This is a genomic window from Micromonospora sp. WMMD987 (assembly GCF_029581435.1).
In the GTDB taxonomy this organism is placed as follows: Bacteria; Actinomycetota; Actinomycetes; order Mycobacteriales; family Micromonosporaceae; genus Micromonospora; species Micromonospora rifamycinica.
Genome location: NZ_CP120861.1, coordinates 1 through 57,671 on the forward strand (window position 1 = coordinate 1; position 57,671 = coordinate 57,671).

Genomic DNA, 57,671 nt, shown 5'->3' on the forward strand with positions numbered 1-57,671 from the left:
TGGAGGTGCTCCACGAAGTCGGTGACCGCCTGGACCGGGAAGACCGGCGCACCCAGGCCGGCGGCGAACGCGTCCGCCCACTCCCGGTAGTCCGCCCGGTCCTCGACCGCCACCCCGAGCAGCTCGCAGATCACCTGGATGGGCAGCGGCGAGGCGTACCCGGTGATGAGGTCGGCCTCGGCGCCCCCGGCCGCCAGCCGGTCCAGCAGGTCACCGGTGAGCTGCCCGACCCGGGGACGCAGCGCCTCGATCCGCCGGGGCACGAACGCCTTGGCGATCAGCTTGCGCAGCCGGGTGTGGTCGGGCGGATCGAGGCGCAGCATCGAGGTGTTCATCGCGGACCGCACCTGCGGGGTCAGTGCCCCCTGGTCGAACCAGTCGTTGCGGTCGTGGTTGGACAGGCGCGGATCGCTCAACGCCTCCCGCACCTCGGTGTGCCGGGTGACCAGCCAGACCGGCACCCCGTTGGGCAGCCGTACCCGCTGGACCGGGCCGGCGGTGTGCATCGACGCGGCGATGTCCCGCGCCGTGCCCGTGAACTCCAGAACAGCCGGAGAGTCGCTCATCGGCCTCCTCCTTCTCACATTGCGAATCGGTGCGGCTCCCCGGCGGACGGAGCCCTCAGGCGCGGGTCTCGCCGGAGTCGGACAGGAGCATCTGGTCCAGCATCCGGGGCTGCCAGTTGTAGTACGACTGGACCTTGTAGTTCTCCTCGCCGGTCGACGACACCCCCGCGTAGTACACGAACCTGCTGTCGGCGGCGTTGTTCGGCAGCCCCGTGAGGAACTGCTCGATCTTCGGTTCGAGCGGGACCGGCAGGGACGCCGAGTCCGACGCCATCACGGCGAAGCAGAAGCGTTCGACCGCCGAGGACTCCCAGCCCAGGCTGACGTAGAGGCCGAAGGCCTGCCGGCCGAGCCGGAGCATCTGCTCACCCGGATCGGGCAGGCCGAGTTCGCGGGTCATCGACAGGATGCCCGCCGGTTCGAGGCACTCGTCGGGCAGCCCGCCGAAGTACACGTTCACCGTCCGGTGCCGGTAGTCGATGCCGAACGTGTTCACCTTGTCGCCGAGGCCGCGCCGGGCGAAGAGGTCGGCGTTGTCGGCCAGGCTCCGGGGCATCGAGGGCAGTTCGGCGAGGGTGGACAACGACTGCATGCCGTCCGGCGGGAAGAAGAGGTAGATTTTCTTGAAACCGCCGGCCACCCCGAAGTCGATGCCGTAGCTGGCGATCGGGCAACGCCGGCTGATCTCGGCCAGGAGCGTGCCGGCCGGGTGGTCCGTCTTCTCGGTGAGCCCGTTCGACAGCGCCACCTCGTACGGGTCGACGTCGCTGCCGACGGTGAAGCGCCAGTCGAGGTCGCCCCGGTAGCGCGCCCCGGTCGCCACCCGCAGCGCGATGACGGCCTTGGGCAGGGAGTCCGCGTACGCGTTCAGGATGGGCATGACCCGTTCCCGGGAACAGGGCACCTCCAACAGTCGCGCCGATTCCTCGATGGCCGAATAGAGTTGTGCCGACTCGGCAGGCTCGGACATTCATCCTCCAGGTGTCCAGATCAGCGCTCGGACGGGCGGGCCGACCCGTCGGCGCGGCGACGGAAGCGTCGGTGGTGGGCTCCCGCTAGCGGGCGAGGACCACCGTGGTGGGCGACGGGGTGGGGTGGAACGTGACGTCCTCGAAGCCGGCCTTGGTGAGCCACTCCCGGTAGTCGACGCGCCGCCAGGTCCCGCCGCGCTTGCTCTTGAGCAGCATCTCCGCGGCGAAGATCAGCGCGAAGGACGGGCCGCTGCGGTCGTCGTCGACGACGTAGTCACAGACGACCAGCGTGCCGCCCGGCTTGAGGGCGGCGCGCACCTTCGCGAAGAGGGCGGTGTTGTCCTCCGGCCCCTCCTGGTGGGCCACGTGGGAGTACACCACGACGTCGTAGGCGGCGGTCGGCACCTCGGTGTGGTGGAAGTCGCCGTCGACGCAGGTGAACCTGTCGGCCACGCCCCGCTCGGCGACCAGCCGCCGGGCGATCGCGTTGATCGGTCCCCAGTCGAGCTGGGTGGACCGGGCGGCCGGGTTCAGTGCGAGCCAGGCGGCCGAGAAGATCCCCGAGCCGCCGCCCAGGTCCAGGATCGAGATCTCACCGGCGTCCGCCAGCCCCAGCAGGTCGGCGACGAGCGCCGTGACCGGGGTGGACTGCGCGGCGATGGCCGTGACCACCTTCTCCCAGTGGGGGTTGTCGGCGACCTCCACCGTGGCGTTCCTGATCGGACCGCCCGCGCGGACCACCTCCGGCAGGTCCGCCATGCCGCCCATGTGGGTCATCTTGAGCTTGGCGAACTCGCTCAGGCTGGTGGGTCGCCCCTCGACCAGGTAGGTGCTCGACTCGGCGGTGTTGCGGTACCGGCCGTCGTGCAGCTCGACCAGGCCGAGGCCGACGAGCCCGTCGAGGAGGGTCTGCGCGCCCCGCTCGGAGATGTCGGCCCGGACCGCCAGCTCACCAGCGGTGCCCGCGCCGGCCTCCAGATGGGTGAAGAGCGAGTGGCCCGCCGCCGTGCCGAGGATGCCGGTCGCCCAGTAGCCGTTGGCGATGTGCATGATGCGGTCGGGAGTGGGTTGGTGGGTGCTCATGCCGGTCACGCGGTCTTCGTCGCGAACATGATGAACCGCTTCGGGATGGCGTCCGGCGGGATGTCGGCGGGGTCCTTGCCGACCACCCGGGTCAGCGCGAACCCGGACTCCTCCAGCCAGCTCCGGTACGTCGACACCTTCTGCAACCCGCCCTGTGCGGTGGCGCAGCCGAGCAGGAAGGTCGGGAAGAAGTCGATCTGGGAGTCGTCGGGGTCGGTGATGTCCTCGGGATAGACCGGGGCCAGGATGACGAGCTGACCGCCCACCTCCAGCGCGCCGTTGGCGCTCTTGAGGATCTTGAGAACGTCGTCCCTGTCGTACATGTCGAGGTAGTGCTTGATCAGCACTAGGTCGAAGCCCGCGGGGACGTCGGTGAAGATGTCGCCGCCGACGAACGAGCAGTGCTCCTCGACGCCGTGCTCCCGGAAGTTGCGCAGCGACTCCTCCTCCTTCTCGGGCGCGTCGAAGTTCGTCACGTGCAGCCCCGGTGACGCCTTCATCCGGTAGGTCATGATCGACCCGAGGCCGTTCCCACCGAGCAGGTCGAGCACCCGCGCGCCGGCCGGGATGTCCAGGTTCTGGAAGAACCAGCCGTAGACGTTGCCGGTCTCCAGCTGCGCCAGCCGACCCCACGAGTTGCGGATGTCCTCGTGCACGGCCGCGGCGTCGAAGAGCGTGCCGTCGAAGTCGTAGAACTTCCTGAGCCCGACCAGGGTGCCGGTCCGCACGCTCTCGGTCAGGTAGAACATCTGCCGGAGCATGGCCACCTTGATCATGCCCATGAAGGCGAGCACCCGCTCGAGATCCGCCTCCGCGACGCCACCCAGCGCGGCCAGCGAGTAGGCGCCGGAACCCTCGTCGTACGCGACGAAGCCCTCCTTCACCATCAACTGCAACAACTGCTCCACCGCATCCGGCTTCACCCCGACGGCGTCACCGAGCTTCACCGCCGTCAGACCCGGATTGTCCCGCAGCCGGTCGATCAGACCGAGTTCGAAACAGGACAGCAGATTCATGAACCGCGTCGGTCCCACCATGTACTCGCGAAACCGGGCGAGAGTGGCTTCTGGCGTCATTGCACTAGATCCCTTCGGGTTGGTTCTGTCGGTCACGTCGACGCGGCGGACCGCACCGGCGGGCACCCCGGCCGGCGGCGGCACCCGGTGGCGGGGCCGTCCGACGGGGGCGACCCGGGCGACGGGGTCGGCCGTCAGCCGGGGAGGTCAGGCGGTCTTCGTGGCGGACAGGATGGCCTGCACGGGGATGACGTCCGGCGGCACCTCGGCGGAGTCCTTGGTGACCGCCCTGGTGACGGTGAACCCGCACTCCTCCAGCCAGCTCCGGTACGTCGACAGCTTCTGCGGCCCGCCCTGGCCCATCGTGCAGCCGAGGAAGAAACTCGGGAAGAAGTCGACGTTGTAGTTGTCCGAGTCGGTGATGTCCTCGGGGTACACCGGCACCAGGATGTTGACCTGACCGCCGACGTTCAGCGACCGGTGCACGCCCGTGAGGATCCGGAACACCTCCCCCTTGTCGAACATGTCCAGGAAGTGCTTGATCAGGACGACATCGAAGCCCTCGGGGATGCTCGCGAAGACGTCACCGCCGACGAACGAGCAGTGCTCCTCGACGCCGTGCTCGCGGAAGTTCCGCAGGCACTCCTCCTCCTTCTGGGGCAGGTCGAACGTCGTCACCCGCAGACCCGGCGAGGTCTTCATCTGGTAGGTGTGGATCGCACCGAGGCCGGTGTTCCCCGCCAGGTCGAGCACCCGCGCGCCGGAGGGGACGTCGATGTTCGCGAAGAACCAGGGATCGATGTTGGCGGTCACCCGGTTCATCAGCGTCAGCCAGGAGTCGCGCAGGTCCTGGTGCTCGGCGACCGCGCCGTACAGGTTGCCGTCGAATCCGTACAGCTCCTTGAGCCCGATGACCTGGCCGGTCCGTACGCTCTCGGTGAGGTAGTAGACCTGCCGGAGCGCGACCACCTTGATCAGGTTCATGTAGGCGAGCGCCCGCTTCAGGTCGGCCTCGGCGACGTCCCCCAGCGCGGCCAGCGCGTAGGCGCCGGAGCCCTCGTCGTACGCGACGAAGCCCTCCTTCACCATCAACTGCAACAACTGCTCCACCGCATCCGGCTTCACCCCGACGGCGTCACCGAGCTTCACCGCCGTCAGACCCGGATTGTCCCGCAGCCGGTCGATCAGACCGAGTTCGAAACAGGACAGCAGATTCATGAACCGCGTCGGTCCCACCATGTACTCGCGAAACCGGGCGAGAGTGGCTTCTGGCGTCATGTACTGATCCCTTCGAGTTCTTTTGCTCCACGCGATGCGACAGGTGACACCGGCACCCACCACGGGGTGCCCACCGACGTTCGACGGTGCGGAGGGGTCAACGCAGGCGGCCGGGATCACCGGTCCGGTCTGGCGACGCCCGGCCGGTGGCCGGACCACCGGCGGCCCACCGGCACCCGCCGGGGCCTCCCCCGGTCACCGTCCCGCAGGCGCGTCGCGGTCCACGACGGCACCGGCGGGACGGCGCCGCCCGCCCCGCCCCGCCCCGTCCGGGGGTGACCCGGAGAACCGACACCGGCCCGACCCGGCCGTTTCCCGGCCGCGAACCGCCGGCCCGACGGGCACCCCGGCGACGCGACAGCGTCCACGTCGAACGGTGACCAGCTATGGTGCGCCCTCCCGTGCTCCGTATCCCGTCGAGCATCGGCCACCGGGCTTGGCCGGGACTGGCCGACGGGTTGGCGTTGGCTTGGCGGTCGTCCACCCGACCAGGGGCCGCCGTCACGCCCCGGCCGCCTCGCCCGTCACCAACTCCACCGCAGACCCGTCCCCGGCGACGTCGGGCGGGAGGTCGGTCCGGGCACGGAGCTGGCGGACCCGGATCGTCAGGGCCGGCGGCAGGTCGGGCAACGCCAGCAGCTCGGTGACCGCCCGGTGACGCCGGTCGCGGTGGCCGACCCCGTCGAGCGCCGAAACCCGCAGCAGCAGGACCCGGGCCAGCACCACGGGGTCGTCCACGAACCGGGCCAGCGCCAGCGCCTCGTCCGACAGGGCGACCCGGCGGGCCTGGTCACCGTCGGACGGGCAGGCCTCGGCCAGGCAGGAGAGCAGCAGGGCACGCTGCGCCCGGCCGGTCACCCGGGACAGTGCGCGCTCCAGCACCTCGACGAGCCGACGGCCGGCCTCGCCGTCGGCGGCCTGACGCCAGCGCGGCTCACCGACCGCCGCCACCGCCGCGGCGGCCGGTCGGGAGGTGTCCACGCCGTCGTCCACCAGGGACTCCTCGATGGCCTGGAGGAACGCGGGCAACCCGTCGCGCGGGTTGCCCGCGCGGTACAGACTGACGCCCAGGCCCAGCAGCAGGGGGTACCGGTCGGTGTCCTCCCGCTGGGCCAGGTCGGCGGCGGCCAGAGCCTGCCGCCAGAGAGCCGCGGCCTCCCCGAACGCCCCGCGGGCGTCGGCCGCCCGGGCCGCGGTGGCGGCGTGGGCGACGGCGTGGGCGGCGGCGGAGGGGTCGAGTTCGGCAGCCAGCAGCCAGTGCCGGGCGATCTCGGCCGTCCGGTCCGGGTCGCCGGCCCAGGCACAGGCGGCCGCCACTCCGATCCGTCGGTGCAGCCGGACCCGGCGCAGTCGGCCGGTCGTCTCGTAGAGTGCCTCGGCGGCCAGGGCGTGGGTGAACCGGAACCACCCCAGCCGCTGCTGGTCCTCGACGATCAGGCCCGCCGCGCCGGCGGTGTCCATGATCTCCAGTGCCGCCTCGATCTCGACCGAGGCCGCCTCGGCGACCACCTCGATGTCGAAGTGCCGACCGGCGACGGCGGCGACCGACAACACGTCCACCACCGGCTGCGGCAGGCAGGCGACACGTCGGAGCACCACCTCACGAACCGGCATCGGGACCGGCACCGTGTGCGGTTGGGCGAGCCGCTGTTCGGTGGTCAACAGCTTGATCAGCTCCCGCAGGAAGAACGGGTTGCCCTCGGTGCGCTGCCGGAGCGCCTCGGCGGTCGGCCCGCCGATCTCGTGGCGCAGGATGGCGCTCGCCAGGGACCGGGTCTCCTGGGTGGTCAACCCGTCCAGCTCGATCCGCGTCATCTCCGAGCGGGCCAGCGCGGCCAACGTGTCGGCCAGGGTCGCCGCCTCGCCGGACCGGTAGGAGACCGCGAGCAGGAGACGGTTCGCCGGCACCGACTCGGCCAGGTGCGCCAGCAGCCGCAGCGAGCTGGGATCGGCCCGGTGCAGATGGTCGAGCACGACCACCAGCGGTGCGGCCTGGGCCGCGTCCGTCAGGTAGTGGACGATCGCCTCGAACCGGCGCAGGGTGGCCGTGGCCGCCTCGGTGCCGTCCACCATCTGCTGGAGGTCGCCGTTGAGCAGCTCGGCCACCGGCTCGGGCACGGGGTGCTGCGGGAAGCAGGTGCCGGCCGCGCGCAGGATCTGCTCCCACAGCCACAGCGGTGGCGCGGTGACGTGTTCCGGGCAGCTCCCCCAGAGCACCGGCGCCCCCGCCAGCGTGGCGAACCGGCGGAGCAGGCTGGTCTTGCCGATCCCCGGCTCGCCGGAGACGGTCACCACCCGGCCCCGGACGGCCGTCCCGGACATCGCCTCGAGTAGTTGCCGGAGAGCCACCTCCCGGCCCACGAAGACCTCGCCGTCCGCCGCCGGGAGCGGGGCCGGCGGCAGCGCTCCGGTCGTGCGTCCCCGCACCGTGGCGGCGGGCCGGTCGGGTACGGCCTGCGCGGCGGCCGGCGGGGCCGGACGCCACTCCAGCGCGGGCACCTGGTTCAGGATCTCGCGTTCGAGGTGTTGCAACGCCGGCCGGGGATCGATGCCCAACTCCTCGGCCAACCGCCGCTGGATCGCCCGCAGCACACCCAGGGCGTCGGCCTGCCGACCCGCCCGGTACAACGCGAGGCTCAACAGCTCGCAGCCGTACTCCCGCAGCGGATAGGCATGGACGAAGGCGTCCAGCTCGGCGACCGCCACCTCGTGGGCGCCGACCGCCAGGAGCGCCGCGCAGCGCGCCTCGACCACCGACAGGCGCAGTTCCTCCAGTCGCGCCACCTCCGGCACGACGCACGGCGCGCTGGCCACCTCCGCGTACGCCTGGCCGCGCCAGAGCGCCAGCGCGACCTCGAACTCCCGCAACGCCTGCTGGGCGTCACCCCGGTCCCAGGCCTGCCAGCCCGCCGTGGCGTGCCCGCTGAACCGCTGGACGTCGACGTCGATGACCCGTTTGTCCAGCAGATAGCCGGGCGGACAGGTCCGCAGCACGGTGGCCGGGGTCCGGGGCGCCCGGTCCGGTTCCAGCACCCGGCGCAGGTTGGCCACGTACGCCTGGAGTGAGGCCATCGCCGACGGCGGCGGGTGCTCGGCCCACAACGCTTCCAGGATCACCTCGACCGCCACCGGCTGACCGGCCCGACTCACCAGCAACGCGAGCAACGCGCGCTGCTTGGGTGCGCCCAGGTCGACCAACCGCCCCGCCACCACCGCTTCCAGCGGTCCCAGGGCGCGGAACTCGGCCAGCACCCGGCCGGTGCCCCGGGCCTTCGCGGCCTCCCACCGCAGGGAGTCCGACACGGTACGACTCGAAGCCCCGGCGACTGCTACGTTGATCATGCGGCGGCACTTCCGCCGCGCACCGCGAAAGAACTGTTACGACAGACGTCCCGTGCGGTGGTCCCGGCTGTTATATGGTCCCGCCTGCCCGCTTCGTGGGCCTGGGCCGCAGGCCGCATGACGTGCCCCTTCCCCCCGTGGCTACCAAGGCTGCGCTCATGTTGCCGGGCGAAACGCTACCGCCGACCGGAGGTGGTGGCAATAAAGAACCGTGACCCCGACAATCGACGCAGGTCGTCGACGGTATCGCCGCCCGGCGTCCCGCGCAGCGGACACCCGTTCACATCACCAAAAGACGCCCGGCGATGTTTTCCCCGGGGCGACAGAGCCGGGTCACCACTGCCCGACGGATGATGCGCGGCCACTTCGGCGCAGCCTTATCGGCGGTCACGGGCTATCGGCCCGGTGACGTCCGTACCGCCTGACACATTTCCGATCATTGTTTTCCGGACGCGGTCGAACCGAACAGCGGACAGCATTCGATCGACGCCGGGGACCATCTCGACGTCACCACCGGCCGACGCCACGTCCGGTGCGCCGCAGCGGCCCCGCCCCCGGCATCGCCGTCGCGGACAGCCGCCCTCCCCCGGGAGCGACGCCCGGGTCCACGATCCGACCGCCGAACCGGGACGACCCGCACGGAACGACGCTTCGGGCCGTCAGCAGGGCGGCGAGCGCCACCGCCTGAACTGTCCGCCCGTCCGGCGCTCGCGGTTGCGGGACCGAACCGGTGCTCAGACCAATCCTGAGTCACCACGCTTGTCATCGGCTTGGTGTCAACTTGGCGCCGACTTGATGGCGACTTCTTTCCGGAACGGCCCGCCGCACACCAACCAACGGAATCGACAGACAGCGATACTTGTATCGCCATTGTTTCCTGGTCGGATGAGGGCGCCACGAGCACCGGAAGAAGGTGTACGAACAGGTCCCGGCACTGTCGACGTCCGCAATGCAAACCTCTTGACACCCCTGGCCGGACTCACGGAGACTGCTGTCAACAGGCGACGGTACGCAGTTCCGCCGACCGTGCAACGCGAGAGCGCGGCGACGACGCGTCACCTCCATTCCCCGCTTCTCACGACCGGCAGTCCGGTCGACACCCACGGCGAGATCGCGGACGTAAATGTGTCGACGACAGATACGTGGACACCGGGCAGAAAAGCGAGACGCACCAGACCACTGGTCGCCGATCACCGACACCGGCTGGAGACCCGCTCATGCGCCAGGCAGAAGAGACGCCCGAGAGTGGCCGCCACCACGGCGGCGGAAGGGTCGTGCTCGCCGAACCACGGAGTTTCTGCGCCGGGGTGCGCCGGGCCATCGAGATCGTCGACGAGGCCCTCCGCCGGTACCCGCCGCCGGTCTACGTCCGGAAGCAGATCGTGCACAACCACTACGTGGTCCGCGACTTCGAACGGCGTGGCGTGGTGTTCGTGGACTCCGAGGACGAGGTGCCCACGGGCGCCGTCTGCGTCTTCTCCGCCCACGGGGTGTCCCCGATGGTCCGCGAACGCGCCGCCCACCGGCAACTGGACGTCATCGACGCGACCTGCCCGCTGGTGGCCAAGGTGCACCAGGAGACCCGCCGCTACGCCCGCGACGAGCGCACCATCCTGCTCATCGGACACGCCGACCACGAGGAGGTGGAGGGCACCTACGGCGAGGCACCCGACCGCACCATCGTGGTGGCCGACGTCGCGGACGTGGCCCGGCTGGAGCTGCCCCGCGACGAACCGGTGGCCTACCTGACCCAGACCACCCTCTCCCTCGACGAGACCGCCGAGGTCATCGCCGCGCTCCAGGAACGCTTCGACGACCTCCAGGGGCCGGGCAGCGACGACATCTGCTACGCCAGCCAGAACCGGCAGAACGCGGTCAAGCAGATCGCCGCGGTCGCCGACGTCGTCCTCGTCGTCGGCTCGACCAACTCCAGCAACTCGGTACGGATGGTGGAGGTCGCCGCCCGGACCGGCACCCCGGCCCACCTGCTGCCCGACGTCACCCACCTGGACCCCGGCTGGCTGGCCGGCGCCCGGTCGGTCGGGCTCAGCTCCGGCGCCAGCGTGCCCGAGCTGCTCGTCGAGCAGGTGGTCGACCGACTGGCCGGGCTCGGCTTCGACCAGATCGAGGTCGTCCGCACCGCGACCGAGAACATCACCTTCGCTCTCCCCGGCAGCCTCGCTACGCCGCGCGGGGGCACCGACGCCGGGGCGACCGCAGCCCGTGGGCAGGGATGAACCCGCTGGCCGCCGGGGGAGGCCAAGACCTCGCCAAGCCGCCGCCAAGCCGGTGGACAGTCCTGGTCAAGCAGGGTGCCCGATGCTAGGCGGCACAGGCGCATCCAGCAGCGGGAAGAGGCCGCTACGTCGATCCACACCGTCGGTGCACCGGCTCCGGTGACCGGCTCCCCGGTCGCCGGACGACCGGCCGAATCCGCCGGGTCGCACGGCAGGGGCGGCCCGAGCCGATCGGCTCCGCACCGGCCGGTGCTCCCGCGACGCGCGGTACGCAGGTCCCCGCACGCACCGGCCCGAACCCACGGCTCACCCAGCCGTCAGCAACCCCCGAGGAGGCGGTTCAGATGAAGGGCTCCGCGATCCACAGCTCGATCCGCAAGGGCGGTCTGCACCTTGGTCTCGTGCCGCAGCTGGCCGCGGCCCAGAACGGATCCACCCCGCTCACCCTCGATCACGACCTGGACGTCCTGCCGGACGCCGGCCGGCGACTGACGGTGGCCGGGATCGCCGGTCACGTGGACGACCTGGCGGGCCGGCTGTGGGCGGCCGGGGTACGGCCGGGGGAACGCGTCGCGATCTACAAGAGCGCCAACTTCGACGTCTGGGTGCTGGCGTCCGCCACGTCGCGGATCGGCGCGGTGCCCGTACTCCTGTCGCCCGCCCTGGACGCCGCGACCGTCGGCGCCCTCCTCGGCCGGCTGGAGCAGCCGAACCTGCTCACCGACGACCGCAAGCTCGACGAGCTGGCCGAGGTGCCGCTCGGCGACCTCACCCGCCTGGTGCTCACCGTGGCCGGCGGTCGCCCCGGTGCGACGTCGCTCGCCGACCTCGCCGGAGCGCCGAGGGTCGAGCCGGTGTCCCGGCAGTTCGACGAACCCGCGATGATCACCCACACCTCCGGCACCACCGGGCTGCCCAAGCTCGTCGTGCACACCCCGGAGACCATGGGCGCCCGGCTCACGCCGCAGTGGCGGCTGCTGTCGCTGATGCGCAGGCGGGAGACCGTCGCCATCCACATCTCCTTCGTGCACTCGCGGATGTTCGCGGCGATGGCGCTGGCGTTGTTCTTCGAGATGCCCGTCCTGCTCATGCGGGAGTCCGATCCGGAGCGGGTCGCCGAGCTGTTCCTGGAGAACCGGCCGGGCTTCATCGAGGTGCTGCCCAACTCGTTGATGGAGTGGGAGCGGCTCACCGAGGACCGGCGGAAGCCGTTCGCCTCGATCAAGTACTTCAGTACGACGTTCGACGCGATCCACCCCAGGACGATGAGCCGGCTGCTGCGCTCCTCCGAGCGGCGCGGCGCGCTGTTCTTCCAGATCTACGGTCAGAGCGAGGTCGGTCCGGCCGTCGGTCGGCCGTACTTCCGCAACTCCGCCCACCGGGCGAACGGCCGCTGCGTCGGGTGGGCGATGCCGGGCTGCGCCCGGATCCGGGTGGTCAGCCGGGACGGCAAACGGCCGTCCGAGACGAACCCCGGCTACATCGAGGTCGCCTGGCCCGGCCTGGCGAAGACCTACTTCGCCGAGCAGGACCGGTACGACACCAACCGGCACGACGAGTGGTGGCGGACCGGGGACGTCGGCTACCGGACCAGGTTCGGCTGCCTGCACATGTTCGACCGGGAGGTCGACATGATCCCCGGGCTGCGCAGCGCCCTGGAGGTCGAGGACGTCATGCTCGGCGCCCTCGACGAGCTGACCGAGCTGGTCGTGGTGCCCGGGCCGAACTCCGAGCCGGTCCCGGTCGTCTGCACCGAGGGCGACCGGCCGCTGGACATGGACCGCTGGCGTTCCGCCGCCGCCAGGTTCCCGCAGCTGGCCGACCCGATCCACCTCCCCCAGGCCGAGCTGCCCCGGACCGGCACCCTGAAGGTCCAGCGCATCGCGCTGTCGCACCGGCTCCAGGGTGAACTCGAGAAGCGGAGCTGACCACCACCAAGCCCACCGACGGCGGCGGACCCGACCGTCGACGCCGCCGGCCGGTCCCCGTCAGGTCGCCGGCCCGACGGGGACCGCGGACCCGAATCGGTAAACCCACGACGTCGCTTCGATTGACCGGGAGAAGATGTTGACCGCGCTTGCTGAGTTCGAAACGGCACGGGCCAGGCTGGTCGCCCACCCCCTCTACGCGCAGATCACCACCGAGGACCGGCTGCGGGTCTTCATGAAGCACCACGTCTTCGCGGTGTGGGACTTCTTCAGCCTGCTCAAGCGGCTACAGACCGAGGTGACCTCGGTGAGCCTGCCCTGGCGGCCCCGGGGGCACGCCGACCACGGCCGGTTCATCATGGAGATCGTCCTGGCCGAGGAGACCGACGAGGACATCGACGGGGGCTACATCAGCCACTTCGAGCTGTACCGGCGGGCGATGGAGGAGATCGGCGCCGACACCGGACCGATTGACGCGTTCCTCTCCGCGCTGGACAGCGGGGTCGGCCCGATGGCGGCGCTCAAGGACGAGCGGATCCCGTCGAGTGTCCGGGACTTCGTCGGCCACACCCTCGACGTGGCGATGAACGGCGCACCCCACGAGGTGGCGTCCTCGTTCTGCCACGGCCGGGAGAACCTGCTGCCCGACGTCTTCTCGGCGGTCCGCGCCAACGTCGACGAGGTACTCGCCAACGCGCCGGTCTTCCGGCACTACCTGGACCGGCACATCGCCCTCGACCACGACGAGCACGGGCCGCTGGCACTGCGCCTGCTCGCCGCGCTCTGCGCCGGCGACCCGCAGCGCGAGGCCGAGGCCACGGCCGTCAGCGTCGCGGCGATCAGGGCACGCATCGGCCTCTGGGACGGCGTGCTCGCGGAGTTCGACGCAGTTCGTTGATCGATCACGCCCCCGCCGGTCGCGCCCACGCGCGGCCGGCGGGGAACCGGGACCAGGGTGGCCCTGCCGGCACGACCAGGCCGACGGACGGCGACCCCTCGAACATCGATAGAAACGGATTCCAGAGATGCCTACACTGTGCAAGCCGTCGGTGGGTGTACCGGAACATGTCGTCACCATGGAAGAGACTCTGGACTTCGCCAGGACGCTCCACGCCGGCAAGGAGCAGCTTCCGCTCGCACTCCGGCTGATCGAGAACACCGGGGTCCGGAAGAGACACATCGTGCAGCCGATCGAACAGGCGCTGCGCCACCCCGGTTTCGAGGAGCGCAACCGGATCTACGAAGTCGAATCGAAGAAGCGCTGCCCGGAGGTCATCGAACAGGCCCTGGCCAACGCCGGGGTGGCCGCGCTCGACATCGACGCGATCATCTACGTGTCGTGCACCGGGTTCCTGATGCCCTCGCTGACCGCCTGGCTGATCAACACGATGGGGTTCCGGTCGGACACCCGGCAGATCCCGATCGCGCAACTCGGCTGCGCGGCCGGCGGGGCGGCGATCAACCGGGCGCACGACTTCTGCACGGCGTACCCCGGGGGCAACGTCCTGATCGTCTCCTGCGAACTCTGCTCGCTGTGCTACCAGCCCGACGACGACGGTGTCGGCTCCCTGCTGTCGGACGGACTGTTCGGCGACGCGGTGGCGGCGGCGGTGGTCCGTGGTCGGGGCGGCGTCGGCATAGCGCTGGAGCGCAACGCCTCGTACCTGATCCCGAACACCGAGGACTGGATCTCCTACGCCGTCCGGGCCACCGGATTCCACTTCCAGCTGGACCGCCGGGTGCCGGGCACGATGGAGCCGCTCGCCCCGGTCCTGCGCCAGTTCACCAGCGACCACGGCTGGGACGTCGGCAAACTCGACTTCTACCTCATCCACGCCGGTGGTCCCCGGATCCTCGACGACCTCGCCAAGTTCCTCGACGTCGACCGGGAGATGTTCCGGCACAGCTGGGCGACCCTCACCGAGTACGGCAACATCGCCAGCGCGGTCGTCCTCGACGCGGCCCGCCGGCTCTTCGACGAGGAGCCGCCGCCGCCCGGCGCCAGCGGGATCGTCGCGGGCTTCGGCCCCGGCATCACCGCCGAGATGGCGGTGGGCAGCTGGAGCGACGACCCGCTCGGGGTGCTCGACCTGACCCGCGACGACGCTTCGATTCCGCACCGCGACCCGGAACTGGTCTAGGGGAAAGGAACCCACCGCATGAGCGGCCTCATCGTCCCACCCGGCGAGGGACGCAAACTGGTCACCAAGGCACAGGAGGTCACCTTCAAGGTGACCGCGGCGCACGGCTCGGTCGCGTCGATCTTCGAGGTGGTCGTGCCGCCCGGCTTCGACGTCGGGGCACACACCCACCACCACGCGCAGGAGTTCTTCTACGTCCTCGAGGGGAAGCTCGACCTGCTGGCGTTCGAGCCCACCACCCGCACCGGGGACGGCTGGCAGGACTGGGAGTCGGCCGCCGGGGACCGGGTGGTGACCGCGCAGGCGGGCAGCTGCATGTTCGTCCCGGCCGGCTGCCCGCACGCGTTCCGGAACTCCACCGACGAGCCGGCCCGGATGCTGTTCCAGAGCTACCCCTCACCCGACCACGAGAACTACTTCGAGGAGATCGTCGAGATCTTCTCCGCAGGTGGACCCGTCGATCCCGACGCCGTACAGGAGCTCCGCGACCGCTACGACGTCCACCAGATCACGCCCCTGCGCTACGGGCCACCGGCCCTGCTCGGCACCAACGGAAATCCGACGTAGTGGGGGTGATGACGGTGGACGCGATTCCTCTGGTCCGACCGAGTCTGGGTGAGCAGGAGCTGGCCGCGGTCGCGCGGGTGTTCTCCTCGGGCTGGCCGGCCGGTCAGGGACCGAGCGGCAAGGCCCTGGAGGCCGACCTCGTCGCCCGCTACGGCGTGACCGACGCGGTCGCGGTCAGCAACTGCGGCGCGGCACTGCACCTGGCCCTGCTCGCCCTCGGTGTCACGGCCGGCGACGAGGTCATCGTCGCCGACTACACCTTTCCCGCGCCCGCCCACGCGGTGCGCTACGTCGGCGCGACCCCGGTCTTCGCCGACGTCCGCCCCGACACCGGCACCGTCGACCCCCGGGCCGTCGCCGATCTGATCGGCCCCCGCACCGTCGGGGTCATCGCCGTGGACACCCTCGGCATGCCGGCGGACTACCACGAGCTGAACGCCCTCACCGACCGCTACGGGCTGTTCCTCGTCGAGGACGCGGCCTGCGCCATCGGCGCCACCTACCAGGGTCGGCCCGCCGGTGCCCTGGCCCCGGTGGCCTGCCTGTCCTTCCACGGCCGCAAGGGCATCACCAGCGGCGAGGGTGGCGCCCTGCTCACCACCGACCCCGCGCTCGCCACCGACGCCCGCCTGCGCTCCTCCTTCGGCATCGGCAGCATCTTCGACCAGGCCCAGATCGTCGGCCTGCCGATCCCCGAGTTCACCGAGATCGGCTACAACTACAAGCTCTCCGACATCGCCGCGGCGATCCTCCAGGTGCAGCTCACCCGGGTCGAGGAACTCCTCGGCCGCCGCCGCGTCGTCGCCGCCCACTACGCCCAGCTCCTCGCCGACGAGGAACTCGTCACCCTGCCCGTGGTACCCGACGACCGCACCCACGCCTGGCAGTCCTACCTGCTCACCCTGCACCCGGACGTCGACCGCGCCGCCATCGCCACCGAACTGCGCGCTCACGGCATCGGCTGCGGACACGGCACCTGGGCCAGCCACCAGCAACCTGTCTACGACAGCAGCCAGCACTGCCCCGTCTCCGCCGACCTCGCCCGGCGCAACATCGCCATCCCGATGCACGCCGAACTCACCCCCGGCCAGGTCGAACGGGTCGCGGAGACGCTGCGGACCGCCCTGCACTCCCACACCCGGGCGGGCGCGGCGTGACCGCGGACACGGAGCCGGTCGACGCCGTGCTCCGCCGGTTCTTCGCCGAGCGTCGGGTGGAGGCCGACGCGATCGGACCGGGCTTCGCGACCGCGGTCGCCGAACTGGAGCGCTTCGTGTTGCGCGGCGGCAAGCGGGTCCGGCCCACCTTCGCCTGGACGGGCTGGATCGGCGCGGGTGGCGACGGGACCGGCCCCGACGCCGGGGCGGTACGGCAGACCTGCGCCGCGCTCGAACTGCTCCACGCGTCGGCCCTGATCCACGACGACATCATCGACGCCTCACCGACCCGCCGCGGCTTCCCCGCCGCCCACGTGGCCTTCGCCGACCAGCACCGGGAACGGTGCTGGTCGGGGAACGCGGAGTCGTACGGCAGGGGCACCGCGATCCTGACCGGGGACCTGGCCCAGGGCTGGGCCGACGACCTGGTCCGGGGTGCCGGCCTGCCGGCCGACGCGTACTGGCGGGTCGGCCCGGTCTGGTCGGCCATGCGCACCGAGGTCCTGGCCGGGCAACTACTCGACCTGACCGCCGAGGCGAGCTGCACCGAGGACGTCGACTCGGCGCTGCGGGTCGACCGGTACAAGACGGCGGCGTACACGGTGGAGCGCCCCCTGCACCTCGGTGCCGCCATCGCCGGCGCGGACGCGGATCTCGTCGCCGCCTACCGCGCGTTCGGCGTCGACGTCGGGATCGCCTTCCAGCTCCGCGACGACCTGCTGGGGGTGTTCGGTGACCCGGCGTTGACCGGCAAGCCGTCCGGCGACGACCTGCGTGAGGGCAAGCGGACGGTGCTCTTCGCGACGGCGCTGCGCCACGCGGACGAGCGCGACCCGGACGCGGCGAAGTTCCTCCGGGCCAAGATCGGCACCAACGTCTCCGTCGACGAGCTGCGCGCCATCCAGGACATCTTCACCGACATCGGCGCGGTGGAGCACGTCGAGCGGGACATCGCACGCCGTACCGAGCGGGCGTTGGCCGTGCTGGCGGCGAGCGACGCGACGCCCGACGGTCGGCGGCAGCTCGCCGCGATGGCGGTCAGCGCGACGCAACGCCGCTGGTGAACAGCGCCCGGCAGCCGTGAACGCCGGGCGGCTCACCCTAACACGCCCGCCGACCCGACGACGCGGGCCGACGACGCCAGGACACGACAGCCCGACGACACGGTGACGCGTCGGCCCGGGACGCACCGGCGCGTCACCGCCGCCCGCCCGTCGGCGGCAGTCGTACGCCGTCGGCGGCCATCGTGCCGTCGGCGGCCATCGTGTCGAGCCGGTGCAGCCGCCGGACCAGTTCGGCGGTCACCCGCCGCGGGTCGGTGCCGGCCAGGAGCCGGGCCGCGACCGCCCCACGTAGTGCGCTGAGCAGATGTTCCCGCAGTTCCTCGGGCATCTCGGCCACCGTCAGCGACCGCTGTAGGTCAGCGCGGCCCAGAGCGCCGGCCCGGCCAGGTCGCTCGTGGTGACGGTGTTGCGGTGGGAGCCGGTCAGGGACGGCGGGAGAGTCCGGTCGGGGTCCAGCATCCACCGTTGCACCGCGGCGACCGCCGCCGCCGGTGACCGGCGGTGCTCGACGAGCTCCAGGTGGACCAGGAAGAGCGCGAGGGCGGCGACCGGCGCGGGCACCGCCCACCGCCAGCCGACGACCCCCACGAAACCGGCGTCGAGCAGGGCGGGACCGGGGCCGGCGGTGCTCTCCGAGAGCATCAGCAGGCCACCGGCGCCCCCGACGGTCGCCACGTCGAGCACCTCACCGTCGGCCAGGTGGAGTTCCGTGCCCCGCAGCCCGCACGCCAGGTGCACCATCGAGGCGGTGGACACGTGTTTGCGGACGTCGTCCGGGGTGCCGGTGCCCTCCACCGGCTCCAGGGCACGGCCGAGGCAGACCGACCGGGGGTAGCACAACCGGCGTACCGCCATCACCTCGGCCATCTCGTGGTCCCGGTCGCCACGGGGATTGACCACGAACAGGGGCGCGTCCGCCACCGACGCGACCGACCGCGCGGCGAGCCGGACCACCTGCGCCCCGGACGAGACGTGCGAGATGACCGCCTCCTGGACCAGACGGCGGCCGTCGCCGACGCGTACCGCGGGCAGCGCCAGCCGGTCCAGGCCACTGGTCGCCGCCAGCAGGAAGCTGCCGGGCGACCACCGTCGCATCACCGCCGGCCAGCCGGGGTCGTCCGAGGCCAGCGGATCGGTCACCGGGACGTTGGCGAGCACGTCGAGCCGCTCGGTGGCCGGATCGAGGCAGAGCACCCCGGCGGTCCGCCCCGCGTCGTCGGTCGGGTGCAGGTAGAGCAGGGTGACCGCGCCGACCTCCCGGACCGCGGCGGCGACGGTCGCCGGATCCGGCACCTCCGGCGGTGGCCCGGCGGGTGGTGTGACCCCGGTGAGCACCGAGAGCAGGTCCAGGACGAGCGGGTCGACGGTCGGCGGTCCGGGAGCGGCAGCCGCGGTCTCCAGGGCGTGGAAGGCCTCCGCACCCCGCCCCTCCGCGAGCATCCACCCGGCGAACCGGGCCGCCTCCCGGCGGTCCGGCCCGGCACCCCGCAGCGCGTGCCGGCCGGCGTCCCGGCTCCGCTCGTCGTCCCCGACGGCTCCCCGGCTGCGGTACGCCCCGGCCAGCCGCCACCAGGTGCGGGTGCGCAGGGCACCGTCGTCGAGCGTGCGGGCCGCCCCGGACAGCAGCGTGATCGCGGTGTCGAGGTCATCCGACAGCCACAGGTGGGCCGCGCCGAGAACCGCCGAGACCGGCGGCGGAACCCGTCCCGGGCCGGCGTCGAGCGCCGGCCGGTCGTCGTGGTCCAGCGCGTCGAGCGCCGCGCGCAACGCCGACCGGTCGTCGTGGTGCAGCGCGTCGAGCAGACCGCCGAGCCGGCCCAGAGCCGGGTCCACGGTGACCGGCCCACCGGCGTGCACCGCCGCCACCAGCCGGGCCTGCGCGACGGCGACGGCGAGCGGACCCCGCACGGGGTGGTCGGTCGGCACCGCGGCGAGGGCGGCGGCCAGGGCGTCCGGCTCGACCGGGGCACCGGCCCGAAGCGCGGTCACCGTCCGGCACAGTTCGGCGAGCGCCGTCACCGTGGCCGGCCGGCACGGGATCCCTGCCGTGTACCCGGGGAGCACGTCGGCGATCCCGGCGACCGCCCCGGACAGTGGTCGGGTGTCGTCCACCAGGCCGCCGGCCGCCTCGACGACCACCGCCGCGGCCGGATGGTCCGGCGGGACGAGGGTCACGGCGGTCCGCAGGTGTGCCGCGGCGGCACGGTGGGCCCCGCTGGTCGTCTCCCCGTCGTCGGCCCCCCAGCCGCTGCCGTCCCGGCTCTCCCGTAGGCACAACCCGATCGCCGCCAGCAACTGGTCGATGCCACGCTCGACCGGTTCGCCGTTCCCGCCGTTCCCGCCGGCCGCGCCATCACCGCCGGCCGCGCCACCCCCGTCGGCTGCGTCACCACCGCCGGTGGTGGCCGCGTGGACCGCGGCCCCGACGAAGGCGTCCAGGTCGCCGACGGCCAGCGTCGACGGACCGGTCGACAGGAGCGCGCGGGCCTGTTCCCAGACGGGCGACCCATCGCCGCCGGTCAGCGCCGCCAGCCGGTCCCGGGCCGCCCGGCGGGCCGAGTACCGCCCGGTCACCACGGGTGCGTCCGGCGGTCGCACCGGTCGACGCGGCGGGACCGTCGGCGCGGGGTCCTCGTCGCCCTCCAGGACGGCGACCGGGTAGTCGAGCGGATCGCCGGTGACCCACGTCGTCGACGGCAGGCCGTCCCGCTGCAACCGCTGCAACGCCGCCAACGCCTCCATCATCTTGCCGAGATCGAGACGGGTGGGGTCACCGCTCAGCAGCGGCTGGATCGACTCCGCGATGGTGAGCAGGCTACGAGCCGCGGTGGTGAACGCGGCGCCGAGCGGTGGCCCGGCCAGGACCTCGCGGAGCAGCCGGGACGCGGTCACCGCGTCGTCCTGCGCACCGGGCGACAGCCCGGTCAGGAAACCGGCCCGTGCGCTGGCCGGACTGAGCGCCTCCGTCGTCCGCTGGAGATGCAGCATGGCGAGCGAGAGCCGCGCCATGCCGACCGCCGTCGGGGACAGGTCGGGAAAGGTGAGCGCCTCGTCGAGGACGAAGATGCCGGTCTCCCGGTCCTTCGTCGCGCCGCCGTGCGTGCTGTGCCGGGCCGCCAGAAGCTGGCCGAGCCGGAGGGCCACCTCGCCGCGCGCCGGATCGTCGGGATCGAGCAGCCGGTACGCCTCGTCCCACACCTCGATCGCGGCGGAGAGGTCACCGAGCGCCGCGGGCTGACCCGGCCCGATCCGCCAGTAGACCAGCTGGAGTTTCTGCCCGACCTGCACCAGCGTCGGCAGCCGCGCCCGACCGTCCAGCCGGCGGAGCCTGTCGTGGAGTTCGGCGATCTCGGCCCGGAGCTTGGCGACCTCGTCGTCCATGGCATTGCACCTCTCGGTCGGTCACTGTCCCCAGTGGGTGAATCCGGCCCAGGCCACCACCCGTGCGGGGTCGGTGTCGTCGAGCATCCGGCGCAGCGCGGGCGGCATGTGCCGGGGCGGTCGCCGCTGGCCGTCGAGCATCCACATCTGCGCCCGGCGCAGCGCGTCCCCGGGCGGGTGCCGCTCGGCCACCAGGTAGTGGTGGAACATGTACATCAGCAGGGAGGTCTCGCCGTCCGGGATGCTCCACTGGGTGGACAGCACCGATCGGGCCCCCGCCGCCAGGAACATCGTGCCGAGGCTGTAGGCCTCGTCGTAGCCGTGGACCGACCGGCCGGTGTGGCAGGCGGCGAGCACCACCAGCCCGACGGGCCGCCGGTCGACCCCGGTCATGACCTCGACCAGTTCGTCCGCGGTCAGGTCACCGCCGGCCAGGAGCAGCCGCGACGAGGCGGTGGCGGGGGCTGTCTCCATGACGCCGTGCGAGGCGAGGTGCAACAGGCTGCCGGCCGGAGTGCCCTCGGCGCGCAGCCAGGACCGGACGTCGTCGGCGGTGCCCGCGCCGGAGGGGCTGACGCTGCCGTCCGGCCGGCGTCCGACGTAGGTGGCGCCGGGATAGAACACCTGGTGGATCCCGTACGCCTCCAGCCGCGCCGAGCGCAGGCTGCCCGCCCGGGGGCCGGTGTCCGGATCGGCGAGCACCAGCCCGGTCCGGGCCGTCGGCGCCCGCTCGGCCGTGGCGGTGTCGCACAGCATCCGGGCCGACGCCGCCTGGGAGAGGGCGACCCGCTGCACCAGGTACGTCCCGTCGGGGGCGAGTGCCGCCTGCCACGGCACCCGGGCCAGGTCACCCATCGGGACGAGCACGAGCCGGGGAACGCGCCCCGCGTCGAGGTACGGCCCGACCACCGGCCCCATCGCGGCCTTCCAGGCCCAGGTGCAGAGCGCGTCGAGCCGGTCGGTCAGGACGTCCTGGTCCATCGACCCGACCTCCCGGGGATCCCGGGCGGCCAGGGCGGTCAGGTACCGCTCGACGTCCGTGCCGGCCCCGATGGAGAGCAGGGACAGCGCCAGGTAACGCGCCGGCCCCTCGACCGGGGCGATCACCGCCCAGCCCGGCGACGGGGCGATGGCGGGCACCAGGTAGACCAGCGCGTCCACCGCCAGCCGGCGCAACGCCCCCTGGATCTCGGTGAGGTCGGGCGGGTCGAGCAGGCCGGTATCCTGGGTCAGCGCCGTCAGGACCCGCTCGCGCAGCCAGGGCGAGGGGTGTTCCGTGGCTCGCCACTCGTCGGCCAGGTCCCGGTGCCCGGCCTCGGCGAGCCGGGTGTACGGGTCGCGCCACGCGGTCGTGGCGAAGAGCAGCAGACCGCGCCCGGCGTCCAGTGCCCGGAGCGCGTCCGCCGGCTGGTGCCGGCTCAGACACCCGCCGGCGATGTCCACGGCCACGTCGACCGCCTCCCGGGCGGCGGCGCGGGCGGCGGCCGGCTCCGGCTGCCGCAACACCTGCCAGGCGTAGCCGCGGAGCCCTTCGAGGGCGGCCCGCCGGGCCAGCGGCTCCCGCCCACGCCGGCGGAGCAGCATGGTGAGGAGTTCGTTGACGAGCGCCCAGGCCGGATGGGCCGCGTCGCCGGCCAGCGTGCGTGCCTCCTCCAGCACGGTGATCGCCTCGTCCACGTCGGCCAGCGCCCCGCCCACCTCCGCACGACGGGCCAGCCCGAGCCCGAGCGAGGTCAGGCACATGACCCGGTACGGGTGGTGTCCGGGCAGCGATGCGACGACCGCCCGGAGATCGTCGAGGCCGGCCTCCACCCGCTCCGGGTCCGCCGCGTCGTCGGGGCGCATGGCCAGGCCACCCCGGACCATCAGGTGCAGCGCGCGTTGCGTCTCGGACGCCTCCGGCCCGGGGTCCGGGAGCTGCGCCTCCGTGTCGTCCATGCCGGCGTAGAGCGCGTCGAGCAGCGGCGCGACGTCGGCCAGCGCCCCGCCCAGCGGGTCGCCCGGCGGCAGCTCGTCGGCGCGGACCCGCAACGCGGCGAACAGCGCCCGCGCGGTCCCGGTGTCGCCGTCCCGGTGGGCCTGTGCCATGCGGAGGAGATCCGGCATCAGCGCGCGTGTCGGCTCGACCGCCGGTGCCGCGCCCGGCACCGCCTCGGTCAGCTCGTCCAGGCTCGCCAGGGCCGCGCGCATCCGGCCGGGATCGAGCATCGGGGAGCCGCGGAGGAGCCCCAACGCCGACGCCGTGGCCTCGGCCAGCGCCCGGACCTGCCGGTCGTCGGCGAACTCCCCGGCCAGCTGGTCCAGGTCGGCCAGCGCGCCGGGAACGTCGGTCACGTTCCCGGCGACGGCCGCCCGCCCGATGGCGACGATGCGGACGATGGCCGCCTGCCGGTCGGGCGGTGACCTGTCCGGCTGTCCCATCCGTCCACCCCTTCCCTCGTTCCGACTCCTACCGTCCTGACGGACGGTTCCGGCGGCCCAGCAGCTCGACGACGGTCGCGACGATCCGGGCCAGCCGGTCCGGATCACCGACCAGGGCGGCGACCTGCTCGGCGTTCACCGGGTCGTGCCCCGGCTCGCGGTCCAGGTCGGATGACGCCGGAAGCGTCCCGAACACCACGGCCAACACGTCGGCGACCACCGTGTGGACCTCCTCCCCGGCGGCCACCCGACGTTCCATCAGGGTGATCGCCCGGTCGGCCAGCGCCAGCAGCAGCGCGTCGTCGACCTCGTGCCGGGGCACCAGGGCGAGCGGTTCCGGTTCGGCGTGCCCACCGGACGGGTCGCCCACCGGGGAGTGGACCGGCGCCTGCTTGTGGCCCAGCGGTCGTTCCACGTTCCGCTCGTACCAGGGGGTGCGACGCCGCATCGCGGTCAGGACGAGTTCGACCTCGGCCGCGACCACCGCCTCACCGACGGTGTGGTCCCCGGTGACGACGATCCGCCGCTCGGTCCAGGCGGTCAGCGGCCAGAGTCCGCCGCTGACCGTCGCCTCCACGCCGACCCAGTCGAGGATCGACTTGGCCAGCTCGACCAGCCAGGTGTCCCGCTCGAGCGCGTCGGCCAGCCAGTTCGGCACCCGGGGCCGCTGCGCCGCGCCGCGCCGTCCACGGCGACGGCGATGGCCGTCCACGGTGGCCCGGGGCAGCTGCACGGTGAGCCAGCCCTCCAGGTTGGTGATCGGCCGATCCGCCCGGACGAAGAGGTCGTCGACCACCGCCTCGACGTCGTCGTGGAAGCGGTCCAGGCAGTCGGGCTCCAGCCGGTGCAGCCCGGCGGCGCAGTGGTGGTGGCCGCGCCTGTGCTCGACCGGCCGGGTCACCCGCAGGTAGACCAGCGGCCAGACGATCTCGACCGCGCCGGCCCGCAGCCACCGTCCCTCCTCGACCGACGCTTCCCGGACGCGCCGGGCGAGCAGCCCCTGCCGGGCCAGTTCCCGGACGGTGTCCGCTGCGGAGTGCTGCTGCTTCCTGGTACCGGCCACGGGAGATCCTCCGTACCTCGACGGGTGCGCCGATCGGCTACGTGTCGATCGTCTGGGCCGCGGGCCGGTCGGCCGAGGCACGCCGGAGGAGATACCGCGAAATACGTACGGGCGTCGGCGGATACGTACGGGCCGGGTTCCCCGTACGGAACCCGGCCCGTCGTCGTCCGGTCAGGACCACCCGTCGTCCGGGCGGCAGGCCCGGCCGGTGTGCTGTCCGGTCAGGACATCTCGCTGGGCGGACGCGGCCCACGGTCCAGGTCGAGCACCACACTGGAGGTGGCCGCGCCGTTGAGGTAGACGGTGACGGCGCGGCCGTCGGCGTCGTTCAGCTCCAACGCGACGGACCTGCCGTTGAGCATCGCGTCCCGCACCTGCAGGGCGATGGCCTCCGCGGTGGCGTCCGGGATCGACCACTCCTGGTTTCCGATGACGAGCTTCTTGGCCATGCGCGTACTCCTCTGCGTGATAGGGGTCGGTGGTCGTTGCCGGTCGGGGAGGGTCAGCGGACCCCGTCGACCGAGTAGGTGAAGGAGAAGTCCTGCGGGTGCCGCTCGTGCCGGCCGATGCCGAACCGCTCCTGGGCCAGCAGCGAGGTGCGGTACAGCCCGATGCTCGGTCCGACCAGGTCGGTCAGTAGCTCGTACGCCGTGTTCACCAGGACCGCGGCGGCGCCCAGCACCGCGACGGCGACGGCGGCCTGCGGCGCGGCCAGCGCCAGCCCGGCCACCTCGACGCCCGCGGACTGCACCGCCGGGCTGGTCAGCCTGTCCGCCAGCAACGCGCTCAGGTCGCGACTGCCGGTGGTGTCCCGGCTGACCCAGACCGCGATGTCCAGGAAGTCCACCGCCGGCCCGTGGTAGATCAGCACGTTCTCCAGCGGCAGCCGCTCGTGGTCGCGGATGTTGCTGAACCGCAGGGTCCGTGCCCAGTGCGTCGGCCGGTCGCCGGATCCACCGGTGAGCACGAGCGTGTCGACCCGGATGTCGGCGTCGCCGAACGCCCGGTTGCGGTGCACCACCAGGTCGGCGATGCGGACGGCGACCCTGGTCGGCGTCGCGCCGCGCGGGGCGAGCAGCCGGACCGGTTGCTCCGGCCGGTCGTCGACCAGGAAGGTCGCCCGCTCTGCGGTCGGCGGAGGGGTCGGGCTCACCATGAAGTCGATGGACGCGACGGCGTACCGGACCCGGGTGGCGGGGGCGTCGCCGACCTCGCGGTACCCGCCGGTGGCGATCTGCGACAGCAGGCCCGACAGCCCGAACCGGGCGGTGGCCGGAGTTCCGGAGCCGCCGTCGCGGACGCCGTGCTGCCGCAGCACGGAGGTGTCCACCGGCCCGTCGCTGATCAGCGCCAGGACCGTCTCGGGTCGTGCGGTGGCGGTCTCGATGCCCTCCGGCCAGGTCAGGTCGACCCCGGTGAGCCGCTGGAGGTCCTCGTGCCAGCCGTAGGTGTAGGACCGGCCCGGGGCGAGCCGGACGCCACCCGGGTCGGAGTGGGTGAGCACCGACACCCGGGACGAGACGCCGATGTCGAGCAGGGACACGTACACCGGGTCGTCGCCCTCGTTGCGCACCCGGAAGTAGATGCGTTCCCCCGGATACGCGAAGAGCAGCCCGCCGGAGAGCGCGAGGGGCTCCTCCCGCCCGTCGCGCACCCGACCCCACTCGATCCGCACCGCGTGCGGCAGGGGCCGGTCCGGGTCGCCGGTCAGCCGGCGCAGCGCGGTGGCCTGGGCTATCCGTTGCAGATTGGCGACGATCGCGTCGACACCCGCCGCCGTGGCCGGGTAGGGCGGGTGCAGTGGACCGGCCTCGTCCCGTACCGCCAGCCGGCCCCGCGCGTCGACGACGACCTCGACCGGGGCGGGATCGGCCGGCTCGGGTCCGGCCGGTCGCAGCATCGCCCGCGCGGCCACGGCGTCGCGCAGCAGCGCACCGGCCGGGTGGTCGGCCGGCAGCCGCACCGGCATCGCGGGCGCGGCGGCGCGGGTGCGGTACCCACGGGCGTCGGCGGGCACCGCCCGTCCGGCGTCGACGGGCCGCAGCCGGGCGACCGCCACCGTGGGCAGCAGACCTTCGACGGTGGCGGTGCCGACCGCCGGCCCGTCGTCCGGCCCGGCCGCGCCACCCGGCATGATGGCGAACTCGTCGCCCACCTCGACGCCGAGCAGCGGCGCACCCAGCAGGTGGATCCGGTCCGGTCCCTCGACCGAGACCGGCAGCGCGTCGAGCACGTCCGGCTCGGTCGTCTCGAACGGCTGGCGTCCCGACGGCCCCTCCACCTCGGGCCGCTGGACGGACGCGAACGTCTGCACCCGCCGCCGGACCGTGTCCAGCAGCGTGGACCAGCTGACCCGCTGCCCCTGCGCCGCCCGGAGCGTCCGGGACAGCGCGTCGGTGAACAGGCCCATCTGCGTGCCGTCACGGTTGGCGGTCTCCCACGCCGATTCCGACGGCGCGCAGGCGACCACCCGTACCGCGTGCGGGTTGCCGACCGGGTGCCGGCGGTCGACCGGCAACCCGTTGGCGACCAGCGCCCGGACGTGCCGCTCGACGTCCTCGTACGTCGGCGTCCACCGCGACGTCGCCGTCCGCAGCAGCGCCTTCACCCGGTGACCGGGCTGCCGGGACATGTGCGCGGCGTGGCAGCAGTCCAGCACGACGGTGACGTTCGGGGTGTGGTCGGTCAGCCGGGCGAGCAGCACGGACAGCTCCACGTCGGTGATGCCGCGGAAATCCTCGTCGTCCGAGTCGGTGTAGTCGTCCGGCACGATGAACTGCAGGTCCCGCCCGTCCGGCACCAGCAGCCGGCCGCCGTGGCCGCTGTAGTACACGACGAGGGCGTCGTCCGGGCCGGCGTCGGCGACGAGCTTGCCGTACGCGTCGAGGATCCCCGCCCGGGTGGCGTACGGCGTCACCAGCCGCTGCACGGTGAAGTCCCGTGGCTCCAGGGCCTGCGCCATCGCCTCGACATCGTTGAGGACACCGGCCAGTCCGTTGGTCTGCGCACCGATCAGGAGGGCTCTCCGCGTCATGCCCGGCACTGACGGACAGGTGCGGTGCTCAGTCGAAGAAGCGCTCCCGGCGGGCCAGGGCGACCGCCTCGGTGGCGCTGTGCACGTTCAGCTTCCGGTAGATCCTGGTGAGCTGGGTCTGCACGGTCCGCAGGCTCACGCCGCGCGCCTCGGCGATCCGGGCCGCGTCCTTCCCGTCGTACAGCATCCGTAGGACCTCGAACTCGGCCGGCGTCAGGCCGTACGGCAGCCGGGCCGGCACCGGTCGTTCGCCCAGGCTGAGGCCGATCTTCGGGGCGAGCTCCTCGATCCGTTCCGCCAGCGGCCGGGCACCCAGCGCCTGCGCGATCCGGTAGGCGTCGCGGGCCGGCTCCCGGGCGGCGGTCTTGTCGCCGGTCCCGTCGGCGGCCAGCGCCGCGAGGGCCTGCCGCCAGCGGGCGTACGCCGCCGGGTACGGCCGGTCCAGTTCGGCCCAGCCGACGGCGACCCGCTTCCAGCCCAGGGCGCTGTCCGTCCGCCCGATGCGCCGCCGTTCCGCCGTGCAGAGCGCGACGAGCTGCTGGAGTTCCGCCGTCAGTTGCCCGGCCGTCGTCGTTGACGACCGGCGTACGACGTCCCGGGTCAGGCCGGCGAGCCGGTCACCGACGACGCTCGCGCCCCGTGGATCGGTGGCTGCCCGGTCGGCCGCGCAGCGCATCCCCAGTGCGAACAACCGCAGCAGCTCCAGGGCGTTCTCTCCCCTGTGGACCGCCGCGACTCCCCGGCTCACCTCGTCGGCGGCCCGGGCCAGGTCGCCCTCGCCGAGGGCCAGCTCGGCCCGGACCGCGTGCAGCGGCCCGAGGAACCGTGGATCCTCACCGTGCTCCACGTTCTCGATCGAGGCGAGCAGTTGGTGTGCCTGCGGGAAGGCACCCTGCGCCACCTTGATCTCGGCGAGCGTGAGACGCGGGTAGAGGCTCTCGGCGGGGGACCGGTCCAGGCTCGCCTCGGTGATGATCCTCTCGGCGTCCTCCCACTCGCCGAGCAGCACGAGCGCGGCACTGGAGTTGTTGGCCAGCAGGATGCCCTGCCGGCTGCCCGCCAGGTCGAGCCGGCGGGCCTCCTCCAGGCCCTCCCTGGTCACCGAGGCCGACTCGCGCAGTCGTCCGGTGTGCTCCAGGATCAGGCCCAGATTCGCGTACGCCCGCAGGAGGTCCTCGATGTGGTGGGCCGAGCGGGCGATCTCGAGTGACCGGCGGAGCCGGCGCTCGCCCTCGGGGTCGCCCAGCATGCCCAGCGCGAGGCCGGAGATGCCCAGCGCCCGGCCCCGCTCGGCCTCCGCCCCGACCTCGGTCGCCAGGGCGAGCGCCGCGTCCGCGGTGTCCCGACCGTCCTGGTAGTGGCCCGCCTGGAGGTGGGCCAGGGCGATCCCGGCCAGCACCCGCGCCTTCACCGCCGACGGCGGGCTCTCCGCCAGCAGCTCCGCCGCCTGCCGGAACGCCGCGCCGTACTCGGTGCGTCTGCCGGCCTCCCACAGGTAGGTGGCACGCCGCTCGTGCAGCTCACCCAGCCGGCCCGGGTCACGACCGTGGTCCGGCGCGTCGATCGCCCGCCCCACCAGCTCCAACGCCCGGTCGAGGTGGCCGGACCAACGGGCCGCCTCGGCCGCCTCGGCGAGCAACTGCGGGTGGGTCACGCCGGCCCGGGTCTGCGGGTCCTCGACCTGCCGCCACAGGCTCAGCGCGCGGTCGAACTGCGCCTGGGCCGAGGCGAACGCCAGGGTACGGGCCGCAGTCTGTCCGGCCTGGACGGCTGACCCGAGTGCCTGCGGCCAGCTACCCGCCTGGTACCAGTGGCCGGCCTGTTCCGCCACCGCCGACCCCTCGGACAGGCAGAGCCGGGAGTCGGCGGCCAACGCCTCGGCCATCGCGACGTGCAGGTCGACCCGGGTGTCCCGGACGGTCTGCTGGTACACCACCTCCCGCATCAGCGCGTGCCGGAACCGGTACACGTCGTCCTCGTGGTCGGCGACCAGCATCTGCCGGTCGAAGCACTCCTGGAGCGCGTCGCGCAGCGTCTCGGCGGGCAGCCCGCTGACCGTGCGTAGCAGCCGTCGGCTCATCGCCCGACCGGCCACCGCAGCCACCCGCAGCACCCTGAGCGCGTCCTCGCTGAGCTCGCTCAGCCGGGCGAGCATCACCGACCGGATGTCCGGCGGCAGCTCGACGTCCTCGTCCCGGCCGGTCAGGGCACCGGCGGCGAGCAACTGCTCCGCGTAGAAGGGGATCCCGTCGGACCACCGCAGGCAGCGCGCCGCGAGCTTCGGGTCGACCCGCTCGGCGTCGCCGGCAGCGAGGAGTTCGCGCATCTCCGCCAACGTGAACGGGGCCAGCTCGAACCGCTCGGTCCGGCGCAGGAACGTGGTGCCGGCAAAGAGCTGCCAGAGCAGTTCGCCGCGCGGAGGATTGGCCCGGTAACTGCCGACGAGCAGTAGCCTACGCCCCTCCGGACTGGCCTGGCCGAGGTGTCGCACCAGATCCAGCGTCGACGGATCGGCCCAGTGCAGATCTTCCAGGATAAGAACGACCGGCGCTTCCGCGCCAATTTCGTCAAGCATCCGACGCACCGCGAGGAAAACCTGCTGGGGCGCACCCATCGAGTCGCTGCCCAGCTCGAAGAAAACTGTCAACTTCTGGTACGCCGAGCCACCGAGTTCGGCGGCGCGTGCAGCACCGTGCTCCCGGCCGAACATCTCCAGCGCTTCGAGCAGCGGCCCGTACGGCGTGGGGCTGCCGAAGCGTTCCTCGCAGGTGCCGGCCAGGACGTGAGCGCCGGATCCCCGCGCCTGGAGCGCGAACTCGCTCAGCAACCGGCTCTTGCCGACGCCGGGCTCGCCGCCGACCAGCACCGTCCGGGCCGTGCCGCGCCCGGCCTCCGCCAAGCGTCGCCGCAAAAGGCCCAGCTCGTCCGCACGGCCGACGAACACCGACTCCTCTGGCACCTGCACCACCTTTACCCGGCTCTACCGATTACGGATGTCACGCTGGTCCGCCACAGGAACTGCCGACAATGCGGTCCCGCTTTCCCGTGTTCCACGTGTGGGTGAAGCGCCCGAAGAGTCGGACCAACGAAGGTTACCCACCATGGCGCATGAAGTCGCATAACGTGAACGGCGCGAAAAGTCATTTCCTATGGCGATCAGCCAGGGCGACAGACGGCTCAGGGGGTGGGCGACCGGCGATTCAGGCCATCGGAGGGAAACGACAGGTCGACAGATCCGGATGAACGTCGTGACCGGGGTGTTACGCCGACTGAACGGACGGACGACTGCCGATCAGCCGGACGCCCGGCATGCTGGCGTACGCACACCACACCGACCAGCGGACGGGAACGCGACGATGGGTGACGATCCGGCCTCGGCCCAGACCCCCGACGAGCTGCGCGAATACCTCGTCTCCGAGCTGCGCGCGGCGGGCCCGGCGGAGGATCCGGCCGCGGTGACGGCCGCACTCGAGGAGCGGCTGCGCCGGGTCGACGCGATGCTGGCCGCACTCGAGGAACCCACCGACCCCGACTAGACCGCGCCCGCCCCCACCGGCGTCCACGGCCGGTGTCGTCCGTCCGTCAGATATCGGCATGGTCGACCGAACCCTTCCGCCCCGGTGGCTGTCGCTCCCCGCCCACCGCACGGCGTCCGTCCGGTGCCGACGGGCCGCCGGGGCCGGAGTGGTCGGATGAGCGCGGCGCAGTTGGCCGAGCTGGCCGCCCCGCTCCCCTACCCGCGCTGGGAACGGTTCGTCGACCGACACCGGGGGCGGCAGAGTGGACGCCGCCGGGCTCCCGGCTACAGCAACCTGATCGCGCATCTCGACGCGGGCGACCCGATCACCGCCCCCCACCACGAGAAGCTGAACCGGCAGTGCCTGGTCCGGGTGCACGACGAGCTGCTCGACTTCGAGAAGCGGGTCGCGGTGACCGGGCAGCGGGTCGTCCGGCTGCGGCACGACCTGGTGGCGGCCGAGCTGAGCCTGAAACGGGGCGCGGTCGCCCTCGCCGCCGCGAAGGCGCCGTTGACCGAGGACGAGTTGCGGCCCCGCAACCCGACGGAACTGACCCTGGATGGTGCGGCGCTGCTCAGTCGCCGCACCGCGATGCGGGCGCACCGGATCGCGCTGGCCGCGGCCGAGTACGAGCGGCGGATCGCCGTCATCGACTCCCTGCAGGCCGCCATCGGCGACGCGCGGCAGGAGATCGAACGCGAGTTCCGCGTCGCGCAGGCCCGGGTCGCCCGGCTGCGCGAGCACTACGCCCTGCGGGCGGCGACCTTCTGGGAGGCGGTCAGCCTGACCCACCCCGAGGGCCGCCAGTTCGCCGTGCTGCTGCCCCGGATCCGGCAGGAGCTGCCGGGGTGGGTGGGCCGCAGCGCCGGCGACGTCGCGACGGAGCTGTCCCGGCTGACCCAGATCACCACCGCCGACACCGGGGACGGCCAGGAAGGGGAAGACCGTGAAGCTACGGCGTAGCCGACGCCTACCGTACGACCTGAGGCGGGTCCAGGCCGCCCTCGGGAAGCTGCACCGGCGTCCCGCTGCGAAGCTCGACCTCCAGCACGCCCGCCAGGGCCTGCGCGAGCTGGTCAAGGCGATGGCCGAGGACCGCGACGACGCCGAGATCACCGCGGAGATCGACGCCTACGTCGATGACCTGCTCGCCGGGTGGCGCAGCGCCGCGTGGCGGCGGCACCGGGCGGTGCTGGCCGAACTCGACCGCCTCCAGGTGCCCGTGGCGCAGGTGGTCGACCGGATCGGGACGCTCGACCACGACGACGAGCACCGGCAGCGGGAGATGACGGGAGCGGTCCACAACATCCTCGACCAGATCATCGACGAGGACGCGCCCTACCGGCACCCGCTGCCGGCCCGACGGACGGAGACGTGACGGTGGACGAGCAGAGCCGACCGACGGACCCGGCGTCCACCGGCCCGGGGGTGGCCCACGGCGACCTCGGCCAGATCGCCGGCCGACCACGGTGGGTGTTTCCGGTGACCATGCTGGTCCTGGTCGCGGCAGCCGCCGTCGACCTGGTCACCTTCCACCAGGTGCTGCTCCTCGCGCTCGACGAGACCGAGGAGATGATCTGGGCCGCGGTGGTCGGCTTCGTGGTGGTCACGATCGCCCTGTCCCACCACACCGGGCTCCAGGCCCGGCAGGCCACGAACGCCCGCAACGTGCCCGGCGCGCGGCTGACCGCGTGGCTGTGCCTGCTGGTGTGGGCCGGGTTGGGCCTGATGGCCTTCCTGTTCCGGCTCGTCGTCGCCGAGCCGTCCGCCGCCGGGGCGTCGTTCGACGTCGACGTCGAGGCGCTGACCGAGACGCCCGAGGACCACTCCCAGACCCTGTCCGCCCTGCTCTTCCTGGCCCTCTACCTCGGCACCGGGGTGATCTCCGGGCTGGCCGGGTTCCTCCGCTTCGAGCCGGCCGCCAGACAGTACGGCCGGGCCCGGGCGCGACTGACGACACTCGCCCGGCGACGGGCCGAGAGCGGCTGGCTGCTCACCGGTGCCCGGGAGATCCAGGGCGCGATCGACCGCGAGCGGGAACGCCAGGAGGAGGAGCGGATCCGGACCGAGGGCGAGTACCAGGCGCTCGCCCAACGCCTCAAGCGCGAGGCACGCACGCTGCTGCACACCATCCGCGGCCGGCAGCGGGCCGCCGCGGGGCCGGCGCACCCGGCCGGCCCGGACCCGATTCCCGAAGGAGACACCGCCTGATGGCCAGGATGAAGAGGCCGGTCGTTGCCGTCGTCGCGGCCCTGACGCTCACCGTGACCGGGTGCGCCGACGAGCCCGCCCCCCAGCCCCCCGTCACCTCGTCACTCGCCTGTCCGGCGGCCGTCCCGGGCGCACGACCGGCCGCGGTCACCCTGATCGTCGGGGCACGGGCCAACAACCCCCGACCCGACCTGCCGAAGGACGTCCGCCGGCTGGTGGAGTCGGCCGCGCAGGGCGGTCAGGAGATCCGGATCGTCCGGCTGGACGGTGAGCCGAGCATCGCGCTCACCGCGACGTTCGAGAGCAACCAGAAGAACGACGCCCGTAACGACAGCAAACTCGACGACTTCATGAAGCGGACGCTGGGCGTGGTCCAGAAGCTGGAGCCGAAGGTGGCCGAGGCCGACGGGCTGGCCGCGCTGGCCGAGGCCGGACGGATCACCCCGGAGGGGGGCCTCGTGGTCTTCCTCGACTCGGGGCTCTCCACCGCTGGCGCGCTGAGCTTCACCGACGTGGCGATGTTCAGCGCCGAGCCGGCCGACGTCTCCGCCTTCCTGCGCAAGGAGGAGCTGATGCCGGGCCTGTCGGGTCGTACGGTGGTCTTCGTCGGCCTCGGCAACACCGCCGACCCCCAGCCGGTGCTGAACGGGAAGCTCCGCGGCCGGGTCACCGCCATCTGGGAGGCCGTGGCCAGGGACGCGGGGGCGACCTGCGTCGACACGCTGGCCGCCGACTCGCGGCGGACCGCTGTGGACTACCCGGTCGGGGTCTCGGTGGTCGCCCTGCCGGCGCCGCCGCGACCGCCCGAGCGCTGCGGCACGACCGTGCTGGCCGACAGCAACTCGGTGGGTTTCGTCGTCAGGACCGCCCGGCTCCGCGAGCCCGAGGAGGGTCGGAAGGTGCTGCGGCAGCTCGCCGACCAGCTCAACGCCGGTGATCAACGGATCCTGCTGGTCGGCGTCACCTCCAGCGAGGGCGGACGCGCGTACAACGAGAAGCTGTCGAAGGACCGGGCGGCGGCGATCAGGACGGAGCTGGTCAAGCTCGGGGTCGACGCCGGCCGGATCCGCATCCGGGGTGACGGGCCGGGCGGCAGGTACTTCACCCGTGACCTCACCGCGGAGGGAGTCCTCATCCCGTCGGCCGCCGCGCGCAACCGGGCCGTCGTCGTCGAGCTGACCTGCCCGAAGTCGTGACCGGACCGCACCCGCCCGGGGAGGAGACCCGGCTGGACCCCGGCCGGGGCGGGGCCGGGTGGGACCGTTCCGCCGACGAGCCGGCGACGCAGCTGGACCCCGGGCGGGTGCGGCCGGACGACCGGGAACCGGCGACGGAGCTGGATCCGGGGCGGGTGCGGCCCGGCAGCCGGGACGTGCCGCCCTGGGGCCGGCGGCTCCCCGACCGGTTGGGCACCCGGTTCCAGGTGCTGCGCGAACTCTCCACCGGCGGCGAGGGCGACCTCTACGTGGTCCAGGAGCGGGCGACCGGGCTCGACCGGGTACTGAAGCTCTACCGGGCGGGTGCCGGCCCGGACCCGCAGGTCACCGGGTACGTGCGGGAGTCCCGGCGCAGCCGTCACATCGTCGAGCTGTTCGAGGCCGACACCGCCGACGGCCACCACTACGAGATCATGGAGTACCTGGCCGGGCACACGGCGGCCGAGCTACGCCGACGCCACCCGGGCGGGCTGGACCCGGCGCTGCTGACCACCCTGCTGGGCCAGATCACCGAGGCGCTGGCCGAGCTGCACGCCGCCGGCATCGTCCACCGGGACCTGAAACCGTCGAACCTGCTGGTGCGGACCCTCGATCCTATCGAGATCGTGCTCGTCGACATCGGCATCAGCCGGTACGTCGACGACGTCGAGGCGCTCACCCGCAACCGGGACACCGGCACGATCCGGTACCGGCCGCCCGAGTTCATCGCCGGTGGCGTCATCTCGCCCGCGTACGACTGGTGGTCGCTGGGGATCACCCTCTTCGAGCTGGCGACCGGCGGACAGATCCTGGCGGGCCTGGGCGACGACGTCGCACTGAACGTCCGGTACACCACCGGCGTGCTCGACGTCTCCGCCGTCACCGACGAACGGTTCCGGCTGCTCTGCCGCGGGCTCCTCACGCCCGATCCCGACCGGCGCTGGGGCACCGACCAGATCCGGAGCTGGCTGGCCGGCGACTCACCGTCGGTGGCCGCGACGTCGACCGCCCCCGCACCAGGCACGCCGCACGCCGCCGATCGGCCCTACCGCTATCTCGACGTCGACTACTGGTACCGGCCGGAACTCGCCATGGCCCTGACGGAGACCTGGCAGACCGCTACCGCGCTGCTCTTCGGTGCCGACCCGACGCCCGACCAGCGGCTCGGCGAGTGGCTACGGCAGTTCCCGGACCGCCCGAAGACCCGGACCAGGGGTCGCCGGCCGAGTCGGGACGTCCGGCTGCTGGCCCGGTTGCAGGCGATCGACCCGGCCCGCCCGCCCGTCTACCGGAACGAGAACATCGCCGTCGACCGGCTGTACGGCCTCGCCGCCCAGGCGCTGAACAGCGTCGGCAGCAGCGCGGACGTGGTGGCCGAGCTCTGGGCGTTCGACCTGCTGCCGGTGCTGTCCGCCGGCTCGGCGGCACCGGGTCTCAGCGGTGGCCAGGGCCTGCGGGAGGTCCGCGACCGCTGGCGGCGGGAGCACCGGCACCTGACCTCCCCCGCGTCGCTGTCGGCGGTCGCCGACGCCGAGGCCCGCGCGGAACTGCGGCGGCTGCTCCGGGACGAGGCACCCCGGTTCCACGCCCTGACCCTGCTGGCCGCCGTGGCGACCGAGGACCAACGCCAGGCGGTCCGGCGGGACCTGACGCAACGCGCGCAGCAGGTCGAGGAACCCTGGTTCGCCACGCTCGTCGCCCAGCCACGGCACCTGTGGCTGGCGTACGCGCTGGCGCCGTTCGCCGAGAGCACCGCCGAGCGGAAGGCGGCCGAGGAGGAGGCCGCCCGCGCCCGCCGGGAGTGGCTGCGGCGGACCGAGGCGATCCGGGAGTGGTCCCGGCGACAGAACCGGCCCCGGGCGCTGGCGCTGGCCGTCGGTGGCGTCTGCGCCCTGGTCGTCGTGCTGGCCGCGATGGTCGGCATCGGTGACGCCGTCGACGTGGTCCCCGACGCCACGATCGTCGACGCGTGGTTCGCGGTCGTCGCCGCGACCGGCGTCGCGCTCACCTTCGAGTCGCTGCTCGCCTGGACGATCGGTGGGCGCTTCCGGGCGTACTCGCTGCTGGTCTCCGCGGCGGTCACCGTCGGCCGGCTGGCCCGCCGGGTGACCGGGCGGCAGGCGGCGCTGGCGGTGGTCGGGGGCGTGCTCGTCGGTGCCGGGCTGCTCACCGCGTACCTGCCCGTCGTCACGCCGGTGGCGGTGGCCGTCCTGATGGTGGTCTGGACCATCGGCCGCTACCTGGCCTGGCTCGACGAGGTGGCACGGGAGCGTGCCGACATCGCGGCGGCCGGGTCGTGACCGGTGACCGGGCCGTCCGTCAGGTACAGCCGTGAGGGGGTTCCGATGAGTTCAGGTGGCATCGTCATCCTGCCGGTCGCGGTCGTGGCCGCCGCCGGCGCGGCCGTGGTGCTCACGGCAGCCGGCACGGCCGTGCTGCTGGTCAACGCGGCCGGAGCGGCGGCCGAGGGCGCGCTGCGCGCTGTCGGGGACTACGGCGAACGGCTCGAAGCGGAGTTGGCGGCCCTGGCCGAGGCCGAGGCGAAGGCCGCCCGTTGGCAGTGCGTCGCCGCCGACGTCGTCGGGCTCAACGCCCGGATCCGGTTGCTGGAACGACGGGCGGCGGGCAGTGGACCGGACCTGGACGTCCCCCCTCCGGTCGTCCTGAGCGGCGGCACGATCGACCAGGTCAGACAGCGGATACGGGAGACGGAACAGGCCCTGCTGGCGGCGCAGCGGGAACTGGACGCGGCCGTGGCGCAGCGGGAACTGGCCGCACTGGTGGCCGCCCTGCCACCGGCCGCCGCCACGCCGGACACGATCGCCGCGGTCCGGGCCTGCCGGGAGGCGCTGTCCCGGCGGTACTCCCCCGGGGTACGCCCCGAGCCGGTCGACTCCCGCCGCGCCGGCCGGCGGGTCGAGGACGTCCTCGCCGGGCTCGACCCGGACGCGAACGCCGACGAGCGGGCCGAGGCAGTGGCGGGGGCCGCGCTGGTCACCGCCCACCCGACGGAGAGCGCCAGCTATCTGCGCGCCCTCCGTGGCACGGTCCGGGACCTCAACGCGAGGATCGCCCGCCGCCGGCTCGCGGCGCAGTGGCTGACCACCCTCGACGACCGCGACGTGGCCGTCGCGCTGGTCCGCAACGGTCCACCGGCCCCGCTGCGCGACACGGCAGCCAGGCTGCGCGCGGTGGTGGACGGCCGGGCGGAGCTGACCCCGCAGCTACGCCGCGCGGGCACCGAGCTGGTGACCTGGGCCGGGGAGATGGTCCGGCAACGGTTCACCCGTGACCTGGTGCTGCGGCTCCTGCGCGACGAGGGCTACACCGTCGAGGCCGAGGTCGACACGCGGCACACGGCCGGGCTGCGGGTCAGCCGCGCGGACTGGCACGGCGAGCACACCGCGGACGTCTGGGTGGACGAGGCCGGCACGATCCACGGTCGGGTCCTGCGGGAGCTCAGCGCGGCCGGCGACGAGGCGGAGCTGCGGGACCGCTCCCGCTGCGACGAGTTCGCCGACCACCTCACCGTCCTCGCCGACCGGCTCGACACCGGGACCGGCACGGCCGAGGTCTCCGTGAAGCGTGGCCACCGGCCCGAACACCGTCAACGGGACGCGGCGGCCTTCGACACCGGTACGACGCGACCGACCGCGGCCGAGGCCAGGACCCGGGAGGCCGGTCGATGAGCAGTGACGCACCGCGCCGCGCCGCGTTCCTGCCGGGCTTCCCGGCCTTCGCCAACGAACTCGCCGGGACGCTGGCGGTGCACGCCCAGTACGTGTTGCACGGCAACATGCGCGACCAGTTCCTGATCCAGGCGCCCGGATCGACGCCGCGCCCGGCGTCGATGCTCTCGGTGCTCTGGTCCGCGCTACAGCCGAGTGGTTTCCAGAGCCTGATCTGCTACGACCCGGTCGACGGCGTCACCGTCTATCCCGAGGAGAGCTTCCCCGTGGCGGAGAAGCTGCTCGGTCCCCGGGTGGTCGGACGCCGGCTGCCCCTGGAGAAGCTCCGCGCCCACCTGGCCCGGGTCGTCGGCGTACCCGAACAGCCGCCCCTCGACGGTGAGGGTTCGGCGACGCCGGGCAGCCGGTCCGTCGGCACCCCGGCGGTCCGGGTCGCCTTCGTGGTCGACCACGCGGCGCGCATCGTCCGGGTGCCCGGCCAGCTCGATGCGCCGGAGCGGGACTTCTTCCTCTTCTGCCACCGGCTGGCGCTCGTCGCGAAGCCGTTCGCCCTGCCCGGCCCGCGGCCCACGCCGCTGTTCAATCCGGTCGTCTGGCTGACCGACGGGGAGCGGGACCTGCCCGTCTGGTTCACCGCCGGGGTCGAGCCGATCCGCTCGATCGCGGTCGGCATGCCGACGCTGGAGGAGCGGACCGTCCTCGCCCGGCTGCTGGCCCCGACGCTGCCGGCGACGCCGCCGGCAGCCCCACCCGGGACACCGGAGTTCGCCGACACCTTCGCCAAGCGGACCGACCGGATGACCCTGCGGTCGATGATGGCGGTCGTCAGACTGGCGCGGGACCGCCGCATCGGTCCCGACCGGATCGCCGACGCCGTACGGATCTACAAGCTCGGGGTGGACGACGACCCCTGGCGGCGCAGCAGCGTACGGGAGCAGATCACCCGGGGCGAGCGCATGATCGGTCAGCGGATCAAGGGCCAGGACCGGGCCATCGGCAAGACGCTCGACATCCTCAAGCGGGCCGCGCTGGGCCTCTCCGGCGCGCAGGCGACCAGCACCGGCACCCGCCCGCGCGGGGTCCTGTTCTTCGCCGGACCGACCGGTGTCGGCAAGACCGAGCTGGCCAAGCAGGTCGCCGACATCCTCTTCGGGGACTCCGACGCGTACCTGCGTTTCGACATGAGCGAGTTCGCCACCGAGCAGGCGGCCGACCGGCTGGTCGGTGCGCCACCGGGTTACGTGGGCTTCGAGGCCGGCGGCGAGCTGACCGGGGCCGTCCGGCGCAAGCCGTTCCAGGTGGTCCTCTTCGACGAGATCGAGAAGGCGCACCCGCTGGTCATGGACAAGTTCCTGCAGATCCTCGAGGACGGCCGGCTCACCGACGGGCAGGGGGTGACCACGCACTTCACCGGGTGCGTGCTCATCTTCACCTCCAACCTCGGAATCCTGGTGATCGACCCGCAGACCGGGCAGCGGGAGCAGATCGTCCACCCGGGAACGCCCTACCAGGACCTCGATGCGAAGGTGAAGGCGGCGATCCGCGACCACTTCACCGTGCGGATCGGCCGACCGGAGCTGCTCAACCGGCTCGGCGACAACATCGTCGTCTTCGACTTCATCAGCCCGGAGATCGCCCGTGAGATCTTCGATCTCCAACTGGCGAACGTCGTCGAGCGGGTCGAGCAGGAGTTGCAGATCGACCTGGAACTCACCGACCGTGCCCGCGAGGAGCTGAGCGAGCTCTGCACCGCCGACCGGGACAACGGCGGTCGGGGCATCGGGAACCTCCTGGAGAGCAACCTCATCAACCCGCTGGCCCGTTTCCTGTTCGCACAGGACCTGCCGCCGGCCAGCGCCGTCGAGGTCACCGGCATCAGCCCGGGTGACGACACCGTCCTGCCGGCGGTGCGGGCGACCGTGACCAGGGCGGGCCGGCGATGACCCAGCGGTGCACGGTGGGCGGGGAACTGCACGGTCCCGAGGTGCCGTTCTGCCCGGAACACCTCTGCGAGCTGGCCCCCTACGCACCCGGGCCGGGCGGGAACGGGCCGCGACCGGACGGCACCGCACCCGGACCGGACGGCGACGGGCCGCAACCGGGCGGGGACAGGCCCGGGCCGGGCGGGGACGGGCCGCGACCGGACGGTACCGCGCCCGAGCCGGGCGGGGACGGGCCGCAACCGGGGGTACCGGTCACGACGTGCTGGAACTGCGGGACACCGCCGGCGAGCGAGACCAGCACCGAATGCCTCGCCCCGGACTGCCGCCGACCGCTCACCCCGCCGGCGATGCTCGTCGTCTTCGCCTACGGGCAGGTCGAGATCGCCCCGGGCGGGCAGGCCGAGCTGGGCAGACACGGCGCGTACGGGCGGCTCTTCCGGTCGTACCCGAACGTCTCCCGCCGGCACGCGGTGCTCGGGGTGGATCCGGACGGACGCGCCTGGGTCACCCCCGCGCACACCCCGAACGGCACCTTCGTCAACGGCGACGAGATCCCGGCGGCGCAGCGGTCGCTCGCATCCGGGGACCGGATCCGCCTCGCGCGCGACGCCGAGGGCACGGTCACCCTCTTTCCCCGGCAGCGGAACAGGACCCCCGAATGAACCTCCTCCGACGCCTGGCGGAGCGGCTGCGGGCCGCCCTGGCCGCGATCCGTGGCCTGGAGACCGGCATCGTCACGCCCCTGCCGCCTCCCCTGGTGGACCCCCGTACCAGCACCGCCAGCCTGGTCGGCCGGGCCGAGGCCCGTGGCGCGGCGGATGCCGGGACGGGCATGCTGAACAGCTGGTCCTTCGGCGGCCCGGAGTTCCCCGGCTCCGACATGTTCGACCCCGGCTACGTGCGGACCCTGCGACAGGAGTGCGAGGTCGCGGTCGCCACCCTCCGCGAGCAGCAGGCCATCACCGAGGCCCGGGCGGCACACGTCCGGCGGTGGCGGGACGAGGCCGACGACCTGATGGCGGCGGCCCGCGCCAGGATGCGCGACGTCGCCGTCCGCGAGGCCGAACTGGAGGCCCGGACCGTCCGGCGACGGCAGCGTCGGGCCGGGGTCGACGTGGCGGACCTCCCGGCGGCGCCGCTGGAGGACGCCCTGTGGGAGGGGGAGACGAGGACCCTCGGCCCGCTCTGGCGGTTCCTCATCCTGCTCGGACTGGTCGCGGCCGAGATTCCGGTGCAGCTCGCGGTGTACGGCTACTTCCTGACCGGGGTGCCGGGCGTACCCGACCTGGCCCTGCCGCTCGCGCTGTCGACGTCGCTGCTGCTGGTGCTCGGCCCGCACGTGGCCGCGCTGCTGCTGCGGGCCCGCCAGGCCACCGGTGGTGAACGGCGGGTCGGGCTGGCGGTCCTCGCCCTGACCGCGCCCTGGCTGCTGGTGGCGGTCCTGCTCGGACTGCTCCGCGGGGTGATCTTCGAGGCGGATCCGGCCAGGTTGCAGCGGCTGCACCTGACACCCGTCACGGTGGTCGTCATGTTCGTCGCGGTGATGCTGGTCATCGGCGTCATGGCGTTCATGCTCGGGCTCTCCCGGCGGCATCCGTTCCAGGAGGCGTACGTGCGCCAGCGCGGCCGGCGCAACCGGCTGGACAGCATGTGGAGCGCGATGGCGCAACGGATCCACCCGGCCCACCAGGAGAGCGGGGCCGACCTGGCCGAGCAGGAACGGTCGGTCCGCGCCTCGTATGCGGCGGCCGAGGAGGCGTACTTCACGGCGCTGGCGCGTACCGTCGGCGACCCCGCCTTCACCGAAGCCGTCCAGCAGCGCCGGGGACGTCGCCCCACCGATGGCGGGCTGACGTGAGCACGATCCGGGTCAACCGGACGCACTTCCCGGTGCACGCCCTCGGCCCCGGTCCCCGGTTCGGCGTGTGGGTGCAGGGCTGCCCGCTGGCCTGCGCCGGCTGCATGTCCCTCGACACCTGGGATGCGCACACCGGTGCGGAGATGACGGTGGCCGACCTGCTCGACCGGTGGGTCGACGCCCTGGCACGCGGAGCCGGCGGTGTCACGGTCAGCGGCGGGGAGCCGCTGGCGCAGCCGGGGCCGTTGCGCGCCTTCCTGGAGGAGGTCGACCGCACCCGGTCCGGCCTGCGGTCCACGCCGGACATCCTGCTCTACACCGGCTACGAACCCGCCGAGTTGGACGACGCCCAGCGGGAGGCCGCCGCCCTCGCGGACGTCCTCGTCACCGGGCGCTTCCTGGCCGGACAGCCGACCCGGCTGCTCTGGCGCGGCTCGGCGAACCAACGGATGGTGTTGCAGACCGACCTCGGCCGGCGGCGGTACGCCGCGTTCGTCGACCTGACGCCGGACCGGACGCCCCTGCAGGTGGAGCCGGACCCGGCCGGCGTCTGGATCATCGGTACGCCACGCCGGGGCACGCTGTCCCGGCTCGAACGCGGACTACGCCACCGGGGGCTCGGTCCGGAGTCGGTGACCTGGCGGCCGGAATAGGTGGCGGCCGGGACCATTGTCGACGGTAGGCCGGCGGGAATGCCACGGACGACACGAATACCCGACCGTCCGGTCGCCCTGCGGTGGCCCGGCCGACCGCCGGAAGTGGGGCGTCGGGTCGCCGGGACGCCCGGCCGGCGCGATCGGAATGCGCGGTGGCCAGGGCCGCCACCGGGGGCCGGCGGCTCCCCGGGAGCCGGACGGGCCCGCCGCAATAATGGTCGCCGCTATGCGACGAACAGCGTCCGCTTCCGAAAATACGGCAACCGTGCTGCGCCATGGCGGCTGACAGAACGGTACACTGCGACCAACGGCGGGGCCGATTTCGAAGCGAGCCGGATGCCTGCGGAGGTTGTTTCATGAAAGTGGAGAGACTTGCCATCGAGGGTGCCTGGCTTATGTCGCCAAGCAGGGCGTCGAGTGCGCCTCCACAGCCCCTTGAGTGGCATGGTATCGCGGTACTGGAGAAATACGTCGGCCACGAAATATCACTCACCATGGACAGCCTGTCGGTTTCCGCGGGAGGATCCGTCCGTGGGATTTATTACAGCGGCACCATCCCAGAATCGGCAAAATATGTAACCTGCATCAATGGTGCGGTCCAGGAGGTGGTGGTCGACCTCCGGGAGGGGTCACCCACGTTCGGCTGCGCCGACACGGTCGTCCTGGACGACCGGCGGAACTCCGGGCTGTACATCGCCGAAGGTCTCGGGCACGGCTTCTGCGCGCTGACCGAGGCGGCGACCACCGTCTACCTCAGGTCCGCGTCCCACCCGTCCGGGGACGAGGGCCGGGTGCACCCCCTCGATCCGCAGTTCGGCATCGAGTGGCTGACCGACGAGCCGGCGCTCACCGCGCAGGACGCCGCCGCGCCGACCCTGGCCACGTTGCGGGCGGGCGGCCGGCTGCCCCGCGTCACCGGGCCACGGGACGAGGCCAGGTTCACCCCGGCGTCACCCTGAACGCCCGGGCCGGACGCACCCCGGCGTCACCCTGGACGCCCGGGCGGACGCACCCAGGCGTCGCCCTGGATGCCCAGGCGGACGCACCCAGGCGTCGCCCTGGATGCCCAGGCCGGACGTACCCAGGCGTCACCCTGGATGCCCAGGCCGGACGCCGCAGGGGTGAGGGCGGAAAAACTCCCGCGCTCACCCCCGCCGACGACGCGACCGGTCAGCGGAACTCGTCCCGGTGGTCCGCAGCCCACTCGCGCAGCGTCCGGGCCGGCCGACCGACGACCTCGTCGACCGTCGGCAGCACCTGCTCCGGATTGTCGACCGTCTTGGCCCAGAGGCCCAGCAGCCAGTCGACGACGAACTCCGGCATCTGGTCCTTGACGTGCACCCGCCACTGGTCCGGGGTCAGTTCCTCGAACCGGATCTCCCGCCCGATGCCCTCGCCGAGCGCCCGCACCTGCTCGCTCTTGGTGAGCGACTCGGGCCCGGTCACCGTGTAGATCTTCCCCTCGTCGGCGGCCAGCAACGCGGCGGCGGCCACCTCGGCGACGTCCACCTCGTGCACCGGCGCCTGCCGGGCGGCGTCGTACGGCGCCCGCACCACACCCTCGGCGCGGATCGCCTCCGCCCAGTCCGAGAGGTTCCCCGCGAACATGCCGGGCCGGACGTGGGTCCAACCGATCCCGGAGTTCTCCACCACGACCTCCGCGGCCCGGTGGAAGCCCCCGGTGGGGTCGCCTTCGAAGGCCGCACTCGCCGACGACAGCAGGACGATTCGCGTGACGCCGGCCCGCTTGGCCAGCTCCACCACCTTCTGCGTTTCCCCGGCGACCACCAGATACAGCCGGTCGATCCCCTCGAAATGCTCGGCGATGGCCTCGGGATTTTCGAGATCACCGGCCACGACCTCGACGCCGGACGGCAGGCCGGCAGTTTCCGGCCGGCGGGTCAGCGCACGTACCTCCGCCCTTTGTGCGAGCAGTTTGTCGACGACGTGACGGCCGACTGTTCCGGTGGCTCCGGTCACGAAGATCTTCACACAAGCTCCTTCGTAGTGAGCGGTTTCGAGCGACCGTACCAACGTCCCGGCAAAATTTCACATGGCTCGTCAGGCGCCGCTCGCAGGCCCGCTGAGCTGGGCCTACAGGCTCACCTCGAACAATGCGACAGATCCTCGTACCGTCAGTTCGTAATCGGAGAACCGACGGGACAGCTCCGCCTCCAGGCCGTCGAGCGAGTCGTCCAGGTTGTCGAAGGTCCGCCTCTCGTTCAACGACTCCAGCAACCGTGACGCCTCGCTGCTGTGTCGGACACCGGTGCCCAGCACGGTGCTGCCGAAGATCCGTCCACCCGGTACGACGTGGACGCGCGCGTGGTCGAACACCCTGGCCTTGTGTGCCATGCCGCCGGGCAGGCAGTGCAGCAGGAAGTTCATACCCACCGAGTCGACCTTCCCGCCGTCGAGCGTGAAGGGGGACAACACGTCCCGCTCGAAGACGGCCGGTCGGAACCGCCGCAACCGTTCGGCCGCCTCGGCCAGCACGGTCGGGTTGAGGTCGACCAGCGCGATCCGGGGCCGGGCCGTGCGGTGCCGGCAGGCGTCCAGGTAGTACCCGGTGCCCGGCCCGAGGTCGAGGTGCCGTGCCCCGATGTTGCGCTCGTAGAGCCGGAGCATCTCGGCACTGTCGCAGAGCCAGATCCGCCGGCAGATCCGGTCGAGCACCACGCTGTCGTACTGGGTCAGCCACTCCCGGTCGTAGACGGCGGTGCCGGCGGCGACGTCCTCGCGGGTCGGCCCGGCGTGGAGGGGGTCAGCCATCGTGTCGCTCCTCGGCGTACGCCTTGGCCAACCGCAGGTTGCTCATGCTGTTGGCGCTGAGCACCCGGCGCAGGTACCTGCGGGCGTCGAGCACGGTGGTGTCCGGACCGAGGATCGACAACGCGGACGGCTTGATCACCGCGGTGTGCCGGGCACCGAGGATGAAGCCCTCCCGGGTCGGCGTGAAACTCCAGTGTCCGGTGTGGCCGTCCAGCAACTTCGGCAGGTGGATCTGCTTGTAGAGGATCCGGTGGTGGGGCAGGCAGACCCGGACCGACCGGGTGGTGTGGGGCGAGCCGTCCGGGGTGTGGGTGTCCATGTCGAAGAACTGGATGTTCGGGACCTTCTCCTCCAGCACCAGCCGCGACACGTGCGGGATCCGCTCCGGCCACTTGTCGGCCTCGTACAGGTACTCGTATGCCGCCTCGACGGGCCCGGCCACGAAGAGCGGATCCTCGAAGTCGACCACCAGGTCCCGGCGTTCCTCGTCGTGCTCCGCCGCGTGGCGCACGGCGTCGAGCAGGTCCCGCATCTCCCGCTCCGCGCCGGCCGCGTCGTGGCTGCCCTCCCCCACCACGCTCTGTTCCCAGCGGACCTCCGCGGTTCCGTCCGACGACGGGTGCACCGTCCAGCTGCCCCGCACCCCGGCCGCACCCGGCTGGTGGGGCGCGAACTCGTACCCGATGCGCAGTTGCTCACGCGCGAACCGCCAGTTCGCCTCCCAGGTCCGGACGGTGTGGTCGTCGATCACCCACCAGTGCCGGAAGCGCTGGCCGTGCCCGTCGACGCCGATCGGTTCGGCGTGCACGGAAGGACCGTGGAAGTGCGGCCAGCTACCCAGGTCGGCGATCAGGTCGTACACCAGCGACGCGGGTGCGGCGACCGGCACGGTGTGCTGGACGGTGTCGTGATTCAGAGTGGGCACGGTGCGGTACCTCCGGGGATGGTCGGGACGTGGGGCCACTGTTGGCCCGAGAGTCGTCGCTGTGGCTCAAGTACCTGTGGAACCTGGGTGGACCGGGCTCATCCGGGCAGGAGCGCCACGGCCCTGGCCCAGCCCGCGCCACCACCGGCGATCTTGACCGGGAAGCAGGAGACGTCGAACCCCGTCGGGCCGGGCAGTGCGCCGAGGTTGGCCAGCCGCTCGATCTGGCAGTACTCCCGCTCCCGGCCGGCGAAGTGGGCGGGCCACAGGACGGACCGGTCGCCCGTGCGCTGGTAACGCCGAATGATGTCGCCGAACGGCGCGTCCAGGCTGAAGGCGTCGGTGCCGATGACCCTCACCCCGAGGTCGAGCAGCAGGTGGGTGGCGGGGCCGTCGAGTCCGGCGAAGTCGGTGAAGTACTCCGGGGTGCCCACCCGCTGGTCGGCGCCGGTGTGCAGGAGCACGATCTCGCCCGCCGCGGGCGTGTGGCCGATCCGGGCGAACTCCTTCTCCAGCCGGGCCGCGCCGATCACCCCGGTCGGCACGTCGGTCACGTCGAGCACGACACCGGGGCCGTGGAACCAGTCGAGCGGTAGCTCGTCGATGTGCCGGGGGATCCCGGTGCCGTAGCCGCACCGGGATCCGTAGTGCGACGGCGCGTCCACGTGGGTGCCGGTGTGCGTGGTGAGCGAGAGCCGGTCGAGCGAGAGGAACTCGCCCTCCGGCAGGACCTCGGGGTCGAAGTCGATGCCGAAGTGCTCGCGCATCTCGGCACTCATGTGCAGCGCGCCCGCGCGCGGGCTGAGCACCTCGTGGACCACCGGATCGGGCTCGTGTGCCCGGGCGTCCACGGGCGAGGACAGATCGATGATGCGCACTGCTTCCTCCGGGGCTGTCGGCGGTGACCGGTCACGCCGATGCTCCCGGGCGTCGGGCCAGGACCGTTGGAGCTTCGCTGTACCCCGGCCTCAAGTAGGGCTCGAAACCGCCGTGCGACGGTGCCGACGGGCGGTTCCGAACCGTCCCGCACGCCTACCGGAACGGAGAGCCATGTCCCTGACGACGACGCGCCAGACATTCGAGCAGACCTATGCGGAGGTGCTGCAGTTCTACGCCGGGCACATCCAGGCGATGGACGAGGGCCGGGTGGACGAGGTGGTGTCGACCTTCACCGACGACGCCTCGCTGGTCTCCCCACCCAAGATCGCCGAGCCGGTCCGGGGCCGGGAGAACCTGCGGGCGGGCCTGCGCAGGGCGGCTGCGGCGCAGGCCGCCGAGGGGGTGCGCTACCGGCGGTGCCACACCATGATGTCGGTACGGCCCGGCCCGGACGGTGAGCTGTTCGTCCGGGCGTACGTGCAGGTGGTGCGGACGGGTCCGGAGGGCGGTTCCCACCTGCACGCGATGTGCGTCTGCGCGGACGTGCTGGTGCGTCGGAACGACACGTGGCAGATCCGCGAGCGCGTCGTCGTCCGTGACGACCACGACCCGGCCACCCGTGCCGGCAACGGTCGGGACGCCGGTCCCGGCAGCGGCCGAGACGCCGGTGCCGGCCACGGTCGGGTCGACTCCGGTTCGAGCGGCCATGAGTAGCTTTCCCGCCGTGAACACCTCCTCGGACCACGCCGCCGGACGCGGTGTCATCGTCACCGGTGGGGGCACGGGCATCGGCCGGGCCACCGCGCAGGCACTCGCCCGGCGGGGCGACCGGGTGCTGGTGGTGGGTCGCACGGAACGGACCCTCGCCGAGACCGCCGCCGACCACCCCGGGATCCACACGTTGGTCGCCGACATCACCGACCCGAACGCGGCCGGGCTGATCGTCGACACCGCGCTAGGCTCGTTCGGCCGGCTCGACGTGCTGGTCAACAACGCCGGGATCGCCGTTCCGGCACCGGCCGCGCAGATCGACCGCCGCAGCGCCACGGCGCAGATCGAGGTGAACCTGCTCGCTCCGATCTTCCTCACCCAGCAGGCGCTCCCCGCCCTCGCCGAGGCGGGCGGGACGGTGGTGAACCTGAGCAGCGCCGGCTCGCTGGGCCGCCGCGCCTGGCCGTACCTGTCCGTCTACGGCGCGAGCAAGGCGGCGCTCGACTTCCTCACCCGGACCTGGGCGGTCGAGTTCGCCCCCCGGGGCGTCCGCGTGGTCGGAATCGCCGCCGGGGTCGTCGCGACCGGCATGGGTGTCCGGTCCGGTTCCACCCCGCAGGAGTACGAGGGGTTCCTCGACCGGATCGGCAAGGCCACCCCGCTCGGGCGGGTCGGCCGGCCGGAGGAGATCGCCTGGTGGGTGCGGCAGCTCACCGACCCGGAGGCCGGCTACGCGACGGGCACGGTCCTCGCGGTCGACGGTGGGTTGAGCCTCACCTGACCCGGGTGCCGAGTGAAAGTCGAGCCACCCCCAAGAGCCATCGGGGAGCGTTGCCGACAGTCAGGACCAGCCAGTTCCATCGAGATCGTCGAGGGGTGCAGCAGATGCCGAGCACGAAGTACGACGTATCCGTCCCGGAAGCGGTGACCTTCGTCAACACCTTCACCGTGTCCAGCCCGCCGGAGGAGTTCGAGCGGGTGTTCGCCGAGATCTCGGAGTTCATGGCCGCCCAGCCGGGGTTCATCCAGTACACGTTGTCCAGGAACGTCGACGAGGACAAGCAGAACCGCTACGTCAACATCGCCCTCTGGACCGACGTCGAGTCCTGGCGGCGCGCGGTCACCCATCCGGGTTTCCAGTCCCACGCCCGGGAGATCCGGGCGCGCTGCACCAACGAGGCGAACATGTACGTGCCCCGCCAAGCCTATTCGGTGCAGTGATCCCGACGTCGTTCCCGACCTGCCCCACCGGGGGAACCCGGCGGGCGGCAGATCGTGGGAACCCCGGCCGGCCGGGCAACCGTTACGAGGTCAGACAGAGATGAAGCGTCGTGTCGTGATTACCGGAGTCGGAGTTGTCGCCCCCGGCGGCAACGGGACCAAGCAGTTCTGGGACCTGATCTCCGAGGGGCGGACCGCCACCGGGCGGATCAGCCTGTTCGACCCGAGTCCGTTCCGCTCCCAGGTCGGCGCGGAGTGCGACTTCGACCCGGCACTGGAGGGGTTCGGCCCGCAGCAGATCCGACGGATGGACCGGGTCACCCAGTTCGCGGTGGCGAGTGCCCGGCAGTGTGTGCAGGACAGCGGACTGGACCTCGGTGCGGTCGATCCCGCCCGTACCGGGGTCACCGTCGGCAGCGCGGTCGGTTGCACGATGAGCCTGGAGGAGGAGTACCGGGTCGTCAGCGACGGCGGACGGCACTGGCACGTCGACGAGGGCTACGCGGTGCCGCACCTGTTCGACTACTTCGTACCCAGTTCGATCGCCGCCGAGGTCGCCTGGGAGACCGGCGCGGAAGGTCCGGTGGCGACCGTCTCCACCGGCTGCACGTCCGGCCTGGACTCGGTGGGCCAGGCGGCGGAGCTGATCGCCGACGGGCTGGCGGACGTGATGGTCGCCGGTGCCTCCGACGCGCCGATCTCGCCCATCACCGTCGCCTGCTTCGACGCGATCCGGGCGACCACCCCCCGCAACGACGAGCCGGCGACGGCGTCCCGGCCGTTCGACCGGAGCCGCAACGGCTTCGTGCTGGGTGAGGGCGCCGCCATGTTCGTGCTGGAGGAGTACACGGCCGCCCGTCGGCGGGGGGCGCACGTCTACGCCGAGGTCGCCGGCTTCGCGTCGCGGAGCAACGCCTTCCACATGACCGGTCTGCGGCCGGACGGCAGGGAGATGGCGGAGGCCATCACCGTGGCAATGGACCGGGCGATGGTGGATCCCGGCGACATCGACTACGTCAACGCGCACGGGTCCGGGACGGTGCAGAACGACCGGCACGAGACGGCGGCCTTCAAGATGAGTCTGCGGTCCCGCGCGTACGAGGTCCCGGTCAGCTCGATCAAGTCGATGGTCGGCCACTCGCTGGGCGCCATCGGCTCGCTGGAGATCGCCGCCTGCGTACTGGCGATGGGGCACGGCGTGGTGCCCCCGACGGCGAACCTGCACGAGCCGGATCCGGTGTGCGACCTGGACTACGTGCCGCTGGTGGCCCGGGAGCACCGGGTCGACGTCGCCCTGACCGTCGGCAGTGGCTTCGGCGGCTTCCAGAGCGCGATGGTGCTGGCGAAGCCGGGGCGGGTGGCGCGGTGAGCGCCGTGGTGGTGACCGGCATGGGCGTGGTCGCGCCGACCGGGCTGGGTGCCCGCCGGCACTGGGAGAACACCCTCGCCGGGCGGAACGCGATCGACCGGATCACCGCCTTCGACCCGACAACCTACTCCAGCCGGCTGGCCGGGGAGATCAGGGACTTCGTGCCGGCGGACCACCTGCCGGGGCGACTGCTGCCGCAGACCGACCCGATGACCCGGCTGTCCCTGGTGGCGGCGGACTGGGCGGTGGAGGAGGCGGCGGTCGACCCGGGCGCCCTGCCGGAGTTCGGGATGGGGGTGGTGACGGCCAGCTCGGCCGGCGGCTTCGAGTTCGGCCACCGGGAGCTCGAGAAGCTGTGGAGCAGGGGGCCGGAGCACGTCAGCGCCTACCAGTCCTTCGCCTGGTTCTACGCGGTGAACACCGGCCAGATCGCGATCCGGCACGGCCTGCGCGGTCCCAACGGCGTGCTGGTCACCGAGCAGGCCGGTGGTCTCGACGCGGTGGCGCAGGCCCGTCGACAGGTGCGTGGCGGCACCCCGGTGATGATCGCCGGCGCGGTCGACGGGTCACCGTGCCCCTGGGGCTGGGTCGCCCAGCTCTCCGGCGGCGTCAGCAGGTGCGCGGATCCCGACCGGGCGTTCCTGCCCTTCGACGTGCGGGCCTCGGGCCACGTGCCGGGTGACGGCGGCGCGTTGCTGGTGCTCGAGACCGAGCGGAGTGCCCGGGAGCGTGGGGTGCGGTCCTGGTACGGCCGGATCGCGGGGTACGCCGCGACGTTCGACCCGTCACCGAGGTCCGGCCGGCCGTCGACGCTGCGCCGGGCGATCGAGCTGGCGCTGGCGGACGCCGGACTCACGCCGGACCGGATCGACGTGGTCTTCGCCGACGGTGCGGGGGTGCCAGCGCGCGACCGGGTGGAGGCCGAGGCCCTACTGTCGGTGTTCGGCCCCTACGGCGTGCCGGTGACCGTGCCCAAGACGATGACCGGACGGCTGAGTGCGGGTGGCGCGGCGCTCGACCTGGCCACCGCCCTGCTGGCGCTGCGACACGGGGAGATCCCGCCGACCGTCAACGTCACCAGCCCGGTCCCGGAGTACCGCCTCGACCTGGTGGTGCAGCCGCGGCGGGGCCAGATCTCGGCCGCCCTGGTGGTGGCCCGTGGCCGCGGGGGCTTCAACGCCGCCATGGTCGTGACGCATTCCGATCCCACCGCGAGAAGGATGCCAGAACATGAATGAATTTAAACTGGACGATCTCACGACGATTCTGCGCGAATGTGCCGGCGAGGACGACGAGTCGTCCCTCCGGGGCGACATATTGGACGTGGAGTTCGACAATCTGGGCTACGACTCGATCGCCATGATGGAAACTGCCGGCCGGATCAGGATTGATTACGGAGTGGTGCTGAGTGATGACGTCGTGTTGTCGGCCGGCACTCCGCGCGAGTTGCTGAGGTTGGTCAATCTGACCATGGCGGAGGCCACCTGACGCGGCCGGGCCGGCAGCCCCGCCCGGACAACGGATCTGATCGAAATCGGTCAACGCCCGGCGGGCGGCGGTCGGCCGCGACCGCTGGCCGGTCGACCTCCACGGTCCACCTCCGACCCCCGGCCGCCGGTCCGCCGCCCGCCGGCCCGGCTCCACCTCGGAACCGGTCGCCGGGCGGCCCACCGAGCGGAGCCGGGCGGCGACCCCCCGGGGGGGGGCGGCGCGGCGCGGACGGGCGGACCGACGGGTGGGTGGATTCGGTCCGGTCGATTGGCCCATAGGGACGCGTCGATGAGCTAATGCGCGTCGACACCCGTCCGCGACAGCCGGAAAGGCGGTGTGGTCCGCATCACAGCAGTGTCGGCTGCGGGCGCTTGACAAACGTTTGTAGCACCCATCATCAGACAGCTGTCGAGTCAATTTCTGAGCAGTAAAGTGCGGCGGCGCAGAGTGGCACTCGCATCACGCGGTCACCCATGGTACATTTGTCGGAACGCATGGTTCTTCCTTTCCGTAACATTTGAACCCGGGGGACGCTGTGGGAGTTGAAGGTCCAGCGGCGGCAATGAGTCTGGGAGTACTGGGTCCGCTATCCGTTCTCTCCAACTCAGTCAACAAGACGCCCAGCGCGCGAAAGCCACGCAATGTACTTGCGATGCTCCTCGTCCACGCAGATCAGGTGGTTCCGGTTTCCTCGCTGATCTCGGAATTGTGGGAGGACGACCCTCCGGTCAGCAGTTTGACCACCCTCCAGACCTACATCCTCAATCTGCGCAAGCTCTTCGTCGCGGCGACCCACCGGCCCGCCGCGGAGATCACCAAGGAGGTGCTGGTCACCCGGGTCGGGGGCTACATGTTCCGGAGCGAGACGAGCGTGCTGGACGTGCGCGAGTACGACAAGCAGGTTCTGGCCGGCTGGTCGGCGCTGGCCGACGGCGACGATCTCACCGGGATGACGCGGCTGACCGAGGCGCTGCGGCTGTGGCGGGGCGCGGCCCTGGTCGACGTCTCGCTCGGCCGGGTACTGGAGTCCAAGCGCCGCGAGCTGGAGGAGTCCCGGCTGATGGTGACGGAGTACCTGGTGGGAGCCAAGCTGCGGCTCGGCATGTACCGCGAGGTGCTGACCGAATTGGCGGCACTGACCGCCGAGAATCCGTTGCACGAGGGGCTACAGGCGCAATACATGCGGGCCCTGCACCTCGGTGGCCGCCGGGCCCAGGCGCTCGAGGTCTTCCACCGGCTGCGCCGTAACCTCATCGACGAGTTGGGCCTGGAGCCCGAATCGCAGGTGCAACGCGCCTACCAGGCGATCCTCAATTCCGACACCGAATTCGACCAGGAACTGCACCTGGTGCGTCCCCTGGCGGGCAGTCTCAGCAGCTCCGGCTGGGGACGCATCCGAACGAATTGACACGGCCCGACGCCCCCACCCGCCGATCGAGGCCATTCCGAGCACAATTCGAGCGGGTCCACACACAGTGGATGGGTGCTGACACAGACGGAAAGTGAACTCGGGCGGTCGTTGATGACCGAACGGGGAATGCAATGGCTGTACGCACACGGCGGCGATCCGCTCGCGACCCTCCTGCGGGCAGAGGACGAGGACCGTGGCGTACTCCTGCGGCGGATCCACGAGCTGGGGCCGCTGCGGCGCAGCCGCAACGGCGCCTGGCTCACCGGGGACCTCCTGCTCGGCCGGGAGATCCTGCACGATCCCCGGATCACGCCCGGCACACCGGACGACGTCCCCCAGGGCAACGACCTACGCCGACGGATCAGCGTCTTCGGACTGCCCGGACCGGTCTGGCACCGGTGGCGGGACCGGGTCGGACCGGGTCCGGACCGCGACGCGGTCGAGCAGGTCTGCCGCCAGCGGCTGGAGCGGATCGGTGACAGGTTCGACCTCGTCACCGATCTGCTGCGTCCGGTGCTGCTCGCGGTGGTCGCCGACCTGCACCGGGTGCCGGCGGCGGACCGGGCGGCCTTCGACCGGTGCTGCCTCGCGGCGGGACCGGTGCTCGACGCCCGCCTCGCCCCGCCGAGGCTCACCCGCGCCCGGGAGCTGATCGACGGCCTCGACGGCCTGGCAGCCCTGTACCGACGGCTCGTCGGCGGGGACGACGACCTGGTCACCGCCGCGACGGTGAGCGCCCCGGTCGGGGTCGAGGTGGCGGTCGACACCGCGGCCAACGCGGTCCGGGCGCTGCTCGACCACCCCACCGCGTGGCAGGCGCTGGCCGACGACCCCGACCTCGCGGAGCGCGTGGTGGAGGAGACGCTGCGGCACGACCCGCCGATCCGGTTGGAGAGCCGCATCGCCCGGACGGACCTGGAGACGGCCGGCCAGCGGATCAGCGCCGGCAGCGAGATCGTGGTGAACGTCGAGGCGGCCAACCGGGATCCCCGCCACGGCGCGGACCTCGCGCGCTTCGACCCGTTCCGCACCCCCGCGCCGGCGCACCTCTCGCTGACCGGAGCGCCGTACCTCGATCTGGTCGCCCCGCTGGTGCGCGTGTCGACCGCCGCGGCACTCCGGGTCCTGGCGACCCGCCGGCCCCGGCCGGGTCCGGACGGACCCGTCGTACGCCGGTTGCGCGCACCGGTGACCGACGCGATCACCCGGATGCCCGTGCGCACCCCCTGAGATCCGCCACCACGCCGCTCGTCCCCTCCGGAAGGAGACCCCTGCACATGCGTGTCCTCATCACGTCACTGGCGGTCGAAGCACACTTCAACAACACCGTGCCGCTGGCCTGGGCGCTGCGGGCGGCCGGGCACGAGGTCCACTTCGCCAGCCACCCGGCGCTGACCGGGACCATCACCGACGCCGGCCTGGTCGCCGTCCCGGTCGGCACGGACCACACCCACCACGACCTCGTCCGCGACCTCGGGGCGGAGCTGACCGGGTTCTACCGCGACATCGACGTCACCGGGGACCGCGGTGGCGGATACCGCGAGCTGAAGGGCGCGAACACCCTGCTGACCGCCACCTTCTACGCCCAGGCCAACAACGACTCGATGGTGGACGAACTGGTCGACTACGCCCGCTTCTGGCGGCCGGACCTGATCGTGTGGGAGCCGTTCACCTTCGCCGGGGCGGTGGCCGCGCGGGCGACCGGAGCCGCGCACGCCCGCCTGCTCTGGGGACCTGACCTGTTCCTGCGGACCCGCCGGATGTTCCGGGAGCGGACCGCCGAGCTGCCCGAGGAACGCCGGGACGACGCGCTGGAGGAGTGGCTGTCCTGGACCCTGGACCGGTTCGGCTGCTCCTTCGACGAGGAGGTGGTGACCGGGCAGTGGAACATCGACCAGATGCCCCCGAGCGTACGGCTGGACCTCGGGCGGCCGTCGGTGCCGCTGCGCTACGTGCCGTACAACGGGCCGTCGGTGGTGCCGTCGTGGCTCCGGACGCCGCCCGAGCGGCCCCGGGTGTGCCTGACGCTGGGCATCACCTCGCGCGACCTGCCGTACCCGAACATGGTCTCCCTGGACCAGCTCTTCGAGGCGGTCGCCGGGTTGGACGCGGAGATCGTGGCGACCTTCGACGCCGGGCAGCTCGCCGGGACGACCCGGCTGCCCGACAACGTCCGCGCCACGGACTTCGTACCCCTGCAGGCGCTGCTGCCGACGTGCTCGGCGGTGGTGCACCACGGCGGCGTCGGCACCTGGTCCACCGCCGCGGTCTGCGGCGTGCCGCAGCTCGTGGTAGCCGGCATGTGGGACAACGTCTACCGGGCCCGCCGACTGGCCGAACTGGGCGCCGGGATCTTCCTGCCGCCGGACGAGCTGACCCCCGCCGCGCTGCGGGACGGGCTGGACCAGCTCCTGACCAAGCCGTCCTTCCGCGAGGAGTCCCACCTGCTCCGCACGGAGATCGAGGCCGAGCCGAGCCCGGCCGCGGCGGTCCCGGCCATCGAGGAGCTGACCGCCCGGCACCGGTCCCGGCCATCGCGGAGCTGACCGTTTCGGCACCGACGGTCCCGTCCGTCGTCGCGGTGACCCGGTTCGAGCCGGGTTCGAGCGTGCCGACCGGCCGGAACCATACGTTCCCCCTGTTCCACAGCACACGAGGAGGAGAAAGAGATGGCGCTCTTTGCGGTGCTGGCGACCCAGTCGCCGGCCGCCGGTGAGGCGAAGGAGTTCCGGGAGCGACTGCCGGAAGGCTTCGCGTACACGAAGGCCCTGGTCGACAAGGGGGTCATCCGACACAGCTGGATCCGGGTCGGCGCGTCCGGCGGCCTCAACATCTACGACGTCGACTCGCACGAGGAGCTGCTCGCGGCGTTGTACGACAACCCGGTCAGCCCGCACCTGAAGTTCGAGATCATCCCGCTGGCCGCGCCGGCCAGCTTCGATCCCGCCGCCCAGCTGCTCAAGTGGGCGCGTCCGGGCGAGCACGGCACCCCGGAGACGGCATGACCGTCGACCGCGCCCTGGTCGGGCTGCTCGCCGCACGGGGGGACGGATCCGATCCGGAGATCGCCACCGTGGTCAAGGAGGCGGGCCTGGCAGCCGTCGTCGACGTCCTCGTCGACGAGATCCTGTTCCGCTGCGACGCCCCGGTCAACCCGGTCCCCGTCCACCTCGCCATGACCGTCACGCACGGCGGCGAACGACGACGGGTCGTCTTCCGGATCGTGCGGGACGAGCCGATCGTCGTCCTGGACGGCGACGTGCCGTCGGTGCAGCGGGAGATCGGGATCCAGGCGGTGGACCTGGTCCGCCGCCTGTACGGGCGGTCCGGCCAACGTCGCCTCGGCGACTTCACCGACGCCTTCCTGCCGGACCGCCCGGCCGACCTGGCGCAGTTGCCGGCCATCCTGACGTCCACCAACCAGGCCTCCGGGACGCTGTTCTCCGGGTGCACGGTGCCCCGGGACGACCTGGGCCAGCTCTCGGTCGCCTACGGCTCCGACAAGTGGGCCAGTTTCCACTGGTACACCGGGCACTACGAGGAGGAGTTCGCCCGCTACCGCGACCGGCCGGTACGACTGCTGGAGATCGGCATCGGCGGCTTCGACGGGGAACTCGGCGGCGCGTCGCTGAAGATGTGGAAGAAGTACTTCCACCGGGGGCTGATCCACGGGCTGGACCTGTTCGACAAGTCCTCGCTCGACCAGGGCCGCCTCACGGCGCTCACCGGGGACCAGTCGGATCCGGCCGCGCTGGTCGCCCTCGCCGAGGAGCACGGACCCTTCGACATCGTCATCGACGACGGAAGCCACGAGAACGAACACGTCCGGATCTCGTTCGACGCGCTGTTCCCGTACGTCCGCCCCGGCGGCCTGTACGTCATCGAGGACATGCAGACCTCGTACCTCCCCCGCTGCGGCGGGACGGCGGGGCCGGTCGCCGGCCCGCAGACCACCGTCGGCCTGTTGAAGCGGCTGCTGGACGACATCCACCACCACGAGCAGGACCCGCCCACCGGGGAGCCGCCCACCATCACGCAGAGCCAGGTCGTCGGCGTGCGGGTGTACCGGAACATCGCGTTCGTCGAGAAGGGCGTCAACGGCGAGACCGGCATCCCCGGCTGGATGGACGACGAGGCCTGGATCGCGCTCGGCGCCATCCCGCCGGCGGACAACTGAGGCAGAGGGGGAGCACTGTGAGTCCGACCGAGACCGCCCGGGTGACGCCGTCGCCCGACCGTACGGCCGCCGAACTGGTGGCGGAGCTGCGGCAGTACCTGCGGCCCGACCCGCCCGCGCTCAGCCTGCCACCGCAGTTGTTCACCTCGCCCGAGGTGTACGAGTGGGAGCGGGCCAGGATCTTCCACCGTTCCTGGATCCTGGTCGGCCACGTCGACCAGCTCGCCGAACCCGGCGACTACCTCGCGATGACCATCGCCGGTGAACCGGTCGCGGTCACCCGGGACCAGGACGGAATGCTGCACGGCCTGTCGCCGGTCTGCCGGCACCGGATGATGCCGTTGGTCGAGCCCGGAGCCGGGAACACCAGGGACCTGACCTGTTCGTACCACCTG

At 72.4% G+C, this 57,671-nt stretch carries 47 protein-coding genes and 1 pseudogene (1 of these 48 running past the window's edge); 31 read left to right on the forward strand and 17 right to left on the reverse strand.

Annotated features, from left to right (window positions below):
- From O7612_RS00005 to O7612_RS00030, 6 genes and pseudogenes are all read right to left on the reverse strand, one after another.
- A pseudogene (locus O7612_RS00005) lies at positions 1-566 on the reverse strand (cytochrome P450); the annotation flags it as partial.
- Positions 567-621: 55 nt separating this feature from the next.
- The gene (locus O7612_RS00010) at positions 622-1,536 is read right to left on the reverse strand and encodes an aromatic prenyltransferase (RefSeq protein ID WP_282269257.1); all 915 of its coding nucleotides are present in this window, start codon (positions 1,534-1,536) and stop codon (positions 622-624) included.
- 85 nt (positions 1,537-1,621) lie between these two features.
- Complete coding sequence (locus O7612_RS00015) at positions 1,622-2,620, reverse strand: methyltransferase (RefSeq protein WP_282269259.1); 999 nt, start codon at positions 2,618-2,620, stop codon at positions 1,622-1,624.
- Between the two features lie 5 nt (positions 2,621-2,625).
- Entirely contained in the window at positions 2,626-3,636 is a 1,011-nt protein-coding gene (locus O7612_RS00020; protein ID WP_282269261.1) for a methyltransferase, read from the reverse strand.
- Between the two features lie 207 nt (positions 3,637-3,843).
- Positions 3,844-4,914: a methyltransferase gene (locus O7612_RS00025; protein ID WP_282269263.1), complete on the reverse strand. Its 1,071-nt coding sequence runs from the start codon at positions 4,912-4,914 to the stop codon at positions 3,844-3,846.
- Between the two features lie 501 nt (positions 4,915-5,415).
- Complete coding sequence (locus O7612_RS00030) at positions 5,416-8,217, reverse strand: AfsR/SARP family transcriptional regulator (RefSeq protein WP_282269265.1); 2,802 nt, start codon at positions 8,215-8,217, stop codon at positions 5,416-5,418.
- A gap of 1,256 nt (positions 8,218-9,473) precedes the next feature.
- Between O7612_RS00030 and O7612_RS00035 the strand changes: the two genes are divergently transcribed.
- The 7 genes from O7612_RS00035 to O7612_RS00065 all read left to right on the forward strand — a co-directional run bounded on the left by O7612_RS00035 (position 9,474) and on the right by O7612_RS00065 (position 17,350).
- On the forward strand, positions 9,474-10,493 hold the full coding sequence (locus O7612_RS00035; protein WP_282269267.1) for a 4-hydroxy-3-methylbut-2-enyl diphosphate reductase: 1,020 nt from the start codon (positions 9,474-9,476) through the stop codon (positions 10,491-10,493).
- 344 nt (positions 10,494-10,837) lie between these two features.
- Positions 10,838-12,421: an AMP-binding protein gene (locus O7612_RS00040; protein WP_282269271.1), complete on the forward strand. Its 1,584-nt coding sequence runs from the start codon at positions 10,838-10,840 to the stop codon at positions 12,419-12,421.
- Between the two features lie 139 nt (positions 12,422-12,560).
- Positions 12,561-13,319, forward strand: coding sequence for a DUF3050 domain-containing protein (locus O7612_RS00045; RefSeq protein WP_282269273.1), 759 nt, complete (start codon positions 12,561-12,563; stop codon positions 13,317-13,319).
- Between the two features lie 127 nt (positions 13,320-13,446).
- Positions 13,447-14,562, forward strand: a complete 1,116-nt coding sequence (locus tag O7612_RS00050) for a type III polyketide synthase (protein WP_282269274.1) — start codon at positions 13,447-13,449, stop codon at positions 14,560-14,562.
- Positions 14,563-14,580: 18 nt separating this feature from the next.
- Entirely contained in the window at positions 14,581-15,129 is a 549-nt protein-coding gene (locus tag O7612_RS00055; RefSeq protein ID WP_282269275.1) for a cupin domain-containing protein, read from the forward strand.
- Between the two features lie 14 nt (positions 15,130-15,143).
- Positions 15,144-16,286 carry a DegT/DnrJ/EryC1/StrS aminotransferase family protein gene (locus O7612_RS00060; RefSeq protein WP_282269277.1) on the forward strand — a complete coding sequence of 381 codons (1,143 nt, stop codon included), beginning with the start codon at positions 15,144-15,146 and terminating at the stop codon, positions 16,284-16,286.
- Positions 16,283-17,350: a polyprenyl synthetase family protein gene (locus O7612_RS00065; RefSeq protein WP_282269280.1), complete on the forward strand. Its 1,068-nt coding sequence runs from the start codon at positions 16,283-16,285 to the stop codon at positions 17,348-17,350. The genes O7612_RS00060 and O7612_RS00065 overlap by 4 nt, the downstream gene beginning before the upstream one ends.
- A 133-nt stretch (positions 17,351-17,483) precedes the next feature.
- Here O7612_RS00065 and O7612_RS00070 read toward each other — a convergent pair whose 3' ends face one another.
- From O7612_RS00070 to O7612_RS00100, 7 genes are all read right to left on the reverse strand, one after another.
- A complete protein-coding gene (locus tag O7612_RS00070; RefSeq protein ID WP_282269282.1) occupies positions 17,484-17,678 on the reverse strand; it encodes a hypothetical protein in 195 nt (64 codons plus the stop codon).
- An 11-nt stretch (positions 17,679-17,689) separates the two neighbouring features.
- On the reverse strand, positions 17,690-20,731 hold the full coding sequence (locus O7612_RS00075; protein ID WP_282269284.1) for a CHAT domain-containing protein: 3,042 nt from the start codon (positions 20,729-20,731) through the stop codon (positions 17,690-17,692).
- A 21-nt stretch (positions 20,732-20,752) separates the two neighbouring features.
- On the reverse strand, positions 20,753-23,152 hold the full coding sequence (locus O7612_RS00080; protein ID WP_282269286.1) for a CHAT domain-containing protein: 2,400 nt from the start codon (positions 23,150-23,152) through the stop codon (positions 20,753-20,755).
- A 28-nt stretch (positions 23,153-23,180) separates the two neighbouring features.
- A complete protein-coding gene (locus O7612_RS00085) occupies positions 23,181-24,215 on the reverse strand; it encodes a hypothetical protein (RefSeq protein ID WP_282269288.1) in 1,035 nt (344 codons plus the stop codon).
- Between the two features lie 221 nt (positions 24,216-24,436).
- On the reverse strand, positions 24,437-24,664 hold the full coding sequence (locus O7612_RS00090; protein WP_282269290.1) for a hypothetical protein: 228 nt from the start codon (positions 24,662-24,664) through the stop codon (positions 24,437-24,439).
- A 53-nt stretch (positions 24,665-24,717) separates the two neighbouring features.
- Positions 24,718-27,249, reverse strand: a complete 2,532-nt coding sequence (locus O7612_RS00095) for a caspase family protein (protein WP_282269293.1) — start codon at positions 27,247-27,249, stop codon at positions 24,718-24,720.
- 28 nt (positions 27,250-27,277) lie between these two features.
- Complete coding sequence (locus O7612_RS00100; protein ID WP_282269294.1) at positions 27,278-30,208, reverse strand: AAA family ATPase; 2,931 nt, start codon at positions 30,206-30,208, stop codon at positions 27,278-27,280.
- Positions 30,209-30,605: 397 nt separating this feature from the next.
- Between O7612_RS00100 and O7612_RS00105 the strand changes: the two genes are divergently transcribed.
- The 12 genes from O7612_RS00105 to rfbC all read left to right on the forward strand — a co-directional run bounded on the left by O7612_RS00105 (position 30,606) and on the right by rfbC (position 43,279).
- Positions 30,606-30,785: a hypothetical protein gene (locus O7612_RS00105; protein WP_282269296.1), complete on the forward strand. Its 180-nt coding sequence runs from the start codon at positions 30,606-30,608 to the stop codon at positions 30,783-30,785.
- A gap of 156 nt (positions 30,786-30,941) precedes the next feature.
- Entirely contained in the window at positions 30,942-31,730 is a 789-nt protein-coding gene (locus O7612_RS00110; RefSeq protein ID WP_282269298.1) for a hypothetical protein, read from the forward strand.
- A complete protein-coding gene (locus tag O7612_RS00115) occupies positions 31,714-32,145 on the forward strand; it encodes a hypothetical protein (RefSeq protein ID WP_282269300.1) in 432 nt (143 codons plus the stop codon). Before O7612_RS00110 ends, O7612_RS00115 begins: the two co-directional genes overlap by 17 nt.
- On the forward strand, positions 32,142-32,978 hold the full coding sequence (locus tag O7612_RS00120; protein WP_282269302.1) for a hypothetical protein: 837 nt from the start codon (positions 32,142-32,144) through the stop codon (positions 32,976-32,978). The genes O7612_RS00115 and O7612_RS00120 overlap by 4 nt, the downstream gene beginning before the upstream one ends.
- Positions 32,978-34,174: an OmpA family protein gene (locus O7612_RS00125; protein ID WP_282269304.1), complete on the forward strand. Its 1,197-nt coding sequence runs from the start codon at positions 32,978-32,980 to the stop codon at positions 34,172-34,174. Before O7612_RS00120 ends, O7612_RS00125 begins: the two co-directional genes overlap by 1 nt.
- On the forward strand, positions 34,171-36,474 hold the full coding sequence (locus tag O7612_RS00130; protein WP_282269306.1) for a protein kinase: 2,304 nt from the start codon (positions 34,171-34,173) through the stop codon (positions 36,472-36,474). Before O7612_RS00125 ends, O7612_RS00130 begins: the two co-directional genes overlap by 4 nt.
- Before the next feature lie 45 nt (positions 36,475-36,519).
- Positions 36,520-37,863: a hypothetical protein gene (locus tag O7612_RS00135; RefSeq protein ID WP_282269308.1), complete on the forward strand. Its 1,344-nt coding sequence runs from the start codon at positions 36,520-36,522 to the stop codon at positions 37,861-37,863.
- Positions 37,860-39,806: an AAA family ATPase gene (locus O7612_RS00140; RefSeq protein WP_282269310.1), complete on the forward strand. Its 1,947-nt coding sequence runs from the start codon at positions 37,860-37,862 to the stop codon at positions 39,804-39,806. Before O7612_RS00135 ends, O7612_RS00140 begins: the two co-directional genes overlap by 4 nt.
- Positions 39,803-40,468, forward strand: coding sequence for an FHA domain-containing protein (locus O7612_RS00145; RefSeq protein ID WP_282269312.1), 666 nt, complete (start codon positions 39,803-39,805; stop codon positions 40,466-40,468). The genes O7612_RS00140 and O7612_RS00145 overlap by 4 nt, the downstream gene beginning before the upstream one ends.
- On the forward strand, positions 40,465-41,664 hold the full coding sequence (locus O7612_RS00150; RefSeq protein WP_282269314.1) for a hypothetical protein: 1,200 nt from the start codon (positions 40,465-40,467) through the stop codon (positions 41,662-41,664). Before O7612_RS00145 ends, O7612_RS00150 begins: the two co-directional genes overlap by 4 nt.
- Positions 41,661-42,317 carry a 4Fe-4S single cluster domain-containing protein gene (locus O7612_RS00155; RefSeq protein WP_282269316.1) on the forward strand — a complete coding sequence of 219 codons (657 nt, stop codon included), beginning with the start codon at positions 41,661-41,663 and terminating at the stop codon, positions 42,315-42,317. Before O7612_RS00150 ends, O7612_RS00155 begins: the two co-directional genes overlap by 4 nt.
- A 359-nt stretch (positions 42,318-42,676) precedes the next feature.
- Positions 42,677-43,279, forward strand: coding sequence for a dTDP-4-dehydrorhamnose 3,5-epimerase (rfbC, locus tag O7612_RS00160; RefSeq protein ID WP_282269318.1), 603 nt, complete (start codon positions 42,677-42,679; stop codon positions 43,277-43,279).
- 211 nt (positions 43,280-43,490) lie between these two features.
- Here rfbC and O7612_RS00165 read toward each other — a convergent pair whose 3' ends face one another.
- The 4 genes from O7612_RS00165 to O7612_RS00180 all read right to left on the reverse strand — a co-directional run bounded on the left by O7612_RS00165 (position 43,491) and on the right by O7612_RS00180 (position 46,895).
- The gene (locus tag O7612_RS00165) at positions 43,491-44,312 is read right to left on the reverse strand and encodes an NAD(P)H-binding protein (protein WP_282269320.1); all 822 of its coding nucleotides are present in this window, start codon (positions 44,310-44,312) and stop codon (positions 43,491-43,493) included.
- Between the two features lie 102 nt (positions 44,313-44,414).
- On the reverse strand, positions 44,415-45,092 hold the full coding sequence (locus tag O7612_RS00170) for a class I SAM-dependent methyltransferase (RefSeq protein ID WP_282269322.1): 678 nt from the start codon (positions 45,090-45,092) through the stop codon (positions 44,415-44,417).
- On the reverse strand, positions 45,085-46,017 hold the full coding sequence (locus O7612_RS00175) for an SRPBCC family protein (RefSeq protein ID WP_282269324.1): 933 nt from the start codon (positions 46,015-46,017) through the stop codon (positions 45,085-45,087). The genes O7612_RS00170 and O7612_RS00175 overlap by 8 nt, the downstream gene beginning before the upstream one ends.
- A 98-nt stretch (positions 46,018-46,115) precedes the next feature.
- A complete protein-coding gene (locus tag O7612_RS00180; RefSeq protein WP_282269326.1) occupies positions 46,116-46,895 on the reverse strand; it encodes a cyclase family protein in 780 nt (259 codons plus the stop codon).
- A gap of 172 nt (positions 46,896-47,067) precedes the next feature.
- Between O7612_RS00180 and O7612_RS00185 the strand changes: the two genes are divergently transcribed.
- From O7612_RS00185 to O7612_RS00240, 12 genes are all read left to right on the forward strand, one after another.
- Complete coding sequence (locus O7612_RS00185; protein ID WP_282269328.1) at positions 47,068-47,610, forward strand: nuclear transport factor 2 family protein; 543 nt, start codon at positions 47,068-47,070, stop codon at positions 47,608-47,610.
- A gap of 10 nt (positions 47,611-47,620) precedes the next feature.
- Positions 47,621-48,388 (forward strand): SDR family oxidoreductase, encoded by a 768-nt coding sequence (locus O7612_RS00190; protein ID WP_282269330.1) that lies wholly within the window; start codon positions 47,621-47,623, stop codon positions 48,386-48,388.
- A 104-nt stretch (positions 48,389-48,492) separates the two neighbouring features.
- Positions 48,493-48,828, forward strand: coding sequence for an antibiotic biosynthesis monooxygenase family protein (locus O7612_RS00195; RefSeq protein ID WP_282269332.1), 336 nt, complete (start codon positions 48,493-48,495; stop codon positions 48,826-48,828).
- 100 nt (positions 48,829-48,928) lie between these two features.
- Complete coding sequence (locus O7612_RS00200; RefSeq protein ID WP_282269334.1) at positions 48,929-50,197, forward strand: beta-ketoacyl-[acyl-carrier-protein] synthase family protein; 1,269 nt, start codon at positions 48,929-48,931, stop codon at positions 50,195-50,197.
- Positions 50,194-51,435: a ketosynthase chain-length factor gene (locus tag O7612_RS00205; protein WP_282269335.1), complete on the forward strand. Its 1,242-nt coding sequence runs from the start codon at positions 50,194-50,196 to the stop codon at positions 51,433-51,435. Before O7612_RS00200 ends, O7612_RS00205 begins: the two co-directional genes overlap by 4 nt.
- Entirely contained in the window at positions 51,428-51,685 is a 258-nt protein-coding gene (locus O7612_RS00210) for an acyl carrier protein (protein WP_282269337.1), read from the forward strand. Before O7612_RS00205 ends, O7612_RS00210 begins: the two co-directional genes overlap by 8 nt.
- Before the next feature lie 565 nt (positions 51,686-52,250).
- Entirely contained in the window at positions 52,251-53,096 is an 846-nt protein-coding gene (locus O7612_RS00215) for an AfsR/SARP family transcriptional regulator (RefSeq protein ID WP_282269339.1), read from the forward strand.
- A gap of 75 nt (positions 53,097-53,171) precedes the next feature.
- Positions 53,172-54,329 carry a P450-derived glycosyltransferase activator gene (locus O7612_RS00220; RefSeq protein ID WP_282269341.1) on the forward strand — a complete coding sequence of 386 codons (1,158 nt, stop codon included), beginning with the start codon at positions 53,172-53,174 and terminating at the stop codon, positions 54,327-54,329.
- Between the two features lie 47 nt (positions 54,330-54,376).
- Entirely contained in the window at positions 54,377-55,645 is a 1,269-nt protein-coding gene (locus O7612_RS00225) for an activator-dependent family glycosyltransferase (RefSeq protein ID WP_282269343.1), read from the forward strand.
- A 123-nt stretch (positions 55,646-55,768) separates the two neighbouring features.
- Complete coding sequence (locus O7612_RS00230; protein WP_282269345.1) at positions 55,769-56,104, forward strand: muconolactone Delta-isomerase family protein; 336 nt, start codon at positions 55,769-55,771, stop codon at positions 56,102-56,104.
- Complete coding sequence (locus tag O7612_RS00235) at positions 56,101-57,276, forward strand: class I SAM-dependent methyltransferase (protein WP_282269347.1); 1,176 nt, start codon at positions 56,101-56,103, stop codon at positions 57,274-57,276. Before O7612_RS00230 ends, O7612_RS00235 begins: the two co-directional genes overlap by 4 nt.
- A 17-nt stretch (positions 57,277-57,293) precedes the next feature.
- Positions 57,294-57,671, forward strand: partial view of an aromatic ring-hydroxylating dioxygenase subunit alpha gene (locus O7612_RS00240; RefSeq protein WP_282269349.1) — the 5' end (the start) only. Its footprint extends 792 nt past the window's final position; the window shows 378 of its 1,170 coding nt (coding positions 1-378); the start codon lies at positions 57,294-57,296; the stop codon falls past the right edge of the window.

Bases quoted from the DNA above. Each gene is read 5' to 3' on its own strand.
- O7612_RS00010 (WP_282269257.1), bottom strand. From the start codon at position 1,536: ATGTCCGAGCCTGCCGAGTCGGCACAACTCTATTCGGCCATCGAGGAA.
- O7612_RS00015 (WP_282269259.1), bottom strand. From the start codon at position 2,620: ATGAGCACCCACCAACCCACTCCCGACCGCATCATGCACATCGCCAAC.
- O7612_RS00020 (WP_282269261.1), bottom strand. From the start codon at position 3,636: ATGAATCTGCTGTCCTGTTTCGAACTCGGTCTGATCGACCGGCTGCGG.
- O7612_RS00025 (WP_282269263.1), bottom strand. From the start codon at position 4,914: ATGACGCCAGAAGCCACTCTCGCCCGGTTTCGCGAGTACATGGTGGGA.
- O7612_RS00035 (WP_282269267.1), top strand. From the start codon at position 9,474: ATGCGCCAGGCAGAAGAGACGCCCGAGAGTGGCCGCCACCACGGCGGC.
- O7612_RS00040 (WP_282269271.1), top strand. From the start codon at position 10,838: ATGAAGGGCTCCGCGATCCACAGCTCGATCCGCAAGGGCGGTCTGCAC.
- O7612_RS00050 (WP_282269274.1), top strand. From the start codon at position 13,447: ATGCCTACACTGTGCAAGCCGTCGGTGGGTGTACCGGAACATGTCGTC.
- O7612_RS00055 (WP_282269275.1), top strand. From the start codon at position 14,581: ATGAGCGGCCTCATCGTCCCACCCGGCGAGGGACGCAAACTGGTCACC.
- O7612_RS00070 (WP_282269282.1), bottom strand. From the start codon at position 17,678: ATGCCCGAGGAACTGCGGGAACATCTGCTCAGCGCACTACGTGGGGCG.
- O7612_RS00075 (WP_282269284.1), bottom strand. From the start codon at position 20,731: ATGGACGACGAGGTCGCCAAGCTCCGGGCCGAGATCGCCGAACTCCAC.
- O7612_RS00080 (WP_282269286.1), bottom strand. From the start codon at position 23,152: ATGGGACAGCCGGACAGGTCACCGCCCGACCGGCAGGCGGCCATCGTC.
- O7612_RS00090 (WP_282269290.1), bottom strand. From the start codon at position 24,664: ATGGCCAAGAAGCTCGTCATCGGAAACCAGGAGTGGTCGATCCCGGAC.
- O7612_RS00095 (WP_282269293.1), bottom strand. From the start codon at position 27,249: ATGACGCGGAGAGCCCTCCTGATCGGTGCGCAGACCAACGGACTGGCC.
- O7612_RS00105 (WP_282269296.1), top strand. From the start codon at position 30,606: ATGGGTGACGATCCGGCCTCGGCCCAGACCCCCGACGAGCTGCGCGAA.
- O7612_RS00110 (WP_282269298.1), top strand. From the start codon at position 30,942: ATGAGCGCGGCGCAGTTGGCCGAGCTGGCCGCCCCGCTCCCCTACCCG.
- O7612_RS00125 (WP_282269304.1), top strand. From the start codon at position 32,978: ATGGCCAGGATGAAGAGGCCGGTCGTTGCCGTCGTCGCGGCCCTGACG.
- O7612_RS00135 (WP_282269308.1), top strand. From the start codon at position 36,520: ATGAGTTCAGGTGGCATCGTCATCCTGCCGGTCGCGGTCGTGGCCGCC.
- O7612_RS00140 (WP_282269310.1), top strand. From the start codon at position 37,860: ATGAGCAGTGACGCACCGCGCCGCGCCGCGTTCCTGCCGGGCTTCCCG.
- O7612_RS00145 (WP_282269312.1), top strand. From the start codon at position 39,803: ATGACCCAGCGGTGCACGGTGGGCGGGGAACTGCACGGTCCCGAGGTG.
- O7612_RS00150 (WP_282269314.1), top strand. From the start codon at position 40,465: ATGAACCTCCTCCGACGCCTGGCGGAGCGGCTGCGGGCCGCCCTGGCC.
- rfbC (WP_282269318.1), top strand. From the start codon at position 42,677: ATGAAAGTGGAGAGACTTGCCATCGAGGGTGCCTGGCTTATGTCGCCA.
- O7612_RS00170 (WP_282269322.1), bottom strand. From the start codon at position 45,092: ATGGCTGACCCCCTCCACGCCGGGCCGACCCGCGAGGACGTCGCCGCC.
- O7612_RS00185 (WP_282269328.1), top strand. From the start codon at position 47,068: ATGTCCCTGACGACGACGCGCCAGACATTCGAGCAGACCTATGCGGAG.
- O7612_RS00195 (WP_282269332.1), top strand. From the start codon at position 48,493: ATGCCGAGCACGAAGTACGACGTATCCGTCCCGGAAGCGGTGACCTTC.
- O7612_RS00200 (WP_282269334.1), top strand. From the start codon at position 48,929: ATGAAGCGTCGTGTCGTGATTACCGGAGTCGGAGTTGTCGCCCCCGGC.
- O7612_RS00210 (WP_282269337.1), top strand. From the start codon at position 51,428: ATGAATGAATTTAAACTGGACGATCTCACGACGATTCTGCGCGAATGT.
- O7612_RS00215 (WP_282269339.1), top strand. From the start codon at position 52,251: ATGAGTCTGGGAGTACTGGGTCCGCTATCCGTTCTCTCCAACTCAGTC.
- O7612_RS00225 (WP_282269343.1), top strand. From the start codon at position 54,377: ATGCGTGTCCTCATCACGTCACTGGCGGTCGAAGCACACTTCAACAAC.
- O7612_RS00230 (WP_282269345.1), top strand. From the start codon at position 55,769: ATGGCGCTCTTTGCGGTGCTGGCGACCCAGTCGCCGGCCGCCGGTGAG.
- O7612_RS00235 (WP_282269347.1), top strand. From the start codon at position 56,101: ATGACCGTCGACCGCGCCCTGGTCGGGCTGCTCGCCGCACGGGGGGAC.